Origin of the sequence: Streptomyces cellostaticus (assembly GCF_001513965.1) — a bacterium.
GTDB lineage: Bacteria > Actinomycetota > Actinomycetes > Streptomycetales > Streptomycetaceae > Streptomyces > Streptomyces cellostaticus.
Window position 1 is genome coordinate 515,770 of record NZ_KQ948015.1, and the last position, 56,445, is coordinate 572,214.

General features: G+C 72.1%; 48 protein-coding genes, 1 tRNA gene and 5 pseudogenes (1 of these 54 only partly in view). 22 read left to right on the plus strand and 32 right to left on the minus strand.

The genetic code is table 11. The annotated features are described in order from the left end of the window. The first annotated feature begins 55 nt into the window (after positions 1-55). Genes tkt through AQI88_RS02270 form a run of 7 tightly spaced genes read left to right on the plus strand, consistent with a single transcriptional unit; the run spans position 56 to position 8,946 of the window. The gene (tkt, locus tag AQI88_RS02240) at positions 56-2,131 is read left to right on the plus strand and encodes a transketolase (RefSeq protein WP_066991618.1); all 2,076 of its coding nucleotides are present in this window, start codon (positions 56-58) and stop codon (positions 2,129-2,131) included. Positions 2,132-2,150: 19 nt separating this feature from the next. Beyond that, positions 2,151-3,293: a transaldolase gene (tal, locus tag AQI88_RS02245; RefSeq protein ID WP_066990825.1), complete on the plus strand. Its 1,143-nt coding sequence runs from the start codon at positions 2,151-2,153 to the stop codon at positions 3,291-3,293. After that, positions 3,293-4,885: a glucose-6-phosphate dehydrogenase gene (gene zwf / locus AQI88_RS02250; protein WP_066990828.1), complete on the plus strand. Its 1,593-nt coding sequence runs from the start codon at positions 3,293-3,295 to the stop codon at positions 4,883-4,885. The genes tal and zwf overlap by 1 nt, the downstream gene beginning before the upstream one ends. Beyond that, entirely contained in the window at positions 4,882-5,808 is a 927-nt protein-coding gene (opcA, locus tag AQI88_RS02255; RefSeq protein WP_066990832.1) for a glucose-6-phosphate dehydrogenase assembly protein OpcA, read from the plus strand. Before zwf ends, opcA begins: the two co-directional genes overlap by 4 nt. Before the next feature lies 1 nt (position 5,809). After that, the gene (gene pgi / locus AQI88_RS02260) at positions 5,810-7,462 is read left to right on the plus strand and encodes a glucose-6-phosphate isomerase (protein WP_066990835.1); all 1,653 of its coding nucleotides are present in this window, start codon (positions 5,810-5,812) and stop codon (positions 7,460-7,462) included. A 5-nt stretch (positions 7,463-7,467) separates the two neighbouring features. Beyond that, positions 7,468-8,346 (plus strand): phosphogluconate dehydrogenase (NAD(+)-dependent, decarboxylating), encoded by an 879-nt coding sequence (gnd, locus tag AQI88_RS02265; RefSeq protein WP_066991621.1) that lies wholly within the window; start codon positions 7,468-7,470, stop codon positions 8,344-8,346. A gap of 6 nt (positions 8,347-8,352) precedes the next feature. Next, positions 8,353-8,946: a histidine phosphatase family protein gene (locus AQI88_RS02270; protein ID WP_066990838.1), complete on the plus strand. Its 594-nt coding sequence runs from the start codon at positions 8,353-8,355 to the stop codon at positions 8,944-8,946. A gap of 21 nt (positions 8,947-8,967) precedes the next feature. Here the strand turns inward: AQI88_RS02270 and AQI88_RS02275 are convergent, their stop codons facing one another. The 3 genes from AQI88_RS02275 to AQI88_RS02285 form a co-directional block, all read right to left on the minus strand. After that, the gene (locus AQI88_RS02275) at positions 8,968-10,857 is read right to left on the minus strand and encodes an ArnT family glycosyltransferase (RefSeq protein ID WP_066990841.1); all 1,890 of its coding nucleotides are present in this window, start codon (positions 10,855-10,857) and stop codon (positions 8,968-8,970) included. A gap of 172 nt (positions 10,858-11,029) precedes the next feature. Then, positions 11,030-12,808: a bifunctional sugar phosphate isomerase/epimerase/4-hydroxyphenylpyruvate dioxygenase family protein gene (locus AQI88_RS02280; RefSeq protein ID WP_066990844.1), complete on the minus strand. Its 1,779-nt coding sequence runs from the start codon at positions 12,806-12,808 to the stop codon at positions 11,030-11,032. Positions 12,809-12,896: 88 nt separating this feature from the next. After that, positions 12,897-13,778 (minus strand): shikimate dehydrogenase, encoded by an 882-nt coding sequence (locus AQI88_RS02285; RefSeq protein WP_066990847.1) that lies wholly within the window; start codon positions 13,776-13,778, stop codon positions 12,897-12,899. Positions 13,779-13,941: 163 nt separating this feature from the next. Between AQI88_RS02285 and AQI88_RS02290 the strand changes: the two genes are divergently transcribed. Together AQI88_RS02290 and AQI88_RS02295 are read left to right on the plus strand one after the other, a co-directional pair. Next, complete coding sequence (locus tag AQI88_RS02290; protein WP_066990850.1) at positions 13,942-14,607, plus strand: TetR/AcrR family transcriptional regulator; 666 nt, start codon at positions 13,942-13,944, stop codon at positions 14,605-14,607. Between the two features lie 183 nt (positions 14,608-14,790). Next, positions 14,791-16,149, plus strand: a complete 1,359-nt coding sequence (locus AQI88_RS02295) for an MFS transporter (RefSeq protein ID WP_066990852.1) — start codon at positions 14,791-14,793, stop codon at positions 16,147-16,149. A gap of 60 nt (positions 16,150-16,209) precedes the next feature. Here the strand turns inward: AQI88_RS02295 and AQI88_RS02300 are convergent, their stop codons facing one another. Further along, positions 16,210-16,551, minus strand: coding sequence for a VOC family protein (locus AQI88_RS02300; RefSeq protein WP_066990854.1), 342 nt, complete (start codon positions 16,549-16,551; stop codon positions 16,210-16,212). A gap of 53 nt (positions 16,552-16,604) precedes the next feature. Continuing rightward, positions 16,605-17,201 carry a TetR/AcrR family transcriptional regulator gene (locus AQI88_RS02305; RefSeq protein ID WP_066990857.1) on the minus strand — a complete coding sequence of 199 codons (597 nt, stop codon included), beginning with the start codon at positions 17,199-17,201 and terminating at the stop codon, positions 16,605-16,607. A 99-nt stretch (positions 17,202-17,300) separates the two neighbouring features. On the opposite strand from AQI88_RS02305, the gene AQI88_RS02310 reads away from it, so the two are divergent. Beyond that, entirely contained in the window at positions 17,301-18,179 is an 879-nt protein-coding gene (locus AQI88_RS02310; protein WP_066990860.1) for an NAD(P)-dependent oxidoreductase, read from the plus strand. A gap of 36 nt (positions 18,180-18,215) precedes the next feature. Here the strand turns inward: AQI88_RS02310 and AQI88_RS02315 are convergent, their stop codons facing one another. After that, positions 18,216-18,653, minus strand: a complete 438-nt coding sequence (locus tag AQI88_RS02315; RefSeq protein ID WP_066990863.1) for a TIGR03618 family F420-dependent PPOX class oxidoreductase — start codon at positions 18,651-18,653, stop codon at positions 18,216-18,218. 89 nt (positions 18,654-18,742) lie between these two features. Between AQI88_RS02315 and AQI88_RS02320 the strand changes: the two genes are divergently transcribed. Genes AQI88_RS02320 through AQI88_RS02330 form a run of 3 tightly spaced genes read left to right on the plus strand, consistent with a single transcriptional unit; the run spans position 18,743 to position 22,068 of the window. Then, entirely contained in the window at positions 18,743-19,321 is a 579-nt protein-coding gene (locus AQI88_RS02320) for a TetR/AcrR family transcriptional regulator (RefSeq protein WP_066990867.1), read from the plus strand. After that, complete coding sequence (locus AQI88_RS02325; protein WP_066990870.1) at positions 19,318-20,787, plus strand: MFS transporter; 1,470 nt, start codon at positions 19,318-19,320, stop codon at positions 20,785-20,787. The genes AQI88_RS02320 and AQI88_RS02325 overlap by 4 nt, the downstream gene beginning before the upstream one ends. A 57-nt stretch (positions 20,788-20,844) precedes the next feature. Then, a complete protein-coding gene (locus tag AQI88_RS02330) occupies positions 20,845-22,068 on the plus strand; it encodes a serine hydrolase domain-containing protein (RefSeq protein ID WP_066990874.1) in 1,224 nt (407 codons plus the stop codon). 55 nt (positions 22,069-22,123) lie between these two features. On the opposite strand, the gene AQI88_RS02335 is transcribed toward AQI88_RS02330, so the two are convergent. Genes AQI88_RS02335 through ribA form a run of 5 tightly spaced genes read right to left on the minus strand, consistent with a single transcriptional unit; the run spans position 22,124 to position 27,138 of the window. Then, positions 22,124-23,278 (minus strand): saccharopine dehydrogenase family protein, encoded by a 1,155-nt coding sequence (locus AQI88_RS02335; RefSeq protein WP_066990876.1) that lies wholly within the window; start codon positions 23,276-23,278, stop codon positions 22,124-22,126. Further along, on the minus strand, positions 23,271-24,332 hold the full coding sequence (locus AQI88_RS02340) for a saccharopine dehydrogenase (protein WP_066990879.1): 1,062 nt from the start codon (positions 24,330-24,332) through the stop codon (positions 23,271-23,273). Before AQI88_RS02340 ends, AQI88_RS02335 begins: the two co-directional genes overlap by 8 nt. After that, positions 24,329-25,474: an NAD(P)/FAD-dependent oxidoreductase gene (locus AQI88_RS02345; protein ID WP_066990882.1), complete on the minus strand. Its 1,146-nt coding sequence runs from the start codon at positions 25,472-25,474 to the stop codon at positions 24,329-24,331. Before AQI88_RS02345 ends, AQI88_RS02340 begins: the two co-directional genes overlap by 4 nt. Then, positions 25,471-26,445 (minus strand): ornithine cyclodeaminase family protein, encoded by a 975-nt coding sequence (locus AQI88_RS02350; protein WP_066990885.1) that lies wholly within the window; start codon positions 26,443-26,445, stop codon positions 25,471-25,473. The genes AQI88_RS02345 and AQI88_RS02350 overlap by 4 nt, the downstream gene beginning before the upstream one ends. Positions 26,446-26,478: 33 nt before the next feature. Continuing rightward, positions 26,479-27,138, minus strand: coding sequence for a GTP cyclohydrolase II (ribA, locus tag AQI88_RS02355; RefSeq protein WP_066990889.1), 660 nt, complete (start codon positions 27,136-27,138; stop codon positions 26,479-26,481). 38 nt (positions 27,139-27,176) lie between these two features. On the opposite strand from ribA, the gene AQI88_RS42570 reads away from it, so the two are divergent. Further along, positions 27,177-27,956 carry a creatininase family protein gene (locus AQI88_RS42570; protein WP_079057355.1) on the plus strand — a complete coding sequence of 260 codons (780 nt, stop codon included), beginning with the start codon at positions 27,177-27,179 and terminating at the stop codon, positions 27,954-27,956. A gap of 101 nt (positions 27,957-28,057) precedes the next feature. Here AQI88_RS42570 and AQI88_RS47395 read toward each other — a convergent pair. The 5 genes and pseudogenes from AQI88_RS47395 to AQI88_RS02380 form a co-directional block, all read right to left on the minus strand. Continuing rightward, a pseudogene (locus AQI88_RS47395) lies at positions 28,058-29,068 on the minus strand (lysylphosphatidylglycerol synthase transmembrane domain-containing protein); the annotation flags it as partial. Continuing rightward, positions 29,065-30,099, minus strand: a complete 1,035-nt coding sequence (locus tag AQI88_RS44730) for a class I SAM-dependent methyltransferase (protein ID WP_066990892.1) — start codon at positions 30,097-30,099, stop codon at positions 29,065-29,067. The gene AQI88_RS44730 and the pseudogene AQI88_RS47395, both read right to left, overlap by 4 nt. Continuing rightward, positions 30,096-31,310, minus strand: a complete 1,215-nt coding sequence (locus AQI88_RS02370) for a glycosyltransferase family 4 protein (RefSeq protein ID WP_066990895.1) — start codon at positions 31,308-31,310, stop codon at positions 30,096-30,098. Before AQI88_RS02370 ends, AQI88_RS44730 begins: the two co-directional genes overlap by 4 nt. Further along, a complete protein-coding gene (locus AQI88_RS02375) occupies positions 31,307-31,705 on the minus strand; it encodes a 6-pyruvoyl trahydropterin synthase family protein (protein WP_066990898.1) in 399 nt (132 codons plus the stop codon). Before AQI88_RS02375 ends, AQI88_RS02370 begins: the two co-directional genes overlap by 4 nt. A 112-nt stretch (positions 31,706-31,817) precedes the next feature. Continuing rightward, a complete protein-coding gene (locus AQI88_RS02380; protein ID WP_066990901.1) occupies positions 31,818-32,807 on the minus strand; it encodes a zinc-dependent alcohol dehydrogenase in 990 nt (329 codons plus the stop codon). Between the two features lie 107 nt (positions 32,808-32,914). Between AQI88_RS02380 and AQI88_RS02385 the strand changes: the two genes are divergently transcribed. Then, positions 32,915-33,679: a CDP-alcohol phosphatidyltransferase family protein gene (locus AQI88_RS02385; RefSeq protein ID WP_066990904.1), complete on the plus strand. Its 765-nt coding sequence runs from the start codon at positions 32,915-32,917 to the stop codon at positions 33,677-33,679. A gap of 60 nt (positions 33,680-33,739) precedes the next feature. On the opposite strand, the gene AQI88_RS02390 is transcribed toward AQI88_RS02385, so the two are convergent. The 7 genes from AQI88_RS02390 to fusA all read right to left on the minus strand — a co-directional run bounded on the left by AQI88_RS02390 (position 33,740) and on the right by fusA (position 42,114). Beyond that, a complete protein-coding gene (locus AQI88_RS02390) occupies positions 33,740-34,453 on the minus strand; it encodes a YcnI family copper-binding membrane protein (RefSeq protein ID WP_066991624.1) in 714 nt (237 codons plus the stop codon). Between the two features lie 52 nt (positions 34,454-34,505). Then, positions 34,506-35,102: a hypothetical protein gene (locus AQI88_RS02395; RefSeq protein WP_066990907.1), complete on the minus strand. Its 597-nt coding sequence runs from the start codon at positions 35,100-35,102 to the stop codon at positions 34,506-34,508. 71 nt (positions 35,103-35,173) lie between these two features. After that, a complete protein-coding gene (locus AQI88_RS02400; protein WP_066990911.1) occupies positions 35,174-36,538 on the minus strand; it encodes a GH1 family beta-glucosidase in 1,365 nt (454 codons plus the stop codon). A gap of 29 nt (positions 36,539-36,567) precedes the next feature. Next, positions 36,568-37,407, minus strand: coding sequence for a carbohydrate ABC transporter permease (locus AQI88_RS02405; RefSeq protein ID WP_066990914.1), 840 nt, complete (start codon positions 37,405-37,407; stop codon positions 36,568-36,570). 7 nt (positions 37,408-37,414) lie between these two features. Next, positions 37,415-38,401: a carbohydrate ABC transporter permease gene (locus AQI88_RS02410; RefSeq protein ID WP_066990917.1), complete on the minus strand. Its 987-nt coding sequence runs from the start codon at positions 38,399-38,401 to the stop codon at positions 37,415-37,417. A 7-nt stretch (positions 38,402-38,408) separates the two neighbouring features. Then, positions 38,409-39,725 carry an ABC transporter substrate-binding protein gene (locus tag AQI88_RS02415; RefSeq protein ID WP_066990921.1) on the minus strand — a complete coding sequence of 439 codons (1,317 nt, stop codon included), beginning with the start codon at positions 39,723-39,725 and terminating at the stop codon, positions 38,409-38,411. 328 nt (positions 39,726-40,053) lie between these two features. Further along, positions 40,054-42,114, minus strand: a complete 2,061-nt coding sequence (gene fusA / locus AQI88_RS02420) for an elongation factor G (RefSeq protein WP_066990924.1) — start codon at positions 42,112-42,114, stop codon at positions 40,054-40,056. Between the two features lie 624 nt (positions 42,115-42,738). Between fusA and AQI88_RS02425 the strand changes: the two genes are divergently transcribed. Then, the gene (locus AQI88_RS02425) at positions 42,739-43,791 is read left to right on the plus strand and encodes an aldo/keto reductase (protein WP_066990927.1); all 1,053 of its coding nucleotides are present in this window, start codon (positions 42,739-42,741) and stop codon (positions 43,789-43,791) included. Between the two features lie 227 nt (positions 43,792-44,018). Here the strand turns inward: AQI88_RS02425 and AQI88_RS02430 are convergent. The 3 genes and pseudogenes from AQI88_RS02430 to AQI88_RS02440 form a co-directional block, all read right to left on the minus strand. Next, a tRNA-Leu gene (locus AQI88_RS02430) sits at positions 44,019-44,106 on the minus strand. A gap of 177 nt (positions 44,107-44,283) precedes the next feature. Beyond that, the gene (locus AQI88_RS02435; RefSeq protein ID WP_066990930.1) at positions 44,284-45,825 is read right to left on the minus strand and encodes an aldehyde dehydrogenase family protein; all 1,542 of its coding nucleotides are present in this window, start codon (positions 45,823-45,825) and stop codon (positions 44,284-44,286) included. A 175-nt stretch (positions 45,826-46,000) separates the two neighbouring features. After that, positions 46,001-46,360 (minus strand): annotated as a pseudogene (locus AQI88_RS02440) (succinate--CoA ligase subunit alpha); the annotation flags it as partial. 3 nt (positions 46,361-46,363) lie between these two features. On the opposite strand from AQI88_RS02440, the pseudogene AQI88_RS02445 reads away from it, so the two are divergent. Together AQI88_RS02445 and AQI88_RS02450 are read left to right on the plus strand one after the other, a co-directional pair. Next, a pseudogene (locus tag AQI88_RS02445) lies at positions 46,364-46,936 on the plus strand (MFS transporter); the annotation flags it as partial. Positions 46,937-47,015: 79 nt separating this feature from the next. Then, positions 47,016-48,203 (plus strand): low temperature requirement protein A, encoded by a 1,188-nt coding sequence (locus AQI88_RS02450; RefSeq protein WP_066990932.1) that lies wholly within the window; start codon positions 47,016-47,018, stop codon positions 48,201-48,203. 43 nt (positions 48,204-48,246) lie between these two features. Here the strand turns inward: AQI88_RS02450 and AQI88_RS02455 are convergent, their stop codons facing one another. The 4 genes from AQI88_RS02455 to AQI88_RS02465 all read right to left on the minus strand — a co-directional run bounded on the left by AQI88_RS02455 (position 48,247) and on the right by AQI88_RS02465 (position 51,640). Then, a complete protein-coding gene (locus AQI88_RS02455; RefSeq protein WP_066990935.1) occupies positions 48,247-48,924 on the minus strand; it encodes a GntR family transcriptional regulator in 678 nt (225 codons plus the stop codon). 166 nt (positions 48,925-49,090) lie between these two features. Then, a complete protein-coding gene (locus AQI88_RS02460) occupies positions 49,091-50,038 on the minus strand; it encodes a beta-ketoacyl-ACP synthase III (RefSeq protein ID WP_066990938.1) in 948 nt (315 codons plus the stop codon). A gap of 137 nt (positions 50,039-50,175) precedes the next feature. Next, a complete protein-coding gene (locus tag AQI88_RS45725) occupies positions 50,176-50,340 on the minus strand; it encodes an MFS transporter small subunit (protein WP_159050286.1) in 165 nt (54 codons plus the stop codon). Further along, on the minus strand, positions 50,315-51,640 hold the full coding sequence (locus AQI88_RS02465; RefSeq protein ID WP_066990941.1) for an OFA family MFS transporter: 1,326 nt from the start codon (positions 51,638-51,640) through the stop codon (positions 50,315-50,317). The genes AQI88_RS45725 and AQI88_RS02465 overlap by 26 nt, the downstream gene beginning before the upstream one ends. Before the next feature lie 198 nt (positions 51,641-51,838). On the opposite strand from AQI88_RS02465, the pseudogene AQI88_RS02470 reads away from it, so the two are divergent. From AQI88_RS02470 to fdhD, 3 genes and pseudogenes are all read left to right on the plus strand, one after another. Then, positions 51,839-52,729 (plus strand): annotated as a pseudogene (locus AQI88_RS02470) (NADH-ubiquinone oxidoreductase-F iron-sulfur binding region domain-containing protein); the annotation flags it as partial. Then, a pseudogene (locus AQI88_RS02475) lies at positions 52,726-53,585 on the plus strand (2Fe-2S iron-sulfur cluster-binding protein). The pseudogenes AQI88_RS02470 and AQI88_RS02475, both read left to right, overlap by 4 nt. Before the next feature lie 7 nt (positions 53,586-53,592). After that, entirely contained in the window at positions 53,593-54,441 is an 849-nt protein-coding gene (gene fdhD / locus AQI88_RS02480) for a formate dehydrogenase accessory sulfurtransferase FdhD (RefSeq protein ID WP_066990943.1), read from the plus strand. Between the two features lie 110 nt (positions 54,442-54,551). On the opposite strand, the gene AQI88_RS02485 is transcribed toward fdhD, so the two are convergent. Next, entirely contained in the window at positions 54,552-55,079 is a 528-nt protein-coding gene (locus AQI88_RS02485) for an isochorismatase family protein (protein ID WP_066990946.1), read from the minus strand. A 19-nt stretch (positions 55,080-55,098) separates the two neighbouring features. Beyond that, complete coding sequence (locus AQI88_RS02490; RefSeq protein WP_066990948.1) at positions 55,099-55,536, minus strand: MarR family winged helix-turn-helix transcriptional regulator; 438 nt, start codon at positions 55,534-55,536, stop codon at positions 55,099-55,101. A gap of 113 nt (positions 55,537-55,649) precedes the next feature. Here AQI88_RS02490 and AQI88_RS02495 point away from each other — a divergent pair, with 113 nt between their 5' ends. Beyond that, positions 55,650-56,445 carry the 5' portion of a quinone oxidoreductase family protein gene (locus AQI88_RS02495; RefSeq protein WP_066990950.1) on the plus strand. It continues 122 nt past the right edge of the window, so 796 of the gene's 918 nt are visible here — the first part of the coding sequence; the start codon lies at positions 55,650-55,652; the stop codon falls past the right edge of the window.

A 56,445-nucleotide genomic window follows, 5' to 3' on the forward strand; every position in this document is an offset into this window, starting at 1 on the left:
TTAAGTTTGAACGCGTCCGGCCAGCAATCACGCATTGAACGAGGACTTCTTGAAGATGAGCACGCAGACACCCGACGGCTTCGAGTGGACTGACCTCGACCGGCGTGCCGTGGACACCGCCCGGCTTCTCGCGGCCGATGCCGTGCAGAAGGTCGGCAACGGCCACCCGGGCACCGCGATGAGCCTGGCTCCTGCCGCGTACACGATCTTTCAGAAGGTGATGAGGCACGACCCGGCCGATCCGGAGTGGACCGGACGTGACCGCTTCGTCCTGTCTCCCGGTCACACCTCGCTGACCCTCTACACCCAGCTCTTCCTCGCCGGGTACGAGCTGGAGCTGGACGACCTGAAGGCGTTCCGGACCCAGGGTTCCAAGACGCCCGGTCACCCCGAGTACGGGCACACCGCCGGGGTCGAGACCACCACCGGTCCGCTCGGCCAGGGCGTCGCCAACGCCGTCGGCATGGCCATGGCCGCCCGCTACGAGCGCGGCCTGTTCGACCCCGAGGCCCCCGAGGGCACCTCCCCCTTCGACCACACCATCTGGGCGATCGTCTCCGACGGCGACCTGGAGGAGGGCGTCTCCGCCGAGGCCTCCTCGCTCGCGGGCCACCAGAAGCTCGGCAACCTGGTCTTCCTCTACGACGACAACCACATCTCCATCGAGGGCGACACCGCGACCGCCTTCTCCGAGGACGTGCTGAAGCGCTACGAGGCCTACGGCTGGCACACCCAGCGCATCGCGCCCACCGCCGACGGCGACATCGACGCGCCCGCGCTGTACACGGCGCTGAGGGCGGCGCAGGCCGAGACCGGGCGGCCCTCGATCATCGCGATGCGCACGATCATCGCCTGGCCGGCCCCGAACGCGCAGAACACCGAGGCCTCCCACGGCTCCGCGCTCGGCGACGACGAGATCGCCGCCACCAAGCGCGTCCTCGGCTTCGACCCGGAGCAGACCTTCGAGGTCACGGACGAGGTCCTGAAGCACACCCGCCGGGCCCTGGACCGGGGCGCCGAGGCGCACGCGGCCTGGGACAAGCGGATAGCCGAGTGGCGCGCGGGCCGGCCGGAGCGGGCGCAGCTGTTCGACCGGGTCAGCAAGGGCGAGCTGCCCGAGGGCTGGGAGGACGCCCTGCCCGTCTTCGAGGAGGGCAAGCCGGTCGCCACCCGCGCGGCCTCCGGCAAGGTGCTGCAGGCGCTCGGCCCGGTGCTCCCGGAGCTGTGGGGCGGCTCCGCCGACCTCGCCGGGTCCAACAACACCACCATCGACAAGACCAGCTCCTTCCTGCCCGAGGGCAACCCGCTGCCCGAGGCCGACCCGTACGGCCGTACCGTCCACTTCGGCATCCGCGAGTTCTCGATGGCCGCGGAGATGAACGGCATCGCCCTGCACGGCAACACCCGCATCTACGGCGGCACCTTCCTGGTGTTCTCCGACTACATGCGCAACGCGGTGCGGATGTCGGCGCTGATGCAGCTGCCGGTGACGTACGTGTGGACGCACGACTCCATCGGTCTCGGCGAGGACGGCCCGACCCACCAGCCGGTCGAGCACCTGGCCTCGCTGCGCGCGATCCCGGGTCTGAACGTCGTCCGCCCGGCGGACGCCAACGAGACCGCGATCGTCTGGGCCGAGATCCTGAAGAGGCACGCCACCGACCCGGCCCCGCACGGGCTCGCGCTGACCCGCCAGGGCGTGCCGACGTACGCGCCCGACGAGGACGCGGCCAAGGGCGGCTACGTGCTGCGCGAGTCCTCCACCGAGACCCCGGAGGTGATCATCATCGCGACCGGCTCCGAGGTGCAGCTGGCCGTCGCCGCGCGGGAGCAGCTGGAGGCCGGGGGGATCGGTACGCGGGTGGTGTCGATGCCGTCCGTGGAGTGGTTCGAGGAGCAGCCGCGGTCCTACCGCGAGCGCGTCCTGCCGCCGTCCGTGAAGGCCCGGGTCGCGGTCGAGGCCGGCATCGGTCTGACCTGGTACCGGTTCGTGGGCGACGCGGGACGGATCGTGTCCCTCGAACACTTCGGTGCCTCCGCCGACGCCAAGACCCTCTTCGCCGCCTTCGGCTTCACCCCCGAGAACGTCGCCGCCGCTGCCCGCGAGTCGCTGGCCGCCGCGCGCGCCTGACACCGACGCGACCAGAAAGATGATCACTGTGACCGAAGCAATCGCGACCCCCGGAGCCCTCGGGCGCCTCGCCGACGAAGGCGTCTCGATCTGGCTGGACGACCTGTCGCGCAAGCGGATCACCTCGGGCAGCCTGGCCGAGCTGGTGCAGAGCGGGGGCGTCGTCGGCGTCACCACCAACCCGTCGATCTTCCAGGCCGCCATCGGCTCCGGCGAGGGCTACGAGGAGCAGCTCGGGGACCTGGCCATGCGTGGTGTGACGGTGGACGAGGCGGTGCGGATGATGACGACCGCCGACGTGCGTGCAGCCGCCGATGTTCTGCATTCTGCATACACCGCCTCCGACGGCCGTGACGGCCGTGTCTCCATCGAGGTCGACCCCCGCCTCGCCCACCGCACCGAGGCGACGGTCGCCGAGGCCAAGCAGCTGGCCTGGCTGGTCGACCGCCCCAACGTGATGATCAAGATCCCGGCGACCCGGGCGGGTCTCCCGGCGATCACCGAGGTCATCGGCCTCGGCATCAGCGTCAACGTGACGCTGATCTTCTCCCTGGCGCGCTACCGCGAGGTCATGGCCGCCTACCTGGCCGGCCTGGAGAAGGCCCGCGAGCGGGGCCACGACCTGTCGAAGATCCACTCCGTGGCCTCCTTCTTCGTCTCCCGCGTGGACAGCGAGATCGACAAGCGGCTGACCGTCCTCGGCACCGACGAGGCCCTCGCGCTCAAGGGCCGGGCGGCACTCGCCAACGCGCGGCTCGCCTACGAGGCGTACGAGGAGGTCTTCGCGTCGGACCGCTGGGCCGCCCTCGCCGGGGACGGGGCGAACAGGCAGCGCCCGCTGTGGGCCTCCACCGGTGTGAAGGATCCCGCCTACAAGGACACGCTGTACGTGGACGAGCTGGTCGCGCCCGGCACCGTCAACACGATGCCGGAGGCCACCTTGAAGGCCACCGCCGACCACGGCGAGATCACCGGCGACACGGTGACCGGCGGCTACGCCGAGGCCCGCGCGGACCTCGCCGCCGTCGAGCGGCTCGGCATCTCCTACGACGAGGTCGTCCAGCAGCTGGAGGACGAGGGCGTCGCCAAGTTCGAGACGGCCTGGCAGGACCTGCTGGACGCCGTCACCAAGTCCCTGGACAGCAAGGGAGTTGACGCGTGATGACGACCAAGGCTCCGGAACCCGAGACGCCCGCCGCCGAAGAGGTGCGCGTCCCCGTCGTCCCGGCCACCGACTGGGTGAACCCGCTGCGGGACGCCCGCGACCGTCGGCTCCCCCGTATCGCGGGCCCCTCCGGTCTGGTCATCTTCGGTGTGACCGGCGACCTGTCCCGCAAGAAGCTGATGCCGGCCGTGTACGACCTGGCCAACCGCGGCCTGCTGCCGCCGGGCTTCTCGCTGGTCGGCTTCGCCCGCCGGGACTGGGAGGACCAGGACTTCGCGCAGGTCGTCCACGACGCGGTGCGCGAGCACTCGCGGACCCCGTTCCGGGAGGAGGTGTGGCAGCAGCTCGCCGAGGGCATGCGCTTCATCCCCGGCGACTTCGACGACGACACCGCCTTCAAGCAGCTGAAGCAGGCCGTCGAGGAGCTGGACGCCTCCCGCGGCACCGGCGGCAACTTCGCCTTCTACCTCTCCGTCCCGCCGAAGTTCTTCCCCAAGGTCGTGCAGCAGCTGAAGAAGCACGGCCTGGCCAGTCCGCCGGGGGGTTCCTGGCGGCGCGCGGTCATCGAGAAGCCGTTCGGCCACGACCTGACGTCGGCCCAGGAGCTGAACGCGGTCGTGCACGACGTGTTCGAGCCCGACCAGGTCTTCCGCATCGACCACTACCTCGGCAAGGAGACCGTCCAGAACATCCTGGCCCTCCGCTTCGCCAACCAGATGTACGAGCCGATCTGGAACCGCAGTTACGTCGACCACGTGCAGATCACCATGGCCGAGGACATCGGCATCGGCGGCCGGGCGGGCTACTACGACGGCATCGGGTCGGCCCGTGACGTCATCCAGAACCACCTGCTCCAGCTGATGGCGCTCACCGCCATGGAGGAGCCGATCGCGTTCGACGCGGAGGCGCTGCTCACCGAGAAGCTGAAGGTGCTCAAGTCGGTGCGGCTGCCCCAGGACCTGGGCAAGCACACCGTGCGGGCGCAGTACGCGGCCGGCTGGCAGGGCGGCGAGAAGGTCGTCGGCTACCTCCAGGAGGAGGGCATCGACCCCCGGTCGAAGACCGACACCTTCGCGGCCGTCAAGCTGGGCATCGACAACCGCCGCTGGGCGGGCGTCCCCTTCTATCTGCGCACCGGCAAGCGTCTCGGCCGCCGGGTCACGGAGATCGCGGTGGTCTTCAAGCGGGCCCCGCACTCCCCGTTCGACTCCACCGCGACCGAGGAACTGGGCCAGAACGCGATCGTCATCCGCGTCCAGCCCGACGAGGGCATGACCGTGCGGTTCGGCTCCAAGGTGCCGGGCACCTCGATGGAGATCCGGGACGTGTCCATGGACTTCGCCTACGGCGAGTCGTTCACCGAGTCGAGCCCGGAGGCGTACGAGCGGCTCATCCTGGACGTGCTGCTCGGCGACGCCAATTTGTTCCCCCGTCACCAGGAAGTGGAAGAGTCCTGGAAGATCCTCGACCCGATCGAGGAGTACTGGGCGGCGCACGGCAGGCCGGCGCAGTACCCGTCGGGCACATGGGGTCCCGAGGAGGCAAACGAGATGCTCGCACGAGACGGACGGAGCTGGCGCAGGCCATGAAGATCGACCTGACCGACACCACGGCAAGCAAGATCAACAAGGCGCTGGTGCAGGGCCGCCGCGCCATCGGCACCCCGGCCGTGGGCATGGTCCTGACGATGGTCATCGTCACGGACGAGGAGAACGCCTACGACTCCATCCGGGCCGCCGAGGAGGCCTCGCACGAGCACCCCTCGCGGACCCTGGTGGTCATCAAGCGGCACGCCCGCACCCTGCGCGACCGCACCACCTCCCGGCTGGACGCCGAGGTGCGGGTCGGCTCCGAGGCCGGCACCGGCGAGACGGTCGTGCTGCGCACCTACGGCGAGGTGTCCGACCACGCCGACTCGGTGGTCCTGCCGCTGCTGCTGCCGGACGCCCCGGTGGTCGTGTGGTGGCCGGTGGACGCGCCGGACACCCCCTCGAAGGACCCGCTGGGCGCGCTCGCCCAGCGCCGGATCACCGACCTGTACGCGGTCGAGCGGCCGATGGAGGTCCTGGAGACCCGGGCCCGCAACTACGCTCCCGGCGACACCGACCTCGCCTGGACCCGGCTCACGCTGTGGCGGTCCATGCTGGCCGCCGCCCTGGACCAGGCCCGGACGAAGGTGACGTCGGCCGCCGTGGAGGCCGAGGCGGACAACCCCAGCGCCGAACTCCTCGCCCGCTGGCTGGAGGCCCGCCTGAACGTCGCGGTCAACCGCGTGGTCACCGCGGGCCCGGTCGTCACGGCCGTACGCCTGGGCACCGCGACCGGCGAGATCGTCATCGACCGGCCCGAAGGGCCCCTCGCGACGCTCACCCTGCCCGGCCAGCCGTCGCGCACCCTCGCCCTGAAGGTCCGCTCCACCTCCGAACTCATCGCCGAGGAGCTGCGCCGCCTCGACGCCGACGAGATGTACGCCATCGCCCTCAAGGGCGAGGCCACCAAGGAGAACGCCTGACATGTCCGACGCACCGTCAGACACCCCCGAGCTCACCCGCAGGCCCGAGTGGACGGCCCTCGCCGACCACCGCGCCGAGGGGCAGCCGCACCTGCGTGAGCTGTTCGCGACGGACCCCGGCCGCGCCGAGCGGTACGTCGTGCGGGCCGGCGATCTGCACATCGACTACAGCAAGCACCTGATCACCGACGAGACCCTGGCCCTCCTCCAGGAACTCGCCACCGCCACCGGCGTGTTCGCGCTGCGGGACGCCATGTTCCGCGGCGAGCGCATCAACATCACCGAGAAGCGGGCCGTGCTGCACACCGCGCTGCGCGCCCCGCGGGACGCGGTGGTCGAGGTGGACGGCGAGAACGTCGTCCCGCACGTGCACGCCGTCCTGGACAAGATGGCCGGCTTCGCCGAGCGGGTCCGCTCGGGCGAGTGGACCGGCCACACCGGCAGGCGGATCCGCAACGTCGTCAACATCGGCATCGGCGGCTCCGACCTCGGTCCGGCGATGGCGTACGAGGCCCTGCGCGCCTACACGGCACGCGAGTTGACGTTCCGATTCGTGTCGAACGTGGACGGCGCCGACCTGCACGAGGCCATCCGCGACCTGGACCCGGCCGAGACCCTGTTCATCGTCGCGTCCAAGACCTTCACCACGATCGAGACGATCACCAACGCCACCTCGGCCCGCTCCTGGCTCCTGAAGGGCCTGGACAGCGACGAGAAGGCGGTGGCGAAGCACTTCGTGGCCCTGTCGACCAACGCCGAGAAGGTCACCGGGTTCGGTATCGACCCGGACAACATGTTCGAGTTCTGGGACTGGGTCGGCGGCCGGTACTCCTACGACTCCGCGATCGGTCTGTCCCTGATGATCGCCATCGGCCCGGACCGCTTCCGGGAGATGCTGGACGGCTTCCGCATCGTCGACGAGCACTTCCGCACCGCGCCCGCCGAGTCCAACGCGCCGCTGCTGCTGGGCCTGTTGGGCCTCTGGTACAACAATTTCTTCGACGCCCAGTCGCACGCGGTGCTGCCGTACAGCCACTACCTCTCCAAGTTCACCGCCTATCTCCAGCAGCTGGACATGGAGTCCAACGGCAAGTCGGTGGACCGGGAAGGCCGCCCGGTGGACTGGCAGACCGGACCGGTCGTGTGGGGCACGCCCGGCACCAACGGGCAGCACGCCTACTACCAGTTGATCCACCAGGGCACCAAGCTCATCCCGGCGGACTTCATCGGCCTCGCCCGGCCCGTCGCCGAGCTGAGCGACGAACTGGGCGGCCAGCACGACCTGTTGATGGCCAACTTCTTCGCCCAGACCCAGGCCCTCGCCTTCGGCAAGACGGCCGAGGAGGTCCGTGCCGAGGGCGTGCCCGAGGAGCAGGTGCCGCACCGCACCTTCCGCGGCAACCACCCCACCACCACGATCCTGGCCGCCGAGCTGACTCCGTCCGTACTCGGCCAGCTGATCGCCCTCTACGAGCACAAGGTGTTCGTGCAGGGCGCGGTCTGGAACATCGACTCCTTCGACCAGTGGGGCGTGGAGCTGGGCAAGGTCCTCGCCAGGCGCATCGAGCCCGCCCTGACCATGGGCGCCGACGTGCCCGGCCTCGACCCGTCCACCACGGCCCTCGTCGCCGCCTACCGCAACTTCAGGAAGTGAACGACATGCAGCTCGGTCTCATCGGTCTCGGCAAGATGGGCGGCAACATGCGCGAGCGGATCCGCCGCGCCGGCCACACCGTCATCGGCTACGACCGCAACCCCGAGGTCTCCGACGTCAAGAGCCTCAAAGAACTCGTCGCGAAGCTGGACGCGCCGCGCACCGTCTGGGTGATGGTCCCGGCCGGCACCGCCACCCAGACGGTCATCGACGAGCTCAAGGACCTGCTCTCCCCCGGCGACGTGGTCGTGGACGGCGGCAACTCCCGCTGGACCGACGACGAGAAGCACGCCGCCGAACTCGGCATCAAGGGCATCGGCTTCGTCGACGCGGGCGTCTCCGGCGGCGTGTGGGGCCTGCAGAACGGCTACGCGCTCATGGTCGGCGGCGACAAGGAGCACGTGGACCGGCTCCAGCCGGTCTTCGAGGCGCTCAAGCCGGAGGGCCCCTACGGCTACGTCCACGCCGGCCGGGTCGGCGCCGGGCACTTCTCGAAGATGGTCCACAACGGCATCGAGTACGCCATGATGCAGGCCTACGCCGAGGGCTGGGAGCTCCTTGAGAAGGTCAACTCCGTGGACAACGTCCGCGAGGTCTTCCGCTCCTGGCAGGAGGGCACCGTCATCCGCTCCTGGCTGCTCGACCTCGCGGTCAACGCCCTGGACGAGGACAAGCACCTGGAGCAGCTGCGCGGGTACGCGGAGGACTCCGGCGAGGGCCGCTGGACGGTCGAGGCCGCCATCGACAACGCGGTGCCGCTGCCCGCGATCACGGCGTCCCTGTTCGCCCGGTTCGCCTCGCGTCAGGACGACTCCCCGCAGATGAAGATGATCGCGGCGCTGCGCAACCAGTTCGGCGGGCACGCCGTAGAGAAGAAGGACTGAGCAGCCGTGGGGGACCTCCTGCTGGTCCGCCACGGTGAGACGGAGTGGAGCCTGTCGGGACAGCACACCAGCTGGACCGACCTGCCCCTGACCACGCACGGCGAGGAACAGGCCAAGTCCCTCGCCGCACTCCTCACCGGACGGACCTACGCCCTCGCGCTGACCAGCCCGCTGGACCGCGCGATCCGCACCGCCGAACTGGCGGGCCTGACCGGGGCCGTACCGGAGCCCGACCTGCACGAGTGGGACTACGGCGGCTACGAGGGCGTCACCACGGTCGACATCCATCGCGCCCGCCCCGGCTGGGACCTGTGGACCGACGGCGTGCCGCCCGGCCCCGAGGGCCATCCCGGCGAGTCGCCCGAGCAGGTCGGGGCGCGCGCCGACCGGGTGCTGGCCCGGGTGGACGCGGCGCTCGCCGCGGACGGCGGTGACGTGATCCTGGTCGCGCACGCCCACTTCCTGCGGGTGCTCACCGCCCGCCGGCTGGGTCTGCCGCCCGCCGAGGGCCGCCTGTTCCAGCTGGCCACCGGCACGGTCAGCCGGCTCTCCACGGAGCACGGGCGGCCGGTCGTCGCCGAGTGGAACCGACGCGCGTAACAGCCCTTCCTGCGGCCCGGGTCACCTCGTGTGATCCGGGCCGCAGTGGTACAGCAGCCGGGTCCGGTCGCCGGGGTCGTAGGCGGCCGGCGGGACGAGCGTGCAGTGGGCGGCGGTCCAGCGCACCAGGGCCCCGGCCGGGGTGCGTGCGCCGCGGGCACCGGGGCGCAGGCCGGCGCGCGGCAGGACGACGTAGCGCAGCCGCCCGGAGCCGATCAGGCGGCGGAAGGCCGCCGGTGCCGGATAGGGGACGCGGCCGGTGAAGCCGCCCATCGGCAGGACGGGCGCGTTCGCGGCGATGACGTAGGGCGCGGCGGCCTGCCACCCGGGGACGGCCTCGAGGTAACGGGCGCCGTCGCGGTGGGCGGTCAGGTAGGCGAGCAGGCGTGCGCGGCCCGCGTCGAGGGTGGACAGCGCCGGGCCGGTGCGGGTGCTGGTGGGGCCGACCCGGCCGAAACCGCCGGGCTGGTTGTAGCGCGGGGACAGGGCCGAGGCCGACCATACGGCGGGGATCAGCAGGACGGCACAGAGGCCGGCGGCGAGCGCGGCCGGCCGGCGGACACCGGCCAGGAGCAGCGCGAGCAGGCCCAGGGCCACGGCGCCGGGTGCCAGCCAGGCGAAGAAGTGCGGGTACCGGAGCGTGAGCGCCGCGCACCAGGCGACGTCGGCGGCGAGCACCACCGGCAGCATGCGGGTGCGGCGTCCCTGGACGACCCCGGCCGCGGCGAGCGCGCTCAGGGCCGCCGCGACGACGCCCATGTAGTACGTGTGGCCGGTCACGCTGCCGAAGCTGAACGCGAGGAAGAAGGTCGCCAGCCACACCCCCCACAGCAGGTGCCCGGCGAGGGCCGGGTCCGTGCGCGGCACGCGCCGCCGCCGCAGCGCCAGCAGCCCGCCGACGAGACCGAACGCGGCGAGCGGGTACAGCCAGCCCGTCTGGGTGGCGAGCCCGGGGCTGAACATCTTCCAGACGCCGTCGCCCATGCCCGGCGGTATCCGGTGGCCCCCGTGGGCCGCCCGGCTCTGCACGATGCTGCCGGTGCCGGCCGCGTCGATGCCGACGGCGTGGAACCGGGTCAGGAAGTTGTAGCCGACGACCATCCCGACCGGCGAGTCGTCGGTGGTCCCGTCGAGGTAGGGGCGGCTCCCGGACGGGGTGAGTGCGGCCACCACCATCCACGACACCGACACCGTGAGGGTCACCGCCGCGGCCAGGGCGAGATGGCCGATGCGGCGCCGCAGCGCGGCCGGGGCGGCGACGGCGTAGGTCACGGCCAGGGCGGGCAGCACCGCCCAGGCCTCCAGCATCTTGCACTGGAAGGCGAGTCCGACCCAGAAGCCCGCGAGCAGCAGGGTGCGGGGCCGGGCGCGGGCGGCCGCCCGCCAGGTGGCCTCGGCGGCCAGCAGCAGGAGCAGGACGAACGGCGCGTCCTCGGTGACCGAGCGGCCCAGGCCCACGGTCACGGGGGTCAGCGCGAGGAACGCGGCGGCGAGCAGCCCGGCCGGCACCCCGGCCCAGCGGCGCACCAGCACGTGCAGCAGCAGGACGCAGCCCACCATCTCCAGCGCCTGCGGCAGCACCAGCGCCCACGGGTGGAAGCCGAACACCAGCGCCGACAGGGCCTGCGGCCACAGGAAGCCGGGCAGCTTGTCCAGGGTGATGGAGTTGGCCGGGTCGAAGGAGCCGTAGAAGAAGGCGACCGGGTTGTCGGTCATGCTGCGCACGGCGGCCGCGTAGAAGGGGTGGTAGGCGCTGTGGCCGAGGCCCCACAGGCACAGGAGGGCGGTGAGCGCGGCGAGGGCCGCGAGCACGGGGCGCTCGTAGCGGTCGGCGGCGGTCCGCACCCCCGTGGGGGGCATGGCCGGCGGGGCGTGGCTCAGGACGAGTGGCTTGCTGGCGGGGCTCGGCATGGACGGCCTTCCAGGCATCCCGGGGATCTCGGGTCCGGGACGCTGGGCACGTCCCGGATCATGGCGAGTATCGGCCGGGGTACCGGGGCGGCGGCCGGGTCGGCGCAGGGTCTCACCGAGGTCTCACCCCGGGCACACCTGCCGCTTGGCCCGCTCTCACCGGGTACGGCCGTCAGCGCTGTTGGTGCTGTGCGGCCAGCCGGACCGGCGCGTTCGCGGCGCCGTAGCCGCGGTGGCCCGGGTCGCGCTGGACCAGTTCGAAGAAGAGGCGGCCGACGGTCTGCGTGTAGCAGTGCCGGAAGGCGCCGCCGGCGTCGCGGTCGTAGAGGATGCCGAGGTCCCGGTACGTCTCCAGCTCCCCCTCGGCGAACTCGTACCGGGCGGCGAGGTCGTCGTAGTAGTTGGCGGGGACGGGCAGCAGGCGGCCGCCCGCCGCGCGGAAGGCGCGGGCCGCGGCCACCACGTCGTCGGTGGCGAGCGCGATGTGCTGGGCGGGCGCGGTGTCGTCGGTGGGGGCCGCGCCGACGCCGAGAGCGATACGGACGCTGCCGTCGGCGTTGCTGACGGCGCGGCTGCGCAGCAGGCCGTAGGGGTCGGCGAGGTCGACGCTGTCCTGGGCGTCGAGGCCGAGGACGCTGCGGTGGAAAAGGGCCGCCTCGTCGAAGTGGTGCCAGGGCTGGGTCAGGGCGAGGTGGTCGATGCGGGTCGGGTCGGGCGCGGGTGCGGCTGCCAGGTCCTCGAAGTCGGCCCGCCAGTGCGGGGGTCCCGGGCGGCCCCTCGCGCAGAAGAACAGCTCGGTGCCGTCGGGGGCGGCCACCGCCTCCAGCGGGGCGTCCCCGGGGGCGCGGCGGCGGGGCAGGACGGGGGCGAGGAGTGCCTCGGCGCGACGGGCGGCGGCGGCCGGGGCGGCGGACTCCAGGCCGACGGCGGCCAGACGGGTGCCGTCGCGGCGGGCGGCCGGGCCGGTGTTGACCAGGATGCGGGCCTCGCCGCGCTGCCAGAGGTCGACCGGCTTGCCGCGGTGCCGGGCGGCACGGGTGAAGCCGAGCGCGGCGAGGACGGCGGTGACGGGTTCGGCGTCCGCGGTGAGCAGTTCGGCGAAGGCGATCCCGGTGGGCACGACGGGCGGCGGCAACCGCGTCGCTCCGACGGCCTCCTGGAGGAGCAGCAGGGAACGGCGGGCGTCGACGGCGGTCGGGCCGGCCTCGGCCTGGCGGAAGACGTCGTTGAAGACCTCCAGGGAGAGCGGCCCGGCGTATCCGGTGCGCAGGACGTGGGTGAGCAGGCTCTGGAGGTCGAAGCCGCCCTGGCCGGGGAAGCAGCGGTAGTGGCGGCTCCACTGCAGGACGTCCATGGCGAGCAGCGGGGCGTCGGCCAGCTGGAGGAAGAAGATCTTCTCGCCGGGGATGTCCTCGATGCCCTTGGGGTCCGAGCCGCGGGAGAGGATGTGGAAGCTGTCCAGGCAGGTGCCCAGCGCCGGATGACCGGCGTCCTCGACGATGCGCCAGGCATGCTCGTACGTGTTGACGTGCCGCCCCCAGGCGAGCGCCTCGTAGGCGACGCGAACGCCCGACTCCTGTGCGGCGTCGGCCAGTTCGCGCAACTGCTCGGCCGCGAGGGCGTCGTCGTCCACGGCCTGCGGGGACACGCTGGAGCAGACGAGGACGGTGTCCGCGCCGAGCCGCGTCATCAGGTCGAACTTGTGCCGGGCGCGGCGCAGGTTGCGTGCGAACTCCTCGGCGGGCACGGCCTCGATGTCCCGCATCGGCTGGTACAGATCGATCGTGAGGCCGAGGTCGGCACAGCGCGCGCGGATCTCCTCGGGGGCGAGCGGGCAGGCGAGGAGGTCGTTCTCGAAGATCTCGACACCGCCGAAGCCGGCACGGGCGGCAGCACTGAGCTTCTCGGTGAGGGAGCCACTCAAGGAGACGGTGGCGATGGACGTATGCATGAACGTGCTCCTCGAAAATACGGTGCTCTGCAGCGCCCCGACAGGGGCGCGGGGAACTGCGCGACAGGCCACAACCGGCCCGCACCCGTCACACGACCTGCTCAAGCCCGGCCAACTCCGCAATGTCCGCCAGCATCCGCACACTGTCCGCCTCACGCCCCGTGAACAGCCGGAACGCATCCGCCGCCTGAAACACCGCCATCCCACCCCCACCCAGAGCGGCGCAGCCACACGCCCGGGCGGCCCGCAACAGCTCCGTCTCCAGCGGCCGGTACACCACCTCGGCAACCCACAGCCCGGGGTTGAGGAGTTCCACGGGCAGGGGCAGCCCCGGATGGGCGGCCATGCCGGTGGGCGTGGCATGCACGAGGCCACCGCCGCCCTCGGCCTCGGCGAGCAGCTCCGGCAGCTGGTCCGGGGTCGCGGCGGCGGCCCGGCCAGGGCCGAAGTGCCGGTCGAGCGCGGCAGCAAGCGCGGCGGCCCGATCGGGCAGGGCGTCGACGACGGTGACGCGTCCGGCGCCGAGAGTGAGGACGGCATGGGCGACAGCCGCACCCGCGCCGCCCGCGCCGAGCTGGACGACCCGTTCCAGCGGGGCGTCCGGCAGGCCGCGCGCGAAGGAGGCGGCGAAGCCGGTGACGTCGGTGTTGTGGCCGGTGGCGCGGCCGCCGTCGAAGACGACGGTGTTCACCGCGCCCAGCGCCTCGGCCTGCGGGTCGAGCGCGTCCAGGTGCTCGATGACCAGCTGCTTGCAGGGGTGGGTAATGTTCAGTCCGTCGAAGCCCAGGTCGCGGGCTGCCCGGACGAGGTCCCCCACGGCCTCGGGCGGTACGCCGAGGGTGTCGATGTCGATCAGCCGGTACACGTACCGCAGGCCCTGACGGTCCGCCTCCCGCTGGTGCAGGGCGGGGCTGAGCGAGGGGCCGATCCCGGACCCGATCAGCCCGACGAGATACGAGTCCTTGGTCACGCGGACCTCCCGAGGCGGCACTAATGTACGAACCAGTACGTTAGCTATATCAGCCGGACGGTCCTCCCGGAAGACCCCGGCGACGGCGCCGGACCCTGCTTCTAGAATCACCGGCACGCGCGTGAGCGACCCGCTCCCCCGCCCCACGGCCCGAAGGAACCCGATGACCAGCGTCGAAGAGCCCGTACGCCCCGGCGGGCGGATGCGTGACGCCGCCCGCACCCAGGCCGAGATCCTCGACGTGGCGACGCAGGAGTTCGCGCGGGCCGGCTACGACGGCGCCCGGGTGGACGAGATCGCGGCCCGCACCCGCACCACGAAGCGGATGATCTACTACTACTTCGGCGGCAAGGAGCAGCTGTTCACGGCCGTGCTGGAGCGGGCGTACGGCGTGATCCGGGAGGCCGAGCAGCAACTGGACGTCGAGCACCTGGACCCGGTCGCGGCGATCCGGCGGCTCGCCGAGCTGACCTTCGACCACCACGAGCAGCACCCGGACTTCATCCGGCTGGTCAGCATCGAGAACATCCACGGCGCCGAGCACATCGCGGCCTCCGAGAAGCTCGGGCGGATCGGATCGCCGGCCCTGGAGGTGATCCGCCGCATCCTGGCCACCGGGCAGGAGTCCGGCCTGTTCACGGCCGATGTCGACGCCGTCGACCTGCACGCGATGATCAGCTCGTTCTGCTTCTTCCGGGTCGCCAACCGGCACACCTTCGGCGCCCTGTTCGGCCGCGACCTGGTGGATCCGGCGCAGCGCGCGCACTACCGGACCATGCTCGGCGACATGGTGATCGCCTACCTCACCGCGGAGCGGACCACGGACTGAACGCCCGGCGCTCGGCCCGGGCGCCTCCCGCACGACCTCTTGACACGGCGGAAACGCGGGCGCAACATCCCACCCACCACGACTAACTATCCAGTGGGTTAATTAGCTGCCGAGATCCGGCCCTTCGCCCCGCCGCTCACTCCACCCCTCCGTAGGGTGGAGTTCCCCCGAAGGAGCACCGCCGTGTCCGTCCCTGCCCCCGCTCCCGCCACCGAGGCCCCGCCCGGCCAGCCCTGGAAGGCCGCCACGGCCGCCTGGATCGGCAGCGCGCTGGAGTACTACGACTTCTTCCTCTACGGCAGCGCCGCCGCGCTGGTCTTCCCGAAGGTGTTCTTCGACGCCTCCGACCCGGCCACCGCGACCCTGCTGTCGCTGGCCACCTTCGGCGTGGCCTATGCGGCCCGGCCGGTCGGCGCGCTGTTCCTCGGGCATGTCGGCGACCGGCTCGGCCGCAAGAAGATCATGGTGTTCACGCTGATCCTGATGGGTCTGTCGACGTTCCTGATCGGCTGTCTGCCCACCCGCGCCCAGGTCGGCGGCCTCGCTCCGGTGCTGCTGGTGCTGTGCCGGGTCCTGCAGGGCATCTCGGCAGCCGGTGAGCAGGCGAGCGCGAGTTCCATGAGCCTGGAGCACGCGCCGCCGGGCCGGCGGGGCTTCTTCACGAGCTTCACGCTCAGCGGCACCCAGGGCGGCCAGCTCATCGCCACCCTCGTCTTCATCCCCATCGCCCAGCTGCCCGAGGACCAGTTGCTGTCGTGGGGCTGGCGGGTGCCGTTCTGGCTGAGCGTGGCGGTCGCCGTCGTCGGATACCTCATCCGGCGCAGGCTGCGCGAGACCCCGGCCTTCGCCCGGCAGGCGGCGACCGAGGGCGTGGTCCGGCTGCCGCTCGCGGTGCTGCTGCGCGAGCACTGGGCGGATGTGCTGCGGGTGATCGCGGGCGCGCTCATCGCCTCGGTGAGCACGATCTTCACGGTGTGGGCGCTGGCGTACGCCACCAGTGACGCGGTCGGCCTGTCCCGTACGTCGGTGCTGTGGGTGGGCGCGCTGGCCAATCTCGTCGCACTGGCCGCGATCCCGCTGTGGGCGATGCTGTCCGACCGGATCGGGCGGCGCCCGGTGTACCTGTTCGGCGCGGTGGGCAGCGCGGCGGCGATGGCCGGTTATCTGTGGGCGATCTCCACCGGCTCCTATCCGCTGACTCTGCTCCTCGGAGTCGTCGCCTTCGGCCTCGTCTACAGCGCCGCGAACGGCGTGTGGCCCGCCTTCTACGGCGAGATGTTCGCGACCCGGGTCCGGTTGTCGGGCGTGGCGATCGGCACCCAGATCGGCTTCGCGGTGGCCGGTTTCGCGGTCACCTTCGCCGCCGGGATCGCCGGTCCCGGGGGCGACGACTGGTCGGCGGTCGCCCTGTTCACCGCCGCTCTGTGCGTGCCGCCGGCGATCGCGGCCCTGACCGCCCGCGAGACCCGTGCGGTCCCGACGGAACTGCTGGGCGAGCGGGCGGGCCGCGAGGAGTCACGGCAGGAGAGGGTGTCGGCCTGAGACCTGACCGGCCGCCGGGGTCCCGTTGCCGCGAGGCTCCTGGGCCCCGGTGTCCCGGCGCTACGGCCGTGGGTGGCGCGGCTCGTACAGCCCGAGCCGCCCGCCGCCGGGCAGCCGGAGCGCGGTCACCCGGCCCCAGCGCGCCTCCTCGACCGGCTGGGCGAACCGAACGCCCCGCTCGGCGAGCTGCTCCCGCGTCGCCTCCAGGTCGTCGCACATCAGCATCAGCTCGTGCGACGGCTCGCCGTCGGTGGGATGGCAGGCCACCTCCGCGGGCGGCGCCTGGAAGATCAGCCATCCGTGGCCGGCGTCGACGTGCGCCCACCCGAGGACGTCCCGCAGGAAGGCCCGGTCGGCCTCGGCGTCCCGGCTGTGGATCACCACATGAGCCCCATTGATCACGAGCGGAGGCTAATGCGGGATGCCGGTCGGAACAAGCACCTCCCGGCCGCGCCTCACACGGAGGAGACCACCGCGGCGTCGAGGAGGGGACCCAGTTCGCGTACGACGGTCGTCAGCGGGCGTACGTCCTGTTCGGCGCGGGCCATCAGGATCGCCCCCTCCAGGGCGCTGATCATCAAGGTGGCGAGGGAGCCCGCGCGGGCGGCGGGCACGCCCATGCCGGTCAGGGCCTCGGCGACCGGGCCGCGCCAGGCCGAGAATGCGGCGGCCACCGCCTCGCGGGTGGCGGAGCCCGTGGCGGCGCAGTCCACGGTCGCGGCGGCGACCGGGCACCCGGCGGCGAAGCCGTCCGTCTCGTACTCGTGGGTCCACTGGGCCGCCATCGCGGCGAACAGGCCGCTCGGCGCCGGTTCGTCCAGCCCCGCGAGGAAGCGCGCCACGCGCCCCCCGGCGTACCGGCCGGCCCAGGCCACGGCCTCGTTGACCAGCTGTTCCTTGCCGCCCGGGAAGTAGTGCTGGAGCGAGCCGCGCGGCGCACCGGCGTGTGCGGCGACGTCCCGCATGCCGGTCGCGCCGACCCCGTCGCGCCGGATCAGCTGGGCCGCGCTGAAGACCATCCGCTCGCGCGGTCCGTGCCGCGACTCGGCCATGTCCGACCTCCGATCCTCGAGCCCACCCTATGACCGACGTCATAACGGCCGCTACTATGACAGCGGTCATAGTCGGCCCGTCGAGCGAAGGGCGGCCCCGTGAACGTCGGTTTCATCGGTCTCGGAGTGATGGGGCAGCCCATGGCGCTGCGCCTCGCGGCCTCCGGCACGCCCCTCGCGGTGTGGAACCGGACACCGGAGCGTGCCGAGCCGCTGCGCGCGGCCGGTGCCGAGGTCGTGGCGGACGCCGAGGAGGTGTTCGCGCGGTCGGAGGTGATCCTGCTGATGCTCGCCGACGAGGCGGCACTCGACAGCGTGCTCGGCCGCGGCACTCCCGCCCTCGGCGCGCGGGTCGCCGGGCGGACCGTCGTCCACATGGGCACGACCTCCCCCGAGTACTCCCGCGCCCTGGAGAGCGATGTCCGGGCGGCGGGCGGAAGGTATGTGGAGGCGCCCGTCTCCGGGTCCCGCGTCCCGGCGGAGCAGGGGCAGCTGGTGGCCATGCTCGCCGGCGAGGAGTCCGCCGTGACCGCCGTACGGCCGCTGCTCGCACCGCTGTGCCGGGAGACGTTCGGGTGCGGTGCGGTCCCGGGCGCCCTGCTGATGAAGCTGTCCGTGAACCTGTTTCTGATCACCCTGGTGACCGGGCTGACCGAGGCGTTCCACTTCGCCGAGCGGCAGGGCCTGGACCGGCGGCAGTTCCTTCAGGTGCTGGACGCGGGCCCCATGGCCAGCGCGGTCTCCCGGATGAAGGCGCCCAAGCTGCGCGAGCAGGACTTCGCGGTGCAGGCGGCCGCCCTGGACGTGCTGAAGAACAACCGGCTCATCGCCGAGGCGGCCCGCACGGCGCACCTGGCCTCGCCGCTGCTCGACGTGTGCCACGCCCTGTTCGAGGAGACCGTGGCCCAGGGCCACGGCGGGCAGGACATGGTGGCCGTCCTGCGGGCCATCGAGGCACGGACGGCCGAGGCGCCGTAGGCCGGGCCGCAGGTCAGGCCCCGGGTCAGCCCTGGATCAGCCCCTGGGGATGCCGTACGCCCGCTCGACGCGCAGCCTGAGGACGAGCCGACGGTCGCGGACCATGGCGGCCCGGTAGTCGTCCCAGTCCGGGTGCTCGCCGCGGACGTCCCGGTAGAGCCGGACCAGTTCCTCGACCGTGTCGTCGTGGGGGTCCTGGGCGACCGGCGACAGGTCGGCCGTGCCCTCGGCGACGGTGTACGCCCACCGGTCGGCGGTGGTGACGTGGTACGAGGCGCGGGGGTCGCGGCGCAGGTTGCGGGTCTTGGCGCGGTCGTCGGTGAGCGAGACCCGGATGATCCGCTCGTGCGGGTAGTAGGCGTGGTTGACATTGGACAGCTGGGGGCGGCCGTCCTTCCTGAGGGTGACCAGCACCCCGCCGTCCTCCTCGGAGAGCAGCTTCAGCAGTGCGTCCTGCGTGGCGTCCTGAGTCATAACCACGTCAACTCGCCCGGGCAGGCCACACATTCCCGAGGCGCCCCTCACGGTAGACACTGTCTACCACCGCCTGGTAGACAGTGTCTATGAATGCATCCGGCACAGGTCTGCGGGCCCGCCTGATCGACGTCGGCGTGGAGCTGGTGGCCGCCGAGGGCGCCCAGGCGCTGACCCTGCGGGAGATCGCCCGCCGCGCGGGGGTCTCGCACGGGGCGCCCCGGCGCTACTTCCCCACCCATCTGGAGCTGCTGTCCGCCATCGCCGGGCGCGGGTTCGCCGACCTGGGCGACCACGTCCGGGCGACGCTCGCGGGCGGCGGCGATCCGCGCACCCAGGTGACGGAACTGTCCCGCACCTACCTGGAGTTCGCGCTGGACAACCCCGGGATGTACGAGCTGATGTTCCGTCACGATCTGCTGGAGAGCGGGCATTTGGGACTGCGAGAGACGAGCCTGCCGCTCTTCGGGCTGCTCGTGGATCTGGTGGGCCGCATCCGTCCCGGGGCGGACGCCCGGCGCGTGGCCGGCGCCCTGTGGGCCAATCTGCACGGCATCGCCCAGCTGTGGCGCTGGGGCAGTCTCCAACTGGCCACCGGCGGCGAGGACTTCACCCCATTGCTGGAGGCGGCCCTGCTCGCCCATCTGGGCCCGCAGGACGACCGGTGAACCGCCGGCTGACGCTGGCGAGCAGCGTGGCGGGCGCCGTGCTCGTCGCCCTGGACGGCACGGTCCTCACGGTCGCCCAGCCCTCCCTGCAACGGGCGCTGCACGCGTCGTTCGCGCAGGTGCAGTGGACCAGCACCGCGTATCTCGTCGCCGTGGCGAGCCTGCTGGTGTTCGCGGGGCGGCTCGGCGACCGGTACGGGCAGCGGCGGATGTTCGCGCTCGGCATGCTGGGGTTCGGCGCGGCCTCGGCGGGCATCGGTCTCGCGCCCGGGATCGGCTGGGTGATCGGGCTGCGGGTGGCGCAGGGGGTGTTCGGGGCACTGCTGCAACCGGCCACCCTCGGCATGCTGCGGGCCGCCTTCCCGCCGGACCGGCTGGCGATGCCGCTCGCCGTGCGCACCAGCGCGATCGGCCTGGCGGCGGCCGCGGGGCCGCTGGTGGGCGGCGCGCTGGTGACCGGCCTGGGCTGGCGGGCGGTGTTCTTCCTCGGCGTGCTGCCCGCGACGGCCTTCGGGCTTGCGGCTCTGACAGGCACGAACCGCGCACCTCTGACAGACACCAACCGCGCGCCCCTGACGGGCACGGACCCTACGCCCGTGACGGGCACGGACCCTACGCCCATGACCGCCCCCGACCGCACGAAGGCCGCCGCCCTTGCGGAAGACCCCCGGCCCTCCCTGGATCTCCCCGGTGCCCTGCTCCTCGCGGTCGCCCTGGCCTGTTTCGTGCACACGCTGGTCGCGCTGCCCGGCTCCGGTGTGGCCACCGCGGCCGGGCTCGGGGGCGCCGCGCTCGCCGGCGGCGCCTTCGTGCGGCACGAGCGGCGGGCTGCGAGCCCGCTGCTGCCGCCCGAGGTGATCGGCTCACCGGCGGTCGGGGCGGCGCTCGCCCTGCTCGTCGCCGTGTCGGCCTCGCTGTTCGGCACGCTGTTCGTCGAGACGTACGTCCTGCAGCGCCGGCTCGGCCTCGATCCCTTCCACAGTGCCCTGCGCAGCCTGCCGTTGGCGGTGCTGATGGTGCTGTCCGCCCCGCTGTGCCCGGTGCTGCTGCGCCGGGCGGGTGCGCGGTGGACCGCGGGAGCGGCGACGGCGGTGCTCGCGCTGGGCGTCCTCGTGCTGTCCCGGGCCACCGGCACGCTCGCGCTCGGCGCCGGGTTCGCGCTGCTCGGCGCCGGGTTCGGCACAGTGATGGTGGCGGCCACCCACGTCGTCGTACGGCGTGCGGACGTGGCGGTCGCCGGTGTGGCGGGCGGGCTGCAGCAGACCGCGCTGAACGTCGGGCCCGTCGTAGGCGTGGCGGCGGGCACCGCGCTGATGGGTGCGGAGCCGCGGGCGGCGCTGCTGGTGCTCGCCGCCGTGGCTGCGTGCGCCGTGCCGGTGGCCCGTGCGCTGCCGGGCCGGGGCGTCGCGTCGATCACACCCACCCCTGATGAGCGGGCCGGAGCCGGTGTTCCTGCGCGACGATGAGCTGTCAGGCCGTCCCGGCCGGCAAGCCGGACCGCACGACGCGACCCGAGGAGAGCGATGGCACAGCTGCGACAGGAAGTCGACCCGGATGAAGCCGGGCTGGACGCGAAGGCCCTTGACCGCCTCGACCAGCGCTTCGCCCGCTACGTCGACGAAGGGCGCCTGCCCGGCTGTCTGGTGGCCGTGGCCCGCGGCGGCCGTGTCGCCCACCTCACCACGCACGGCCACCGGGATCTCGCGGCCGGGCTGCCGGTGGAGGCCGACACCCTGTGGCGTCTGTACTCCATGACCAAGCCCGTGACGGCGGTCGCGGTGCTGCACCTGGTGGAGGAGGACCGGCTCTCCCTGGACGACCCGGTCGACCGCTACATCCCCGCGTTCGCCAACCCGCGTGTGTACGAGAGCGGTTCGGGCGACGAGGTGCGCACGCGCCCGGCCGACGGCCCGATCCTGATCCGCCATCTGCTCACCCACACGGCGGGCCTGACCTTCGGCTTCTACTACAAGCACCCCGTCGACGCGCTCTACCGCGCCTCGGGCCTGGCGTATTCCGTGCCCCCGGGCGCCGACCTGGCCGAGACGGTCGAGGTGTACGCGCGCCAGCCGCTCCAGTTCGAGCCGGGCACGCAGTGGAACTACTCGGTCGCCTCCAATGTGCTGGGCCGGGTGATCGAGGTGGTCTCCGGGCAGCCGCTGGACGCGTTCTTCACCGAGCGGATCTTCCGCCCGCTCGGCATGACCGACGCGGGCTTCCACCTCACCCCCCAACAGGCCGGGCGGCTCGCCGAGTTGTACGGCGAGACGGACGACGGCGGTATCACGCCGGTCCCGGGGCTGCCCGTGCGGGGACGGCCGCGGTTCCTGTCCGGCAGCGGCGGCATGGTCGCCACGGCACAGGACTTCCACCGGTTCATGGAGATGCTGCGCCGGGGCGGCGAGTTGGACGGCACCCGTCTGCTGTCACCCGGCACGGTGGCCCTGATGACCCGCAACCGGCTGCCGGGCGGCGCCGAGTTGAGTTCCTTCGGCGCCCCCGTCCACCAGGAACGCGGCAACGACGGCCTCGGTTTCGGCTTCAACGTCTCGGTCGTGACCGACCCGTCCCGCACCCTGGCCCCCTCAAGCCTGGGAACCTACGGCTGGACCGGCGTGGCGACCACCGCCTTCTGGATCGACCCGGGCCACGACCTGACCGTGCAGTTCATGACCCAGGTCCGGCCGAAGACACTGAAGGTCTTCCCCGAGCTGCGGCGACTGGTGCACGAGGCCCTGGTTGCCTGACCCCTCGGCTCTCACGTTCCGCCGCGGCCGGGCGCCTCATGGTCTCCCTCGTGATCTACTGACCGAGCCGGAGGCTGAAGTCCAGCCCCTCCCCGGCGAGTTCGGCCAGCCACCGGTCCGACCGCTCGGCGGTCTCCGCCGAGCGGTTCAGGCCGGACGGCACACCTCCGTCGAGGATGTGGCGGACGCCGAGGGCGAGGGGCCGGGAGACGCAGCGGGCCATCGCCGACTCCTCCGCGTCGCCCACGAGGTCCAGGAGGTAACCACCGGTCCAGGTGCGGTCCGGGCCGGTCTCGACCTCCAGGGACACCGACAGCACCACGCGGTCGCGGTCCGCGTCCGTCGTCGGGTAGGCCTCCGCCAACTCCCTGGCCAGCGCGGCGATGCGCTCGTCGTCGCCCGCCTTCAGTTCCTCGAAGACCGGCTCCCAGGCCTTCAGCCAGCCGTCCAGGCGCAGGGTGCCTCGTACGAAGGTGCGCGGTGTCCAGGCGCCGGGCAGGCCGTACTGGTCGATGAAGGGGATGCTGTCCCGGTTGGGGTAGGCCTCGAAGGTCTCCCCGTCCAGGACGTGCGGCCGGGTCGCCTCCCAGGGGCGTTCGGCGGTGATCGCGGCGCCGTCCTCCAGGTAACGGGCCGGCGAACGAAGGGCGTTGAGCACGCCGAGGGGCGCCCAGCTGAAGCGGTAGCGGAAGTCGTTCGGGACCGCCGGGACGCCGCCGCAGTAGGAGGTGAGCCGGTAGGAGGCCGGGGTGTCCGCGCCGATCTCCGTGCGCGCCCTGCCGATGAGGCTGTGCGCGAAGAGGTGGTCGATGCCCGGGTCCAGGCCCGCCTCGGTGAGCACGACCAGGCCGGCCGCCTCGGCCGCGGGCACCTGGTCCAGCACCTCGGGCGAGACATAGCTGGAGCAGGCGAAGTGGGCCCGCGCACCCACGCAGGCGGACAGCAGTCCCGCATGCCCGGGCGCCGGCAGCATCGATACGACGACGTCCCCGGGCGCCAGTTCGTCGGCGAGCGCGGGGAGGGTGAATGCGCGGGGCTCGACGCGTCCGGTCAGGCCCAGGCCGGCGAGGGCGGCGGCCGCGCGGTCCCCGGTGCGGTGCCACAGCCGTACCCGCTCGGCCGTGTCGCACAGCGCGGCCAGTCCGCTGCCGGTGGAGAGTCCGGCACCCACCCAGTGGACGGTGCCGCTCGCCGGAACACGGTCAGTCATGGCGGAACTCCCCTTCTTCGATGCCGAGTTCACGGCCGGCCTGGTGGAACCGGTCGAGGCAGCGCTGCCACGGGCCGGTGCCGGCGAAGTCGAGCAGCTGGGGCAGGAGGGCCGCGGAGAAGTCGGTGCTGGACTCGCGGGGCAGCAGGGACGGCAGGTTGTCGATGGCGATCAGGTCCAGCGGCGGTTCCTTGCGCAGGCGGCGCACCGGGTCCGTCCAGTCGGTGGTGCGGTCGTAGACGGGCAGGACGTTCAGCGGGGAGCCCACGTCGCAGGTGACGTCGCACAGGGTGCGCAGCCGGCGGGCCGGGTCATCCAGGTCCGTCTCGCGCAGGAAGGGCGGGACGGGGGTGGTGGCGAGGACCGCGTTCACCATCACGTCGTGGCCGAGCAGGGCCCGGCGGTCCAGGTCGCGGGTTTCGGCGAGGTCCCAGCCGGTCGCGGCCACCCCCGCCGCGCCGAAGGCGGCCGAGGCTCCCCGGCCGCTGCGGCCCAGCGCGCCGACCACCAGCGCCGTGAACTCCTCGTCCCCGTCGGCCGGTTCGAGACCGGCGTCCAGCTCCTGCTTCGAGGTGGGCCGCAGGGGTGCACCCAGCCGGCCCCGGTGCTGGAGCACGGCGAGCGCGGCGCCGAGGTAGCCCGCCCAGAAGCCGAAGGCGGCCAGCCTGCGGCCCTGGTCGTCCACCAGGTACTCCAGGTCCAGCAGCGCTCCGGACCCGGCAGCGAACCGCCGCAGCAGGTCCGCGGCGCCCGGCTGTTGCTTGTAGGCGTGTCCGAAGAAGATGTGGCGGTGGGTCAATGCGGGCGGATCGTACGGGAGTTCCTTCAGGCCCAGGATCACGGTGTCCGGCGGTGCCGTCACCCAGGAGCCCGTCGGGGCGCGGTGGCAGCCGGCCGCCTCGTACTCCTCGAGGGGGAAGATCCGCTGCGGGGACTCCTCGACGGTCAGGCGCACCCCGCTCTCGGTCAGGCGGCGGGCGTCGGCGGGGACGACCGGCGTGCGCCGCTCGGTCGTACGGACCTCGTGGCGCAGCCACAGGTGCAGCTCGGTCATACCAGGTTGGCCTCCGGGCGCGGGGCGTCGGCCGCGAACCGGCCGGCGCTCAGGGGGCGGACGTCCAGGAAGGGTACGCGGCCCAGGTACAGGTCGCGGACGATCTCGCCCACGGCGGGTCCCTGCAGGAAGCCGTGCCCGGAGAAGCCGGTCGCATACAGAAAACGGGATACCGAAGACGCCTCGCCGATCAGCGCGTTGTGGTCGGGGGTGTTCTCGTACAGCCCCGCCCAGGTGCCGGTGCGGCGCAGGTCGAGCAGGGCGGGGGCGCGCTGCTGCATCGTCTCGCACAGCCGGGGGATCCAGCGGTCGTGGGTGTCGGTGGCGAAGCCCGGCCGCTCGTCCGGGTCGGACATGCCGAGCAGCAGACCGGGGCCCTCGGCGTGGAAGTACAGGCTGGTGGTGAAGTCGATCGTCATGGGCAGCGCGGGCGGCAGACCCGGTACCGGTTCGGTGACGGCGATCTGGCGGCGCAGCGGCTCGACCGGAAGGTCGACGCCCGCCATCGTGCCGACCGCTCTCGACCAGGCGCCGGCCGCACAGATCACCGTATCGGTGTGGATGCGGCCGAGGGTCGTGTTGACGCCGGTGATGGTGGCGCCGTGCCGTTCGATGCCGGTGACCTCGGTGTGGCGCAGGATACGGGCGCCGTGGGCGCGGGCGGTGGCCGCGTAGCCGTGCACGACCGCCTCGGGCGTGCAGTGGCCGTCGTCCGGGGAGTAGGCGGCGGCCAGCAGGCCGTCGGTGGTGATCAGCGGGGAAAGGCGGCGGGCCTCCTTCGGGGTGAGCATCCGGCTGGGCACGCCGAGGGAGTTCTGCAGCCGGATACCTGCCTCGAAGGAGGCGACCTGCTCGGGCGTGGACAGCAGGAACAGATAGCCGACCCGGTGCAGCCCGATGTCCTGGCCCGTCTCCTGCCCGAACCGGGCGAAGGCCTCCAGGCTGCGCGCGCCGAGCTGGATGTTCAGCTCGTCGGAGAACTGCGCCCGCACCCCGCCCGCGGCCTTGGAGGTGGAGCCGGCGGCGAGTTCGTCCCGCTCGACCAGGACGACGTCACGCACCCCGGCGCGCGCGAGATGGCAGGCGATGCTCGTGCCCATCACACCGCCGCCGACGATGACCACGCGGGCCTGGAGGTTCACGCCCCTGCCTCTCTCGCGGCGCGGATCACGGCCCAGGCCGCCGCGGCGTCCTGGATGCCGAGTCCGGTGCTGTTGTAGTAGACGATGTCATCAGGGGCGGTGCGGGCGCCACGGCGTCCGGTGAGCACCTCGCCGAGCGGGACGAGGCCGCCCGGGGTGAGCAGTCCCTCGCGCAGGGCGTCCACGATCGGTCCGGCGTGCCCGGCCGCCGTGTCGGGGTCGTCGACGACGACGGCAGCGGCACGTCGTACGACATCGGTGTCGACCTCCCGGCGGGTGGGCTCGAAGGAACCGATGCTGACCACCGTGCAGCCGGGCGCCAGCCACGCGCCGCGCACCACGGGTGTCGTGCTGAGCGTGCAGGCGGCGACCACCGATGCCCCGGTCACGGCCTCCTCGGCGCTGTCCGCCGCCCGGACGGGCACGCCGAGTCCGGCGGCGAGGGTGCGGGCGGCCGCGGCGCGCCGGTGCGGGTCCGGGCTCCACAGCCTGAGCGCCGTCACCTCCCGCACCCGGGCGATCATGCGGGCGTGGGCGAGGGCCTGGGTGCCGGAGCCGAGCAGGGCCAGTTCCGTGCGGCCGGGCACGGCGAGGGCGTCCACGGCGACGGCGCTGCCCGCGGCCGTGCGCAGCGTGGTCACGGCCGTGCCGTCCAGGACGGCGGCGAGCCGGCCGGTGCCGGGGTCGAGCGCGGTGACGACCGCGTGCACGGTGGGCAGACCGGCCGCCGCGTTGCCCGGGTTGACGCTGCCGAACTTCGCCACCGCCCCGGTGTCCTTGGACAGCCGGGAGACGTAGGCGAAGACCACGCTGTCGTCGAAGCGGCTCGGCTCCATGATCTTGCCGGGCAGGTCGGCCTCGCCGGTGCCGAGCGCGGTGAAGGCCGCCCGCTGGGAGGCGATCGCCGCGTCCGCGCCGAGCAGCCGCGTCACCTCGGCCGCGGAGAGGAAGAGGACGTCGTCGTCGGTCATCCTCTGATCCTGTCCGGACGGCAGCCCGCCGAATCAGGAGCCGTGGGCGACGGCGTCCAGGTGGGGCAGGATGTGGTCCATCCGCTCCCGCTTGGTGCGCAGATAGGTGATGTTGCTCTCGCACGGCTCGATCAGCAGCGGCACCTGCTCGGCCACCTGGATGCCGTGCCGCACCAGCGCCTCCCGCTTGCGCGGGTTGTTGGACATCAGCCGGACCGAGCGCACCCCGAGGTCGCGCAGGATCTCGGCCGCGATGCGGTAGTCGCGGGCGTCGACGGGCAGGCCGAGCGCCAGGTTCGCCTCGACCGTGTCCAGGCCCTCCGCCTGCAGGGCCATCGCCCGCAGCTTGGCGAGCAGGCCGATGCCGCGGCCCTCGTGACCCCTCAGGTAGACGACGATGCCGCTGCCTTCGGCGACCACCGCACGCAGCGACGAGGCCAGTTGGTCCCCGCACTCGCAGTGCTGCGAGCCGAACGCGTCCCCGGTCAGGCACTCCGAGTGCAGCCGGACCAGAACGTTCTCGGTGCCGATCTCGCCGTGGACGAGGGCGACTTGCTCGTCACCGCGGTCGTGGTCCAGATAGCCGACCGCCTGGAATTTCCCGTACACGGTGGGCAGCGGCGCATTCACGACGCGTTCCGCGCCCGAACGCCGCGAGGACTTCTTGCCGAGGACGCCGATGTTTTCTGTCATGATCTGATTCCTAAGCAGAGACGAAAGGCCGGGAAAAGATGAGTGGTTCGGGCGCGCGTACGGCGGCATACGGGGTGGTACCGGCGGACACTACGGAAGACGTACGGATGCGGGGGGCGGGCGTTTCAACGCAGGTCGCCGTCCTTCCCGTCGGCAGCTTCGAACAGCACGGGCCCTTCCTGCCGCTGGCGACCGACACGCTCGTCGCCTGTGCCGTGGCGCGGGAGATCGCCGCCGCATACCCGGTGCACCTCCTTCCTCCGGTGACGGTCGGCTGCTCGCACGAGCACACGGCCTGGCCGGGGACCGTCAGCATCTCCGCCGTGACCCTGCATGCGGTGGTCCGGGACATCGCCGAGTCGCTGCGCCGCTCCGGTGTGGACGCGCTCGTCGTGGTCAACGGGCACGGCGGCAACTACGTGCTGGGCAACGTCGTCCAGGAGGCCTCCGCCCGCGGGGAGAAGGCGGCACTCTTCCCGGCCGCCGAGGACTGGGAGGCGGCCAGGGAGCGGGCGGGGGTGCTCACCTCGCTGCTCACCGACATGCACGCGGGGGAAATCGAGACGTCCATTCTGCTGCACGCTCATCCCGAATTCGTCCGCCCTGGTTACGAGTCCGCGGATTTCACCGCGGACGACCGTCGTCATCTGCTCACCGTGGGAATGTCCGCCTATACCGAATCGGGCGTCATCGGCCGTCCTTCCCTGGGCTCGGCGGAAAAGGGGAAGGAACTGCTGGCGAGCCTGGTGGAATCCTTCGGCGCGACGTACGCGTTGCTCACCTCGGGCGAGGGCGCGGGCGCGGACGTACGGGGGTAGCCGCGCAGCCCGGTGTACCAGCGGGCGACGAGGACGACGGCGCCGGGCAGGCTCGCCACGAAGCTGAGCACGCCGTACACCACGGCGACGGCCACTCCGCTGCTCGCGCCGAGCCCCGCGGCGCCGAACGCCCAGGCGGTGACGCCCTCGCGGGGGCCGAATCCGCCGACGTTCACCGGCAGGCCCATGGCGACCAGGGCAAGGACGGCGAGCGGGAGCAGCACCGGCACGGAGGCGGCCGATCCGGCGACCCGGGCCGCGACGACGAACATCGCGACGTGTCCGGCGAGGATGACGGCCGAGGACAGCGCCACACCGGGCCCGGCCTGCCGGGACAGCAGCCCCTGCCGTGCCTCGCCGAGGGCGGAGCGCAGCGCGCCACGGCGCCGGGCGGACGTACGGTTGTGACGGACGGCGAGGACGACGGCGAGCGCGCCTGCCGCGGCCAGGGCGGCCGGCGGGGCGAAGCCGCGGACGTCGTCCCGGACGGGCGAGGGCAGGATCAGCAGCACCGCCGCGCCGAACACGGTCAGCGCGATCTGCCCGGCGACCCGCTCCAGTACGACCGCCTTCACCCCGCGCCGCAGGTCACCGGCGCTCTGCCCGTGCCGGACCGCCCGGTGCACATCGCCCAGGACCCCGCCGGGCAGGGCCGCGTTCAGGAACAGCGCACGGTAGTAGTCGGCCACCGCGGGCCCGAAGGCCAGCCGGATCCCCAGCGCCCGGGCCACCAACTGCCAGCGCCACGCGCTGAACACGGTGGTGACCGCGCCGATCCCGACAGCCGCCAGCAACGTCACCGTGTCGATCCGCCGCAGCCCGTCGAGAAGCACACCGGTACCCAGCCGCCAGAGCAGGGCGGCGAGGATGACGACACCCACGGCCGTACCGAAGTGGGTACGCAGGGCACGGCAGTTGAGGCGGGTCAGGAAGCGGCGAGGGGTGTCGGGCCCGGCCGATTCCTGGGCGCCGGCCTGAGTGGGCTCGGGCGTGCGCGGGCGCGGGAACGCGGGGGCGTGTGCGGGCGTGGCCTCGCCGACGGGCGGTTCCAGCAGTGCCGTCACGGCATCGGAGGCCGGCGCCGTACCGACGCTCTGCACCCGCCCGCTCATGACGCCGTGCCCGTCGGCCGGGGCAGAGCGAGCAGGTCGCTGTGGTGGACCACGACCCGCAACTCGCCGGCCGCGCAGGCGGCCAGGCGCTCGTCCAGATAGCGCTCGGCACGGTCCCGGAGGCCGGGCCGCTGTTCGACGGCCGCGCCGACCCATCCGCGCAGCCACTGCTCGGTCAGCGCGGACTCGGCGGGGCCGAGCCGCCACGGGCTCGGATGCACCCGTACCGTCGCCCCGCGCTCGGAGAACGCCTCGCAGGCCACCGTGACCGCGTCCGGACCGAGCAGGCCGGTGCGCCGCTGGTGGGCGTTGAACGCCTCGGCGACCTCGGCGTCCAGCGGGTGGGCGGGGGTGAGTTCGACGCGTCCGGCGACGGACAGCGTGAGCAGCGCCGGGCAGCCGGCGCCGGTGCAGGCGTCGGCGAGGGCCTCGATCTCCTCGCGGGTGAGGACGTCCAGCAGCGCCGAGGCGGTCACCAGCGAGGCCCCGCTCAGCGCGTCGGGGGTGAGCCGGGCGACGTCGCCGCGCCGCGTCTCGACCGTGACCCGGCTGCCGTCGCCGGCGGAGCGCGCTGAGGCCACGGCGGCGAAGTGCAGCAGGTACGGGTCGCGGTCGTGCAGGATCCAGTGCTGGGCGCCGTCCAGGCGGGGCGCGAGCCAGCGGCCCATCGAGCCGGTGCCGCAGCCCAGGTCGTGCACGGCGATACCGCCCGCCCGGCCCGGCAGATCGGCCAGCCGGATCCGCAACGGGTCCAGCAGGTCCTGTGCCCGGGCGGCCGCGTCGGCCCCTTCCCGCAGTTGCAGCCACTCGGGCGCGTACCGCGACGGCTCCTCCTCGCCGCCGTCGCGCAGCCGCACGGTGGCCCGTTCACCGGGGCGGGCCACGGGCCCGGCGCCGGCGATCACCCCGGACGGGTCGCTCTCCTGCGCTCCGGCGCCCGGCAGGTGTTCGCCGTCGTCGGGCGTCGACTCCGCCTTGCTGGGCCCGGGCTGGGCCGGGATCCCCCCGGTCGCCGTCGTCGTGTCCCTCATGCCGCCCTCCTCGGTGTCTCGGGGAGCCGGCCGAGGACCGCGGCGAGGCTCCGTGCGGTCGCCGCCCAGCCGCCGAGTGCCGCGCGGCGGCTGCGGGCGGCTGCCTTCAGACGGCGGCGTACGTCGGGTTCGCCGAACCAGCCGCGCAGTTCGGCGGCGAGCGCGGCGGGGTCCTCCGGCGGGACGAGGATGCCGGGGACGCCGCCGTCGGGGGCGCGGCCCACCGCCTCGGGCACACCGCCGACGTCGGTCGCCAGCACCGGGATCCCGCGGGCGAGGGCCTCGGTGATCGCCATGCCGTACGTCTCCGCGTACGAGGTGAGGACCATCAGGTCGGCCGTCGCATAGGCGGCGTCGAGGGCGGCGCCGGCCTGCGGTCCGGCGAGGTGCAGGCGGTCCTGGAGGCCGTGCCGCCGGATCAGGTCGCGCAAGTGGGCGACGTACTCCGGGTCGCCGGTCAGCCCGCCGACGCACACGCAGCGCCACGGCAGGTCGGTCACCGCGGCCAGCGCCTCCACCAGCCGGTGCTGGCCCTTGCGCGGGGTGACGGCGGCGACGCACAGCAACTGCGAGACGCCGTCGGTGCCGGGCGCGAGGGGCGCGATGTCGGCACCGGGGGCGGCGACATGCACCCGCTCGGGGGCCAGGCCGTGGTGGGAGACGAGACGGCGGACCGCCCAGTCGCTGGTGGCGACGACCGCGGGGACCGCCCGCAGCACCGCCCGTTCGCGGGCGTCCAGGTCGGCGGCCACGGCCGTGTCCAGGCCCCTCTCGTCGCCGAGGGGCAGATGCACCAGCACCGCGAGCCGCAGCCGTTCGGCCTCGGGCACGACGACCTCCGGGACGCCGCAGGCGACGAGCCCGTCCAGCAGGACGACGGTGTCGTCCGGCAGGTCCCCGAGGGTGCGGGCGAGCGCGTCACGGTCGGCCGGGCCGGGGCGCGGCCAGCTGCCGGGCACGGGGTGCCGCACGGCCTGCCAGCCGAAGCCCGGCAGGTCCAGGCAGACCCGGCGGTCGTAGGCGTTGCCGCCGCTGGGCGCGGCCGGGTCGTCGACGCCGCCCGGCATCACGAAGTGGACGGTGCGCAGGGACATGGGGACGATCCCGACATTCGCCGAGGCTGAGGCGGCCGCGGAGGTGGAGGCGGCGACCTGCGCGGGCACGTAGGCGAGTTGTGCCTGCCCGGTCTTCTCCAGGGTCAGATCGGTCACAGCGCACGCTCGTAACTCGCCCAGGCGATGTGCGACTCGTGCAGGGTGACGGTGAGGCTCGCAAGGCCCTTGGCGCCCTCGCCCAGGGCGCCCTTGTGGACGCGTTCGGCGAGCCGGTCGGCGATGACCTTGGCCAGGAACTCGGTGGAGGTGTTGATCCCGGCGAACTCCGGCTCGTCGTCGAGGTTGCGGTAGTTCAGCTCGCCGGTGACGGCGCCCAGTTCCTGGGTGGCCAGGCCGATGTCGACAACGATGTTGTCCTCGTCCAGCTGCTCACGGCGGAACGTGGCGTCCACGAGGAACGTGGCGCCGTGCAGTCGCTGCGCGGGCCCGAACACCTCGCCGCGGAAGCTGTGGGCGATCATGATGTGATCGCGGACGGTGATGCTGAACAACGGACGACCCTCCAGGTGCGGCGCGTCTGGCGCCCCCGGCGATCTCCTGCCGGGGGATGACGTGTAGTACGGCTCTTCGCTTCCCCGTGTTCAGCCGTGTCTCACTCTTTTCTCAGGTCAGGCCGTCTTCGCCGTAGGAGATGCGGTGGCACAGGGCCGGGATCTCGCCGGAGGCGAGCTTCGGCATCAGCTCCGGCAGTTCCTCGAAGGCGCTGTCCCCGGTGATGAGGGCGTCCAGCGCGGGGTCGGCGAGCAGGTCGAGGGCGAGCGCCATCCGCTCGCTGTAGCCGCGGCCGGGGCGGGCGGCCGGGGAGACGGTGCCGACCTGGCTGCTGCGCACGGTGAGCCGACGCGAGTGGAAGGCCTCGCCGAGCGGCAGGGCGATGCACCGGTCGCCGTACCAGCTCAGTTCGACGACCGTACCTTCGGCGGCGAGGAGTTCGAGGGAGCGGGCGAGGCCCTGTTCGGTGGCGCTGGCGTGGACGACGAGGTCGCAGTCGCCGAGGGCGTCCTCGGGTGCGGCGAAGTCCACGCCGAGTGCCTCGGCGGTCTTCGCGCGGGCCGGGTCGGCGTCGACCAGTTGGAGCCGTATGCCGGGGAAGCGGGCGAGCAGGGCCGCCACCGAGCAGCCGACCATGCCGCCGCCGACCACCGCGATGCGGTCGCCGATCTGGGGTGCCGCGTCCCACAGGGCGTTCACGGCGGTCTCCACCGTCCCGGCGAGAACGGCCCGCCGGGCGGGCACCCGCTCGGGCACCACGGTCACGGCGCTCACCGGAACGGCGTAACGGCTCTGATGCGGATACAGGCAGAAGACCGTACGCCCGACGAGCGCCTCGGGTCCCTCCTCGACGATCCCGACGTTCAGGTAGCCGTACTTCACCGGGCCCGGGAAGTCGCCCTCCTGGAACGGCGCCCGCATCACGGCGTGTTGGCTCTCGGGCACCGCGCCGCGGAAGACCAGCGTCTCCGTGCCGCGGCTGACTCCGGAGTACAGGGTGCGGACCAGTACCTCGCCCTCGGCGGGGTCCGCGAGCGTGAGGTCGCGCAGCTCGCCGTGGCCGGGTGAGCGGAGCCAGAACGCGCGGGCCGAGCGGTTCATCGGCATCCTCCTGAACGATCGGGAAGTTGTTCACGTACCGAGAAGTGCACAGGCCGCGCACAGTACGCGGCGTTGATCGACTCTGTCACTCGGCCGGAGGGTGTGCGGTGGCCCTGAACAACACATATGACGCAAGGCTTCAGCAGGAGACCGCTGTGGGAGCGGGCGTACAGATCCTGCTGCTGGCCCTGCTCGGCTCGGCGATCGGCATGGGGCCGGCCGGCTGGCTGACGGGGCTCGCCTTCGCGTTCGCCACCTGGGCGGTGCTCTCCCGCGCCCTGTACCGCTCCCGGCTCAGCTCCTTCGGTCCCGCCAACCGGGTCACCCTCGGCCGGGCCACCCTGGTGGGCGGGGTGACCGCGCTGGTCGCCGACTCCTTCGAGAGCGCACCGCCGGTCACGCTGCTGGTCGGCCTGACCGCCGTCGCGCTCCTCCTGGACGGCGTGGACGGCAAGGTGGCCCGCCGCACCGGCACCTCCAGCGCGCTCGGCGCCCGCTTCGACATGGAGGTCGACGCGTTCCTGATCCTGGTGCTGAGCGTGTACGTGGCGATGCAGCTGGGCCCGTGGGTGCTGCTGATCGGCTCCATGCGGTACGCGTTCGTCGCCGCGGCCCGCGTCGCCCCCTGGCTGAACGCCCCGCTGCCCCCGTCCTTCGCCCGCAAGACGGTCGCCGCGATCCAGGGCATCTGCCTGCTGCTGGCGGGCTCCGAGCTGCTGCCGCACGCGGCCAACATCGCGGTCGCCCTGCTGGCGCTGGGCTCGCTGGTGTGGTCGTTCGGCCGGGATGTGCTGTGGCTGTGGCGCAACTCCCGTACGGCTGCCGAGGAGGTACCGGCCGAACCGCGGCTGCTGGAGCTGGCGGCGCGCTGAGGGCTCGCGCGCAAGGGCCCGGACCGGCTGCCGGTCCGGGCCCTTGCGCATGGTGCGGGGCTACGACCGTGCAGAGCGGCTCCGCACGAGGGCGAAGGCGGCCGCCGCCAGACCCAGCACGCCGACCACCAGCCCGGCGATGCCCAGGCCGCGGGCCGTGGAGTCGCTCGCATCCGCCGACTTCGCGGCAGCGGCGTTGCTGCTCTTCGCCGCCGCCGGGGCCGTCGTCTCCCCGCCGGCGGTGAGCTTGAGCACCGGCACCGGGTTCTCCGGCTCGTCCCCGCCGCTCGATTCCTCGATCCAGCGGGCGACCTTGCCGTCGGAGTAGGTCTGCAGCGTCTTGAACGACAGCTGGCCGGTGTCGTCGGGAAGCTGGCCGAAGGCGACGTCGAAGTCCTCGTACTGTCCGGCGCCGATCTTCCCGCCGGTCCAGGTGATCTCGGAGACGGCGTCGGTGATGGTGCCGTCGTCGGTCTTGACCGGCGTCTTGAGCTTGGTGGTGGTCACCTTGGCGGTCCAGCCGTCCTGCGGGTGGACCAGGACGCCGAGGACGGGGTGGTCGGTGGGCAGGAAGACCTGCACCTTGGTGGTGGAGGCGCTGTCCTCCTCGTTGGGCACGCGGAAGGAGAGCACACCGTCCGTGGCTCCCTTGGCGTAGCTCTCCGGGTGGACGGTGACGTGCGCCGAGGCGACGCCGGCTGCCGCGAGGAGCCCGGCGGCGGTCAGGGCGGTGACGGCTGCGGCGCGACGCAGGGTGGTGCGGGTCATGGGCATGTGCTGGGACATGGGTGAGTTGATCTCCGTACGAGTGACGTGTGCGGGGGGGTCAGATCGAGTACGGGATCGGGGCCGGGGGTCCGCGACGGCTGACCGCGTGCCGCAGCAGGAGCCGGCAAGGCAGCTCCTGGCCGGCCGGGACGCGCAGGGCGGGGCCGGCGGGGGCGGGCAGCGGGGTGCCGCGCCACCAGGCGGCGAGGCCCGGCAGGAGTGTGACCGCGCGGCGCAGCAGCGACCACAGCGCGGCCTCGCCCCGCCTGAGCCACCAGGAGGCGACGAGGGCGGCGAGCAGGTGGGCGAGGGTGACGTGGGCCGTCGCATGGACGTGCATCACCGCCATGGTGTGACCCGGCGGCATGGACGCCATACGCATGGCCTGCGCACGGCCGGGGGTGGGGTGGGCCGCGTCGAAGGCGAGGTGCAGGGCCGCCTGGGTGAGGAGCATGGCCGCGCCGATGCCGGGCAGCGACCGTTCCCGTCCGCCGAGCGTCCAGCCGAGCGCGAAGACGGCCCAGAAGGCGGCGGCGTCGGCCCACAGCGGCGGCATGCCGCCCATGGCCAGTCCGTGCCCGGCGGCAGCGAGCAGCACGCACACCGCGGCGAACACCGCAGCACGCAGGCCCCTGACTGCCGGCGACGCGCTCATGGTGAGGGATCCTCCCACGACCGGGGGATACGTGCGGCAGCGATGCCCTGTTCAGTCACCGCTCCGGCTGCTCAGGCGGCCCGGCGTGACTGCCCGCGGTGGGCGCGGACGATGTCGGCGTACCGGTGTCCGCTGCCCTTGATCGTGCGCACCTGGGTGCGGTAGTCGACGTGGACGAGGCCGAAGCGCTTGGCGTAGCCGTACGCCCACTCGAAGTTGTCCAGCAGCGACCAGGCGAAGTAGCCGGCGAGAGGGGCACCCTTGCGGGCGGCCGAGGCGCAGGCGGCCAGGTGCCGTTCCAGGTAGTCCTGGCGGTCCGGGTCGTCGACGGTGCCGTCGGGGCGGACCATGTCCGGGAAGGCCGAGCCGTTCTCGGTGACGTAGATCTTCCGTGAGCCGTACTCCTCGGTGAGGCGCAGCAGCAGCGTCTCGATGCCGCTCGCGTCGATCTCCCAGTCCATGCCGGTGCGCGGGACGTCAGGGCGGCGTACGGAACGGACGCGGGGGGCGGGGCCGTCGGGGTCGTCGGCGACGTACGCCGGGAAGTAGTAGTTCAGGCCGAGCCAGTCCAGCGGGGCCGCGACGGTCGCCAGGTCGCCGGGCTGCTCGGGGAGGTCGACGCCGTACGTCTCGGCCATGTCGGCGGGGAAGCCGCGGCCGTGCACCGGGTCGAGCCACCAGCGGTTCACATGGCCGTCGTGGCGGCGGGCGGCCGCCAGGTCCTCGGGGCGGTCGGTGGCGGGGTGCACGGTGGAGAGGTTGTTGACGATGCCGACCTGCGCACCGGAGGCGGCGGCACGGATCGCCTGCGTGGCGAGACCGTGGCCGAGGAGCAGGTGGTAGGAGGCGCGCACGGCGGCGGTCAGGTCGGTCGAGCCGGGGGCCATCCTGCCCTCCAGATGGCCGATCCAGGCCGAGCAGGAGGGCTCGTTGAGAGTGGCCCAGAGCCCCACGCGGTCGCCGAGGCGTTCGGCGACGGTCGAGGCGTACTCGGCGAACGCGAACGCGGTCTCCCGCTCGGGCCAGCCGCCGCGATCCTGGAGCACCTGCGGCAGGTCCCAGTGGTAGAGGGTGACGGACGGGGTGATGCCCGCCGCCAGCAGGGCGTCCACCAACTCGTCGTAGAACGCGAGGCCCCTGGGGTTGGCCGGACCGTCCCCGCCGGGGGTCACCCGTGGCCAGGCGATGGACAACCGGTAGGCGTTGACGCCGAGTTGCCGCATCAGGCCGATGTCCTCGCGCCAGCGGTGGTAGTGGTCGCAGGCGACGTCGCCGTTGTCGTCGTTCGCGATCTTCCCCGGGGTGTGCGAGAAGGTGTCCCAGATCGACGGTGAACGGCCGTCCTCGGCGACGGCCCCTTCGATCTGGTACGCCGCTGTGGCCGTGCCCCACAGGAAGTCGTGCGGGAGTGCGGCGAGGTCGATGCGTGCGGACACGGAAGTCCCTTCGGGGTCAGGGGTGTTGGTCACTTGACGGCGCCCGCCGTCAGGCCGGCGACGAGATAGCGCTGGAGCAGCAGGAAGCCCGCGACCACCGGCACGCTCACCACGAGCGAGGCGGCCATGATCTGGTTCCAGTAGACGTCGTTGAGCGTGGAGTAGCCCTGGAGGCCGACGGCGAGGGTGCGGGTGGTGTCGTCGGTCATGACGGACGCGAAGAGCACCTCTCCCCACGCGGTCATGAAGGCGTACACGGCGACCGCGACGATGCCGGGGATCGCGGCCGGTACGACGATCCTCAGCAGCGCGCCGAGCGGGCCGCAGCCGTCCACCAGCGCCGCCTCGTCCAGTTCGCGCGGCACCGAGTCGAAGTAGCCGATCAGCATCCAGATGGAGAACGGGAGCGAGAAGGTGAGGTAGGTGAGGATCAGGCCGCCGCGGGAGCCGAACAGGGCGATGCCGGTGGCGTTGCCGATGTTGACGTAGATCAGGAAGAGCGGGAGGAGGAAGAGGATGCCCGGGAACATCTGCGTCGACAGCACGGTCACCGTGAAGACCCGCTTGCCACGGAAGTCGTAACGGCTGACGGCATAGGCGGCGAAGACCGCGATCATCACCGAGCAGATCGTCGCCGCGCCCGCCACGATCAGCGAGTTCACGAAGTACGTCGCGAGCGGGACCGTCGACCAGATGTCGACGTACGGCCGCAGGGTCAGGCCGCTCGGCAGCCAGCGGAACGTGCCCGTGACGTCGGCGAGGGGCTTCAGCGAGCTGGAGACCATCACGTACACCGGCACCAGGACGAAGCCGGTGAGCAGGGTGAGGAAGATCCGGCGGGACCACAGGAACGAACGGGGCGGCGCCATCGGGGAGTCAGACATCGAAGGCCCTCCGTCCGCGCGAGGTGAGCAGGAGGTACCCGCCCGTCACGACCAGCAGGAACAGCAGCAGGAGTACGGACATGGCGGATCCGGTGCCGAAGTTCCAGGTGACGAACGAGGCCTGGTAGATGTGCACCGAGACGAGGTCGGCGGCCTCGGGGGCGGCCTTGCCGAACAGGACGTACGGCGTGTTGAAGTCGTTGAAGGTCCACAGGAACAGCACCAGGACCAGCACCTGGTTGACCGGACGCAGCGACGGCAGGGTGATGCGGCGGATCTGCTGCCAGGTCCCGGCGCCGTCCAGCGCCGCTGCTTCGTACAGTTCGCGCGGGATGTTCTGCAGTCCGGCCGTCACGATGAGGAACGCGAACGGCCAGCCCTTCCACACGGACACGGTCAGCAGGGCGTAGAAGCTGTTGTCGCCGATGAGCCAGAACGACGGCTTGCCGGTGAGGTGCAGCTGGTCGTGCAGCACGTGGTTCACCAGGCCGTTGTCGTGCTGGAACATGAACACCCAGGTGATGACGGCCGCGTAGACGGGCAGCGCGTACGGCACCAGGAACAGGGCGCGCAGCAGACCGCGGCCGCGGAAGGTGTCCTGCATGAAGACGGCGGCGGCGGTGCCGATCAGCCAGCACAGGCCGACCGACAGCAGCGTGAAGCCGACGGTGACGAAGAAGGAGTGCAGCAGGGCCTCGCCGACGGGGGCGTCGAAGTCCACCGACACCTTGTAGTTGCCGAGGCCGGACCAGGGGGCGCTCCCCCAGTCGCGGATGTAGAACTGCGTGAGCTCCTTGAAGCTCATCACGATCCCGATGACCATCGGCACCAGGTGGACGAGGAGTTCGAGGAGCAGGGCGGGCAGGAGCAGCAGGTACGGCAGTGAGGTACGGCGGATCCGTCCGGTGCGGCGGCGGGGTTCGCGCGTCGCCGCGGGGGAGGTCTCCCGCACCGGTTCCTTGAAGGCGGTGGTCGTCATCCGAGGCTCACGCCGCCGGCATCTGCTGCTGGGCCTTCTCCAGCTTCGCCTTGACGGAGTCGGTGGTCACCGTGCGTCCGGCGGCGGCGTCGGCGAACAGCTCCTTGACGGCCGTACCGACCGCCGTCTCGAACTGCGACTCGGCGGCGACCTGCGGCAGCGCGGCCGCGCTGGTGGCAAGGGTGTTCTTCAGCACGGCGTTGGACGGGGTGCTGAACGCCGCGTCGCCCTGGGCGGTCCTGACGGGCGGGATGGTGCTGTAGGCCGCGTTGAGGATCTTCTGCTCGTCGTCGCCGGTCATGAACTTCACGAACTTCGTCGCGCCGTCGAGGTGGTGGCTGCTCTTGAAGACGGCGATGTTGATGCCGGCGACCATCGAGTTGGTCTGGGCGCCGGTGCCGGGGGTGCCGGACCGCACGGGCACCGGGGCGATGCCATAGGCGTCCTCGCTCATGCCCTGGGACTTGAGGTTGGCGGCGGCGGACTGCCACAGCAGCATGGCCTGCCTGCCCTTGGCGAAGTCGCTGACGGACTGGTTCTGGGCGTACTCGGCGTCGCCGGCCGGGATGACCTGCTCCTCGGCCATCAGGTCGACGTACTGCTTGACCGCGTCGACCACCTTGGGATCGGTGAAGTCCGGCTTGCCGTCGGGGGTGAAGAAGTGGGCGCCGTGCTGCTGGGCGAGGACGAAGACGTGGTGGATGTTCTCCGAGACGTTCGCACCCTCGGCGCCGAGGACCGACTTGCCCGTGGCCTTGATCTTCTTGCCGTCGGCGATCAGCTCGTCCCAGGTGGCCGGGGGCTTGGAGATGCCGGCGTCGGCGAGGATCTGCTTGTTGTAGTACAGGGCGTACGCCATCGAGTACAGCGGGACCGCGGCCGGGTCCTTGCCCGGGGCGCCCGTCGAGCCGAGCGCGGAGCCGACGAACCGGTCCTTCCCGCCGATCTCGGCGAAGTTCTTCGCGTCCCACGGCAGCAGCGCGCCGGTGGCCTGCAGGGAGGCGCTCCAGGTGTTGCCGATGTTCAGCACGTCGGGGCCCTGGCCGGAGGTGGTCGCGGTGAGGATCCGGTTGAGCAGGTCGGACCAGGGCACGACCTCCAGCTGCACCTTGATGCCGGTCTGCTTCTCGAACTTGTCGAGTTCGGGCTGTAGGACCTTCTTGTCGACCGCGATACTGGCGCCCTGGTTGGAGGCCCAGTAGGTGAGCGTCTTCGGCGAACCGTCGGCCCCTCCGCCGCTGGACGAACCCCCTCCGCAGGCCGTGGCCGCGAGGGCGAGAGACATGGTGACGGCGCCTACGGCCGCGGCTCGGATGCTGCGCATGGCTCCTGGTGTCCCTTTCCGGGAGTCGAGAAACCCCGGGGGCTGTTCGCAGGAGGTGACACGTCGTTCGGCCTCCGAAGCCCCTCACGGCTTAATTTAGGATGTGAGTTAAACCTCAGGAGAAACCCTCGTCAAGGGATCCGACATCGGCATCTTGAGGGGCCGGCCGTACGGCGTTCCGCCTTGCACAGGCCGCACCACGCGCCCTGTGGGTGCATGGTGCGGCATGCGGCATGCGGCATGCGGTAGACACACTGCGGTATGCGGTAGACGCCCTGCGGTATGCAGTGTGCGGCAGGGTGCATCTACCAGCCTGCCGGAGTTACGGCTACCGCGACGCCGACGCCGGCTGGGGGGCCGGTGCGTAGCCAGCCGGACGGGTCGTGAAGGTGCCCCGGCCCTGGGTGCGGCTGCGCAACCGGGTGGCGTAGCCGAACAGTTCGGCCAGCGGCACGGTGGCAGTCAGCACCGCCGCGCCGCCCCGGTTCTCGGAGCCGCTGACCCGGCCGCGCCGGGCCGCCAGATCGCCGAGCACCCCGCCGACCGCGTCCTCCGGCACGGTGACCGTGACCTCGGCCACCGGTTCCAGCAGGGCCATCGCACAGGCGCGCAGCGCCTCGCGCAACCCCAGCCGGCCGGCGGTGCGGAAGGCCGTGTCGGAGGAGTCCTTCACATGGGTCGAGCCGTCGGTCAGCGTGACCCGCAGCCCGGTCACCGGGTGACCGCCGAGCGGCCCTTCGCTCAGGGCGTCCCGGCAGCCGGACTCCACCGCACGCACGTACTCCTGTGGCACCCGCCCGCCGACCACGGTGGACCGGAACTCGAAGCCCGTCGTGCCGGCTTCGGCACCGAGCGGCTCCACGTCGAGGACGACATGGGCGAACTGACCCGCCCCGCCGTCCTGTTTGACATGCCGGTGGACCAGCCCGCAGACACCACGCACGACCGTCTCCCGGAGGGCGACCCCGGGACGTCCCACGGTGACCTCCGGTCCGCCGTCACGGCGGATCTTCTCCACCGCGACCTCCAGGTGCAGTTCACCCATCCCGGACAGTACGGTCTGCCCGGTCTCGGTGTCGGTGCGCACCACCAGCGAGGGGTCCTCCTCCGCCAGCCGGGCCAGCGCCACAGCCAGCCGGCCGGTGTCCGTGCCGCGCCGTGCCTCGACGGCCATGGACACCACGGGTTCGGCGACCACGGGCGGCTCCAGGAGCAGCGGGGCGCCCGGATCGCACAGGGTCGAGCCGGCCCGCGCCGACTTCAGCCCCGCGAACGCGACGATGTCCCCGGCGACCGCCCGGTCCAGCTGGGCATGCCGGTCCGCCATGACCCGCAGGATCCGCGCCACCCGCTCGGTGCGCCCGGTGCCCGGGTCCCACACGGTGTCTCCCTTCTCGATCGTGCCCGAGTAGACACGCACATAGGTCAGGCGCCCGGTGCCGCTCGCGTTCACCTTGAACGCGAGCGCCGCGAACGGCGCCGCGGGGTCGGCGGCCTGCCGCTGTTCGGTGCCCTCGTGGACCCCGCGTACGGCGGGCACGTCCAGCGGCGACGGCAGGTAGGCCACCACAGCGTCCAGCAGCGGTTCGATGCCACGGTTGCGGTAGGCGGAACCGCACAACACGACCACGCCCTCGCCGGTACGGGTGAGGTCCCTGAGGGCAGCGGCCAGCGCCGGCGCGGACAGGGCCGACTGCGCACAGAACTCCTCCAGCGCCGCCGGATGCAGCTCCGCCACCTGCTCCTCCAGCACCCGGCGCCGCCGCACGGCCTCCTCCCGCAGCCGCTCGGGAACCGGCCCCTCCACCGCCGTACCGTCGGCGCCGTCCCAGACCAGGGAGCGCATGCGCACGAGGTCGACGACGCCGGTGAAGCCGTCCTCGGCCCCGATCGGCAACTGCACGACGAGCGGGGCAGGATGGAGCCGCTCCCGGATCGAGTCGACGGCCCGGTCGAGGTCGGCGCCCGCGCGGTCCAGCTTGTTGACGAAGGCGATCCTCGGTACGCCGTGCCGGTCGGCCTGTCGCCACACGGACTCGCTCTGCGGCTCGACCCCGGCGACGGCGTCGAAGACGGCGATCGCCCCGTCGAGCACCCGCAGCGAGCGTTCGACCTCGTCGGCGAAGTCAACGTGGCCGGGTGTGTCGATGAGGTTGACGCGGTGGCCGTCCCAGGCACAGCTGACGGCAGCGGCGAAGATGGTGATGCCGCGGTCGCGTTCCTGGGGGTCGAAGTCGGTGACGGTGGTGCCGTCGTGCACCTCGCCGCGCTTGTGGGTGGTGCCCGTCGCATACAGGATCCGCTCGGTGACGGTGGTCTTGCCGGCGTCCACGTGGGCGAGGATGCCGAGGTTGCGGACGGCGGTGAGAGGGTTGGTGTTCGTGCGCACGGCCCGATGCCTTTCGGAAAAGATCCGGAAATAACCGGAAAATAGAAGGGGCAGCGCGATTTCCCGTGCGTGTGGTGGACAAGACGGCGCCCGGAACCGGCGGTACGAGCCGGATGGGAAGGGCAGGGACGTCAGCCGTGCGTCACGGGTGTCCGGTGCCGGCCGCGCAGCGGGCACCGGCCGGACGAGGACACCAGGATCACCTCGTACCGGGAACGGGGAGCGGCGACAGCGGTGCGCTCACGCACGGCCGGACTCCCCTCGTTCGTCGGACTGGTCGGCACACGGCGGGCCCTGATGGGGGCGCGGCGCCGGGTGCGTGGCGAGTGTAGGCGGGGCGGCCGGCCGCGGGCACGTCATTTTCGGCGTGCGTGAGGACTTGGCTCGGCTCTGTTCGCCCGCACCGGACCAGGACGCGCCCGTTCGGTTGAGCCTCGATGGACTGTCAACCGAACGGCAGAGCAAGGAACTTCCGGTGGCTGCTTCGAGGTGTGGTGACGGTGGTGACCGCCTCGGGCGCCACTGACAACGCGGCCCGCCGGACCTCCCCGTGCCCTTGCCGTCAAGTGCACTCCAAGTCCTAGTCTTACGCTCCCTTCCCCCCACCTGCGACGGAGCACCGGTATGCGCTATCGAGTCCTCGGCAAGACCGGCATCGAGGTCAGCACCCACTGCCTCGGCACGATGATGTTCGGCGGGATCGGCAACCCCGACCACGAGGACAGCGCACGCATCATCCACGCTGCGCTCGACGCCGGCATCAACTTCGTGGACACCGCCGACATGTACTCGGCCGGCGAATGCGAGGAGATCGTCGGCAAGGCGCTCAAGGGCAGGCGCGACGAGGTCGTGCTCGCCACGAAGGTGCACTTTCCGCTGGGCGAAGGACGCAACCGCAGCGGCAATTCGCGCCGCTGGATCCTCGAGGCCGTCGAGGACAGTCTGCGGCGCCTGGACACGGACTGGATCGACCTCTACCAGGTGCACCGCCCTGACCACACCACCGACATCGAGGAGACGCTGTCCGTCCTCAGCGACCTGGTGAGGGCGGGCAAGATCCGGGCGTTCGGCTGCTCCACGTTCCCCGCCGAGGACCTCGTCGAGGCTCACCATGTGGCGGAGCGGCGCGGACTGATGCGGCTGCGCACGGAGCAGCCGCCGTACTCGATTCTCGCGCGCGGCATCGAACGGTCCGTGCTGCCCACTGCGCAGCGCCTGGGCATGGGAGTGCTGACCTGGTCACCGCTCGCCTCGGGCTTTCTGTCCGGCGCCATCCGCGAGGGCCGGCCCGTCGACCTCACCACCGGCCGCGCCAGGCGCACTCCGCACCGCTTCGACCCCGCCATCCCGGGCAACGCCGCGAAGTTCGCGGCCCTCGAGCAACTCGTCGCCCTCGCCGAGGAGTTGGGGTGCACCCTGCCGGAACTGGCCGTCGCCTTTCCGTTGGTGCACCCGGCCGTCACGTCGGTGATCATCGGTCCGCGCACCATGGACCAGCTCACCTCGCTGCTCAAGGGAGCCGACCTGCTGCTCGACGACGCGGCGCTCGACCGTATCGACGAGATCGTGGCGCCCGGCACCGATCTCTATCAGGCCGACGGCGTCTGGCAGCCGCCGTCGCTCACCGAGCGCGCGCGGCGCAGGCGCCCGGCCGGAGAGCGGGCGGCCGCGGACTGAGCCTGTCGCTCGAGGGCGCGGGCATCACGGGGACAGGGCAGGAGGTGGTCGATCTCGTGGTCCCTCGCGGAGGCCCAGAATCCGTGGTGAACTCCTTTCCAGGAGGCGCGCCGCACCGAGCCGATCACGCGGCCCGAAGGCCCCAGGAACGACGAAATGCCGGTGAGTCTCATGACTCGACCGGCATGTCGTGAACGTGTCGGGACGATCTTGCGATCGTCCCTCACTGGTGTCCGAGGGGGGACTTGAACCCCCACGCCCGATAAAGGGCACTAGCACCTCAAGCTAGCGCGTCTGCCATTCCGCCACCCGGACTAGGTGTCTGCCGCCTTGCGGAGGGTGTTCCCCGCGGCGACGTGGACAACAATAGCAAGGTTTCGGAGTGCGTTTCACCTGCGTATCCGCCCGGCGGGCGGCGGACGGGGGCGCCTCGGAGGACCCCGGCCGCCGGGCTGTACAGCTGGTGACCAGATGTTGACGCTGTGCGCCCGGTCAGGGCATGAGCTGGTACTCCGGGAAGTTCCCCGGCAGCCTCTCCTGCTGCGGCCCCTGGGTCACCGCCCTCACCAGCAGCTCCCCACCCACGAAGGCCCCGCGCCAGGAGGCGCCGAAGCCGCCGAACAGCTCGTCGCGGTCGCCGCGGGAGCGGGGCTTGCCATGGCCGATCTTGAAGGCGCGGATCTGCGGCGCCAGCCTGTCGAACGTGGCCCTGTCGTCCGTGGAGAGGGTCGCGACCAGGGCGCCGTTGGACGCGTTCATCGCGGCCAGCAGCTCGGCCTCCGTGTCGACCAGGACGATCGTGTCGACCGGCCCGAAGGGTTCCGCGTGGTGGAGCGGGGAGGATCGGGGCGGGTTGAGGAGGGTGACCGGCTGCACGTAGGCGGCGGTGTCCTGGCCGGGCAGGAAGCGGGCGTCCGCCGGATGCGCGCGGTGCAGGGGGACGGCGCCGCGGTCGATCGCCTCCGCGACCTGGTCCCGCAGTTCCTTCGCCTTCGCCGCGTTGATCACCGGACCGAAGTCCAGCTCCGGGTAGGGGTCGTCCCTCTTCTCCACGGCCAGGGGGTGGCCGACGCGCACCCGGCGCACCGCCGGCAGGTACGCGGCGAGGAACTGGTCGAAGAGATCGCGCTGGATGACGAAGCGCGGGTAGGCCGTGCAGCGCTGTTTGCCGTAGTCGAAGAGTTTCGGGACGAGCGCGGTGAGTGTGTCCCAGTCCGAGTAGTTCCAGATGCCCCAGGTGTTCAGCCCCTCCTGCTCGAGGATGTGCCGCTTGCCGAGGTCGGCGACGGCCGTGGCCACCGCGGCGCCGGTGTCGCGGCCGCCGACGAAGGAGACGCAGCCGATCTCGGGCGCCCGCACCAGCGCCTGGGACAGCTCGCCCCCGCTGCCGCTGACGAGGGTGACGGGGAGCCCCTCGCGGGCGGCGAGCGCGCAGGCCAGGGTCAGGCAGGCGACGCCGCCGTCGGTCGGGGTCTTGGCGATGACCGCGTTGCCCGCGAGCACCTGGACCAGTACGGCGTGAACGAGCACGCTCATCGGGTAGTTCCAGCTCGCGATGTTGGACACCGGGCCGTCCAGCGGCGTGCGGCCGGCCATCATCGGCTCGATGCCGTCCAGGTACCAGCGGACTCCGTCGATGGCCCGGTCGACGTCCGCCCGGGCGAGCCGCCACGGCTTGCCGATCTCCCAGACGAGGAGCAGTGCGAGGAGTTCTCGGTGTTCCGTGAGTGCGTCGAGGGTGGCCGCGACCCGCGCCCGGCGTTCGGCGAGCGGAACGTGGCGCCAGGCGCGGTGCTGGTCGAGTGAGGCCCTGACGGCGCGGCGCGCGACGGCCCGGTCCAGGCGGGGCGGGCCCGCGATGGGGCTGCCGTCGACCGGGCTGGTGGCGGGCAGCGCCCGGCCGTCCGCCCGCCAGGCGGTGTTCCAGAGGTTGAGGACGCGGTCGTCCCGGAAGGCCTCGGGCGCGACGGCGAGGCAGCGCTGCCAGGCCTCGGCCCAGGACGTTCCGGCCTTGAGGGTGAGGGTGGGTGCCATGCGAATGCTCCGCTCTCGGTGCACGGTCGAGAGAAAAGGGCTGAAGGAGTCGAGCCTGCTGGAGGTGCCTGGCTGTCCGGCGCACGGCTCGCACGCTGGTGCGCCGGACGTCGTGCGAGAAGTTACCGAAGGGTCATGAAAGCCGACAGTCACCCGGAGTCGACTATGAGTGACGTCACTGTGCCCGGGGCAGCTGTGCGAGCACCAGTTCCGCCGTCTCGGTCGGGGTGCTGCCCACACTGACGCCGATCGCCTCCAGCTCCTCCTTCTTCGCCCGCGCCGTGCCGGCGGATCCGGAGACGATGGCGCCCGCGTGTCCCATGGTCCGGCCCTCGGGTGCGGTGAACCCGGCGATGTAGCCGACGACGGGCTTGGTGACGTGGTCGCGGGCGAAGGCGGCCGCGCGTTCCTCCGCGTCGCCGCCGATCTCCCCGATCAGGATGATCAGTTCGGTGTCGGGGTCGTTCTGGAAGGCGGCCAGGCAGTCGGTGTGGCTGGTGCCGGCGACGGGGTCGCCGCCGATGCCGACGCAGGTGGGTGGATCTCGATCGTCATGACCGCCGGTGTGTCGATCTTCGGCATCTCCTTCCAGGTGGACTTCGCCAAGGACGTCGGTTTCGGCCCGCTGGTCGCGGCCTCCTCGATGGGCGTGATGGCGGTGATCAACGGCATCGGCCGCGGGGTCGTGGGCTGGCTGTCGGACCGGTGGGGCCGCAAGCCGACCCTCGTGTTCGTCATCGTCGTCCTCGGTCTCGCCCAGTTCGGCGTGATCTGGGCGGGCGACGTCAGGAGCGAGTGGCTGTTCCTGTTCTTCGCGTTCCTCTCCGGGTTCGGCGGCGGCGCGTTCTACCCGCTGTTCGCGGCGCTCACCCCGGACTACTTCGGCGAGAACTACAACGCCACCAACTACGGCCTGGTGTACAGCGGCAAGCTGGTCAGCGGCCTGTTCGGCGGCGGCCTCGGCTCGATGGTGGTCGGTGCCTGGGGCTACGACGGGGCGTACGCACTGGCCGGTTGTGTGTCGATGGTGGCGGCGGCGATCGCCCTGCTGCTGCGGCAGCCGGGCCGCAGTGGCGGTACCGCGGTGGCGCAGCCACGGACCGCCTCCTGACGAGCGCGCCCTCCCCCGCCGGTCACCCGGTGTTCCCCCTCTACGATCTGCTCACCGATCACCGGAGGGGGAACACCGTATGGACAGCGCACCCGTGCACACAGCGGCCGAGGAGGCGGGGCGCCGGGTCACCACCCTGGAGCTCTTCTTCGACCTGGTCTTCGTCTTCACGCTCACCCAGCTCACCGTGCTGCTGGCGCACGACCTGTCGTTCGCCACGGCCGGCCGGGTGGCGCTGATCCTCGTCGTGCTGTTCTGGATGTACGGCGCCTACGCCTACCTCACCAACCAGGTGCCGCCCGACCGTCCCTCGCGGCGGTTGCTGCTGATGCTCGGCATGGGCGCGTTCCTGGTGTGCGCGCTGGCGATCCCGCGCGTCTTCGAGGACACCGGGGTGGTGTTCGGGCTGGGGTTCCTGCTCGTGGTGATCGTGCACACGACGCTGTACACCCGCAGCCACGGCTGGGACTCCGTCTGGTACGGCGTCCCGAACGCGCTGGCCGCCCTCTCCGTGACCGTCGCAGGCACCACCGACGGCCTTGCGGCGGACGGGCTGTGGCTGCTCGCGATCGCCCTGCAGTTCGTGACCCCGTTCGTCGCCGAGCACGGGCCGGGCAAGAGGGACGGGCGCAGCGCGGCGACGCTCAGGGTGCAGTTGGGCACGCTGGACCCGGCGCACTTCGTGGAACGGCACGGGCTGCTGCTGATCATCGCCTTCGGCGAATCCGTGATCTCCATCGGCGTCGGCATCGGCGACCTGCCGCTCACCCCGGGCCGGTTCGGCGGCGCGTTCCTCGCACTCGCCCTCGCGGTGGCGATGTGGTGGACGTACTTCGTAGGGGACGAGGAGGACGCGGAGGCTGCTTTCCGCGCCACACCGGCACCGCAGCGGTGGCGGCTGGCGATGAACGCGTACTACTACGCCTTCCTGCCCATGCTCCTGGGCATCGCCTACCTCTCCGCCGGCGTCAAGACGACCCTCGGCCATCTCACCGCACACCCGGCCTGGGGCCCGGCACTGGCCCTGGCGGGCGGGGTGGCCCTGTTCCTGGCAGGCGACGCGGCCTTCCGGACAACCCTGGGACTCCACCCGGTCCGCTACCGCGCCGCGGCCTCCCCCCTGGCCCTGCTGACGGCCCTGCCGGCCACCCTCCTTCCGGCCTACGCCGAACTGCTGCTCCTGGTGGCGGTGTTGACGGGAATGCTGGCGGTGGAGGCACGCCGGTGCACGGCGACACCGCCCGCCCGTGAACTGGCCGACGCCTAGGGGACGTTGATCAGCGTTCAGGGCGACGGTCTGCGGCCACGGCTCAGGACGCGCTCTGTTCGTGGTACGAGCGCCGCGTGTGCTCGGTGTGTTCGTGCATCAGGTGGGTGGCGCGATATTCGTCGTTCAAGGCGATCGCCCTGATCAGCTCGCGGTGCTCGATCCACGACTGCCGGCCGCGCTGGCGGGCCACCGGGGTGTAGTACCAGCGGACCCGGCGGTGGACCTGGGCGGCCAGTTCGGCGAGGACCGTGTTGCCCGCCAGCTCCATCACCTTGGCGTGGAACGCCGCGTTGAGGGCGACGGCACGGTCCACGTCCTCGGCCTCGACCGCCTTCTCGCCCTCGGCACACAGCTCCTCCAGGGCGTCGGTCCCCGCCTTGTCGGCGTTCAGGGCAGCCAGCCGGGCCGCCTCCGCCTCCAGGAGTGTGCGGACCGTCAGGAGTTGGTCGGCCTCCTCCTGGGTGGGCTCGTGGACGAACGCGCCCTGCGCGGGCCGCAGGTCGACCCAGCCCTCGGTGTTGAGCCGCTGCAGCGCCTCGCGCACCGGCTGCCGGGAGACGCCGAGGTGGCCGGCCAGTTCGCTCTCCACGAGGTGCTGGCCGGGTTGCAGGGCCCGGGTGGTGATCAGCTCCAGCAGCGCCTCGTAGACACGGTCGCGCAGCGGGCCGGGGCGTTCCAGCTTGGGCACGGATCCCTGTGGCAGTCCGGTCGACAACATCGCGGTCCCCCTCCTGGGCAGGCTGCCGTACACAGCGGGCTGTATGCAGTGCACAGCGGACCGCCCACTATGAATTGTCTTTCGTCTACAGTCTACGGCGCACAAAATCCAGAGGAAGCGGAAGTCCGGCGCATCACCCCAACCCCGCGCACCCCCGCGGACGTCGTCACGGGCAGCGTACGACCTGCCCGGCGTACGACAGGTTGCCGCCGAAACCGAACAGCAGCACCGGGTCGCCGCCGCGGAGCGCTCCCTGTTCGAGGAGCTTGGAAAAGGCGAGCGGGATGCTGGCCGCGGAGGTGTTACCGGATTCGGTGACATCGCGCGCGACCACGGCGTTGACGGCGCCGAGCTTCTGCGCGAGCGGCTCGATGATGCGCAGGTTGGCCTGGTGCAGGACGACCCCCGCGAGCTCCTCGGGGGCCACCTGGGCCTTCTCGCAGGCGCGTCGGGCGACGGCGGGCAGCTGGGTGGTGGCCCAGCGGTACACGCTCTGCCCCTCCTGGGCGAACCGCGGCGGCGTGCCCTCGATCCGCACGGCGTGTCCCATCTCCGGCACCGATCCCCACAGCACCGGACCGATCCCGGGCTCCTCGCCCGGCGCGCACGCCTCGACCACGGCGGCCCCGGCGCCGTCGCCGACCAGGACGCAGGTGGTGCGGTCGGTCCAGTCGGTGACGTCGGACATCTTGTCGGCGCCGATGACCAGGGCACGGGTGGCCGCACCGGCGCGGACGGTGTGGTCGGCGGTGGCCAGCGCGTGGGTGAACCCGGCGCACACCACGTTGACGTCCATCGCGGCGGGCTGCGGAATGCCGAGCCGGGCCGCGACCCGGGCGGCGGTGTTCGGGGAACGGTCGATCGCGGTGGAGGTGGCGACGAGGACCAGGTCGATGTCGCCGGGCGTGAGGCCGGCCGCGGCGAGGGCCTTGGCGGCGGCGTGCGCGGCCAGCTCGTCGACCGGTTCGTCGGGTCCGGCGATGTGCCGGGCCCGGATGCCCACCCGGCTCCGGATCCACTCGTCACTGGTGTCGACCAGGCCCGCCAGGTCCTCGTTGGTCAGCACCTTGGCGGGCTGGTAGTGACCGACGGCGGTGATGCGCGAGCCGTTCATGGCGGGGTCCCCCTGTTGCCTCGGGATGCGGGATCCACCAGTCTGGCCAGTGACTCACGGGTACGTCGGCAGGTGAAGCCACAGGAATCCGGCATCCGAGTTGTCGGCTTCCCTCAGACCTTCACACCGCCGAGGACTCACCCGGTGAACAGCTGCCTCGCCTTCTGGACGAGTTCGTACACCCCATAGGCGAGGGGTGCGGCCACCCACAGCCAGGCGAGGACGATCAGGCCGGCGGGGGTCCCCCCGGTCGGGCGAGGCCGAGAGCGGGGGAGGCTAGGCGGGCTGCTGTCGCTGGGCATCGGCGGCCTCCCTCGGGGCGCTGACGTGGTGGCGGGCGTGGACGGGACGGACCAGTTCGTTCGCGGCGAAGCCGACCACGAGCAGCCCGATCATGATGGCGAACGACAGCCCGTACAGAGCCGGGCCGTGCTTCCCGGCGGCCTCCTGCCGGTCGGCGATCCAGTTGACGATCAGCGGCCCGAGCACGCCGGCGGTGGACCAGGCGGTGAGCAGCCGGCCATGGATCGCGCCGACCTGATAGGTGCCGAAGAGATCCTTCAGGTAGGCGGGGACGGTCGCGAAGCCGCCGCCGTAGAAGGAGAGGATCACCAGGGCGCACAGGACGAACAGCGGCTTGGCCGAGTCCCCGAACAGCGCGATGAGCAGGTACATCAGCGCGCCGACGCCGAGGTAGAGGCGGTAGATGTTCTTGCGGCCGATTCTGTCGGAGGCGGACGACCAGCCGATCCGGCCGGCCATGTTGGCCGCCGACAGCAGCGCGACGAAACCGGCGGCCGCGGAGGCCGACACCGGGGTGGAGCTGTCCGCGAAGAAGTCCGTGATCATCGGGGCGGCCTTCTCCAGGATGCCGATGCCGGCGGTCACGTTCGCGCACAGGACGACCCAAAGGCACCAGAACTGCGGGGTGCGCACCGCGCTGCGGGCGGACACCTGCACGCCGTCGGCGGCGCTCGGCCCGGTCTCCGCGGGTTCCTGCGGGCGCGGCACCCGCACGAGCAGAACGCCCAGCGTCATGAAGACTGCATACGTCAGACCGTGTACGAGGAACGCGAGCGCGATCCCGGAGTGGTCGCTGCCGAAGGACGCGAGCATCTGCGCCGACCAGGGCGAGGCGATCAGCGCGCCGCCGCCGAAGCCCATGATGGCGATGCCGGTGGCCATGCCGGGCCGGTCCGGGAACCACTTGATCAGGGTGGAGACGGGCGAGATGTAGCCGATACCGAGGCCGATGCCGCCGACGAAGCCGTAGCCGAGGACGATCAGCCAGTACTGCTTCGTCTGGGCACCGAGCGCGGAGATCAGGAAGCCGGAGGAGAAGCAGACGAGGGCCACGGTCATCGCCCAGCGCGGCCCGTTGCGCTCGACGAGCGTGCCGCCGAACGCGGCTGACAGTCCGAGCATCACGATCGCCAGCTGGAAGGGCAGCGCGCTCTGGGTGCCGTCGAGGTGCAGGGCGGACTCGAGGGGCGGCTTGAACACGCTCCAGGCGTAGGCCTGGCCGATGGCCAGATGGACGGAGAGGGCGGCGGGCGGAACGAGCCAGCGGCTCCAGCCCGGGGGTGCGAGTGGGGGGCTCATGCTCGCGGACGGTAGGGCGGGGAGCGGGAGTTGAGAAGATGCTCGGTCGACCGTATGCGGTGAACGGTATGCGGGATGCGTCCAACGGTCGCCGCACGCGAACTCTTGCTGGGGCCTACTCCATACTGTAGACAATATTTCGTCGACAGGATTCAGCCGCCCTCTTCCGGCTCCTCTCCCCTCCCTCCATCTCCGCGGTATCCCTCAACCGCGCATCGGGCTTTTGTCTACATCCGTGGTGAATACCCGCGAGTCGTACACCGTCTACAGCACGCGGTCGACCAGGCCCGTGCCCGCGGTCTGCTCGGCGACGACATCCTCGGCCAGGGCTACAGCCTGGACATGGAGATCCGCCGCGGTGCCGGCGCGTACGTCTGCGGCGAGGAGACTGCCCTGTTCAGCTCCATCGAGGGCTACCGGGGCGAACCGCGCTCCAAGCCGCCGTTCCCGGTGGAGAAGGGCCTGTTCGGCAGGCCCACGGTCGAGAACAACGTGGAGGCCCTGGTCAACGTGCTCCCTGTTCTGACGATGGGGGCACCGGCGTACGCCGCGATCGGCACCGGGCGGTCCACCGGCCCCAAGCTGTTCTGTGTGTCGGGCAGCGTGGAGCGGCCCGGCGTGTACGAGGTGCCGTTCGGGGCGACGCTCGGCGAGCTGCTGGACCTGGCCGGGGTGCGGGAGGGGCTGCGGGCGGTGCTGCTGGGCGGTGCCGCCGGCGGCTTCGTGCGGCCCGACGAACTCGGCATCCCGCTCACCTTCGAGGGCACCCGGGAGGCCGGCACCATGCTCGGCTCCGGTGTGGTCATGGCCTTCGACGACACCGTGCCGCTCCCCCGTCTGCTGCTGCGGATCGCCGAGTTCTTCCGCGACGAGTCCTGCGGACAGTGCGTGCCGTGCCGGGTCGGGACGGTGCGGCAGGAGGAGGCGCTGCGCCGGATCGCGGAGCGCACGGGAGCCGGGGCCGCCCAGGACATCGCCCTGCTGCGCGAGGTGGGCCGGGCGATGCGGGACGCCTCGATCTGCGGTCTGGGGCAGACCGCGTGGAACGCCGTGGAATCCACCATCGACCGTCTGGGGGCGTACGAATGACCGTCACACCGCTGGGGAACCCGCGTCGTCTGCTGGAGTTCACGATCGACGGCGAGCCGGCCCGGGTCCCGGAGGGCTCGACCGTCCTGGACGCGTGCCGGGCTGGGGGGAAGGACATCCCGACCCTGTGCCAGGGCGACACGCTGCGGCCGAAGAACGCCTGCCGGGTGTGCGTGGTGGAAGTGGCGGGGTCGCGGACGCTCGTTCCGGCCTGCTCGCGCAGGGCCGAGCCCGGGATGGAGGTGCGAACGGACACCGAGCGGGCCCGGCACAGCCGGAGGATCGTGCTGGAGCTGCTCGCCTCCTCGGTCGACTTGTCGACCACTCCGAAGGCCGCCGAGTGGATCAAGGAGTACGGGGCGAAGCCGGACCGTTTCGGCCCCGACGCGGCCCGGCTGAACGAGGAGCCGAAGGTCGACAACGAGCTGTACGTGCGTGACTACGACAAGTGCATCCTGTGCTACCAGTGCGTCGATGCCTGTGGCAACCAGTGGCAGAACACCTTCGCGATCTCGGTGGCCGGGCGCGGTTTCGACGCGCGGATCGCCGTCGAACACGACGCGGCGCTGACCGACTCCGCGTGCGTGTACTGCGGGAACTGCATCGAGGTGTGCCCGACGGGGGCGCTGTCGTTCAGGTCGGAGTTCGCCATGCGGGCGGCGGGCACCTGGGATGCGTCGAAGCAGTCGAGACGACCACGGTCTGCGCGTACTGCGGAGTGGGCTGCAACCTCACGCTCCACGTGCAGGACAATGAGATCGTGAAGGTCACCTCACCGCACGACAACCCGGTGACCCACGGCAATCTCTGCATCAAGGGCCGTTTCGGCTACCAGCACGTACAGAACCGGGGCTGATCAGGACATGGGACGAGTCACGGAACGACGCAAGGTCCTCCGCATCCGGGACGGAGCGGTCTCGACCCGGCCGGACACGCTGGTCGCCGAGGAACCCCTGGAGATCCGGCTGAACGGGAAGCCTCTCGCGATCACCATGCGCACGCCGGGCGATGACTTCGCGCTGGCGGCGGGGTTCCTGGTGAGCGAGGGTGTACTGGCCACTGCATCCGATCTGCAGAATATCGTCTACTGCGCCGGGGCGACCGCAGACGGTTCGAACACCTACAACGTGGTCGACGTGAAGACCGCACCGGACATCGTCCTCCCCGACTTCACCTTGGAGCGGAACGTCTACACGACGTCCTCCTGCGGGCTGTGCGGCAAGGCCAGCCTGGACGCCGTACGCACGAGCGCCCGCTGGCCGATCGCCGACACTCCCCCGGTCCGGGTCACCCCCGAGCTGCTGGCGAGCCTTCCCGACCGGCTGCGGGCGGCGCAGCGGGTGTTCGACCGGACCGGTGGTCTGCATGCGGCCGCCCTGTTCACGGAGGACGGGGAGCTGCTGGACATACGGGAGGACGTGGGCCGGCACAACGCGGTCGACAAGCTGGTCGGGCGGGCGCTGCAGAACGGTGATCTGCCGCTGTCCCGGACGATCCTGCTCGTCTCGGGCAGGGCGTCGTTCGAGCTGGCGCAGAAGGCCGTGATGGCGGGGATCCCGGTGCTGGCGGCGGTGTCGGCGCCCTCCTCGCTGGCGGTGGACCTGGCCCTCGAGACGGGTCTGACCCTGGTGGGTTTCCTGCGGGGCAGCTCGATGAACGTGTACGCGGGTGAGGACCGCGTCGCCCTGCGGGCCGCGGCCGCCCAGGGCTGACCGGTTCCCCGCGGCACGGCGGCGGGGCCCCGACCGGCGGGGAGCGCCCCCTGCGCCGCGGGGCCCCGCCTCAGCCGTGCCCGCCACCTCCGGCTCGGTCCCCAGAACGGTCAGCCGGCCGCGAGGCGTACCCGGGATGCGGTGACGACCGTGCCGAGCCTCGGGAAGTCGAGCCGGACCGATGCCTCGTGCTCGGCGGCGGTGAACGCGGCCAGGGCGTCCTCGACGAAGACGAGGTCGTAGCCGAGGTCGGCGGCGGCGCGGGCGGTGGACTCGACGCCGAGGTTGGTGGCGATGCCGCCGAACACCAGGGTGCGGATGCCTCGTGCGCGCAGCCGCTCGTCGAGGTCCGTGCCCTGGAAGCCGCCGAGGGTGCGCTTGACCACTTCCAGGTCGCCGTCCCTCGGCAGCCCCGCCACGAGACCGCTGCCGGGCGGCTGTTCGGCGACCGAGGGGCGTTCGACCCGGATCAGGACGACGAGCGCGCCGGCGGCGCGGAAGGCGGCTGCCAGCTCCTGCGAGGCGGCGAGCACGTCGGCGCCTTTGCGGGGCTCCAGCGGCAGCGCGACGATGCGGTCCATCAGGTCGACGAGGACGAGGGCGGTGCGCTGCGGGTCGAGCGCGGGAGCTGCGGTCATGACGGAACGTTAGCCGCCGTCAGCCGTCCGTGCCGGAAATCCGGATCAACAGGCCCATGAACTGATCGCGTTCGGCCGTCGACAGCGGGGCGAGCAGTGCGTCGTTCGCCTCCCGGGCAGCCTTCTCGCAGCGGGTGAGCAGGCGGTCGCCGTCGTCGGTGAGGGAAACGGCGTTCTTGCGCCGGTCCTTGGGGTCGGGGGCGCGGACGATGAGTCCGGCGGACTGCAGGTCGTTGAGGACGCCGACCAGGTCCTTGGGGTCGAGGCCCACGCTGCGGCCGAGGTCGGCCTGGGCGAGGGGGGCGAGGTCGCGGACGGCGGAGAGGACCACGTGGTGCCACATCTTCATGCCCTCGGCCGCGAGGGCGTCGGCGACCAGGGCGCGGCCGCGCGCGGCGGCCCGGCCGAGGAGCCAGCTGGGCAGGGCGCGGATGGCGGGGAGGGGTGCTTCGGCCATGGCCGCAGCCTACCGAAGAATCATTGGACTTCCCAACGAACCTTCAGTACCGTTGGGACTCCCAACGAGTTCATGGGCGTTCCCAACGACCGCCCCGGTTTCTGGAGGTTGCGATGCGTCGCGTCCGGTACGAGTCCGCCGGCGGGCCCCTGTTCCTGGAGGAGGCTCCGGTCCCCGAGCCCGGCGCCGGCGAGCTGCTGGTGCGCTGCGAGGCGGTCGGCGTCACCCTGCCCGTCGTGCGCAAGGTCACCGAGGCCGCCGAGCCGATCCCGCTGGGCGGGGAGATCGCGGGCGAGGTGGTGGCGACCGGCGAGGGCGTGACCCGCTTCCGCACCGGCGACCGGGTCACCGGGCTGTGCTTCGGTCACGGATACGCCGACTTCGCCCTGCTGCACGAGGCGATGGCCTCGCCCGTGCCCGACGGCGCCACCGCCGTCGACGCGGTCGCGCTGGTGCGCAGCGGGCTGGTGGCGCTCGGCGCGCTGGAGACGGCGCGCCCCGAGCCGGGCGAGGCGGTGCTGGTCACGGCCGCGGCGAGCGGGGTCGGGCATCTCGCGGTGCAGCTGGCGCGGGCACGGGGCGCGGGCCGGGTCGTGGGCGCCGTCTCCGATCCGGCCAAGGCGGAGTTCGTCCGCTCGCTGGGCGCGGACGACTGTATTCACTATGGCGACGACAGGTGGGGAGAGCCCGTCGACTGTGTACTGGATGCGGTCGGCGGTGAGCTGCTCACCCCCGCCCTCGCCGCGCTCGCACCGCACGGCCGGCTGGTCGCCTACAGCTCCGGCGGCGGCACGATCCAGGCGTACGACCTGCTGGTCGGCGCGAAGTCGGTGATCGGCTTCCAGATGGCGCTGATCGCCCGCGGCCGGCCGGAGCTGTACGAACGGTGGCGGCAGGAGCTGTGGCGAC

Excerpts from the sequence above, each read along its gene's own strand:
- tkt (WP_066991618.1), top strand. The coding sequence starts at position 56 with ATGAGCACGCAGACACCCGACGGCTTCGAGTGGACTGACCTCGACCGG.
- tal (WP_066990825.1), top strand. The coding sequence starts at position 2,151 with ATGATCACTGTGACCGAAGCAATCGCGACCCCCGGAGCCCTCGGGCGC.
- zwf (WP_066990828.1), top strand. The coding sequence starts at position 3,293 with ATGACGACCAAGGCTCCGGAACCCGAGACGCCCGCCGCCGAAGAGGTG.
- opcA (WP_066990832.1), top strand. The coding sequence starts at position 4,882 with ATGAAGATCGACCTGACCGACACCACGGCAAGCAAGATCAACAAGGCG.
- pgi (WP_066990835.1), top strand. The coding sequence starts at position 5,810 with ATGTCCGACGCACCGTCAGACACCCCCGAGCTCACCCGCAGGCCCGAG.
- gnd (WP_066991621.1), top strand. The coding sequence starts at position 7,468 with ATGCAGCTCGGTCTCATCGGTCTCGGCAAGATGGGCGGCAACATGCGC.
- AQI88_RS02275 (WP_066990841.1), bottom strand. The coding sequence starts at position 10,857 with ATGCCGAGCCCCGCCAGCAAGCCACTCGTCCTGAGCCACGCCCCGCCG.
- AQI88_RS02280 (WP_066990844.1), bottom strand. The coding sequence starts at position 12,808 with ATGCATACGTCCATCGCCACCGTCTCCTTGAGTGGCTCCCTCACCGAG.
- AQI88_RS02290 (WP_066990850.1), top strand. The coding sequence starts at position 13,942 with ATGACCAGCGTCGAAGAGCCCGTACGCCCCGGCGGGCGGATGCGTGAC.
- AQI88_RS02305 (WP_066990857.1), bottom strand. The coding sequence starts at position 17,201 with ATGGCCGAGTCGCGGCACGGACCGCGCGAGCGGATGGTCTTCAGCGCG.
- AQI88_RS02315 (WP_066990863.1), bottom strand. The coding sequence starts at position 18,653 with ATGACTCAGGACGCCACGCAGGACGCACTGCTGAAGCTGCTCTCCGAG.
- AQI88_RS02320 (WP_066990867.1), top strand. The coding sequence starts at position 18,743 with ATGAATGCATCCGGCACAGGTCTGCGGGCCCGCCTGATCGACGTCGGC.
- AQI88_RS02330 (WP_066990874.1), top strand. The coding sequence starts at position 20,845 with ATGGCACAGCTGCGACAGGAAGTCGACCCGGATGAAGCCGGGCTGGAC.
- AQI88_RS02335 (WP_066990876.1), bottom strand. The coding sequence starts at position 23,278 with ATGACTGACCGTGTTCCGGCGAGCGGCACCGTCCACTGGGTGGGTGCC.
- AQI88_RS02340 (WP_066990879.1), bottom strand. The coding sequence starts at position 24,332 with ATGACCGAGCTGCACCTGTGGCTGCGCCACGAGGTCCGTACGACCGAG.
- AQI88_RS02350 (WP_066990885.1), bottom strand. The coding sequence starts at position 26,445 with ATGACCGACGACGACGTCCTCTTCCTCTCCGCGGCCGAGGTGACGCGG.
- ribA (WP_066990889.1), bottom strand. The coding sequence starts at position 27,138 with ATGACAGAAAACATCGGCGTCCTCGGCAAGAAGTCCTCGCGGCGTTCG.
- AQI88_RS42570 (WP_079057355.1), top strand. The coding sequence starts at position 27,177 with ATGAGTGGTTCGGGCGCGCGTACGGCGGCATACGGGGTGGTACCGGCG.
- AQI88_RS44730 (WP_066990892.1), bottom strand. The coding sequence starts at position 30,099 with ATGAGGGACACGACGACGGCGACCGGGGGGATCCCGGCCCAGCCCGGG.
- AQI88_RS02380 (WP_066990901.1), bottom strand. The coding sequence starts at position 32,807 with ATGAACCGCTCGGCCCGCGCGTTCTGGCTCCGCTCACCCGGCCACGGC.
- AQI88_RS02390 (WP_066991624.1), bottom strand. The coding sequence starts at position 34,453 with ATGCCCATGACCCGCACCACCCTGCGTCGCGCCGCAGCCGTCACCGCC.
- AQI88_RS02395 (WP_066990907.1), bottom strand. The coding sequence starts at position 35,102 with ATGAGCGCGTCGCCGGCAGTCAGGGGCCTGCGTGCTGCGGTGTTCGCC.
- AQI88_RS02405 (WP_066990914.1), bottom strand. The coding sequence starts at position 37,407 with ATGGCGCCGCCCCGTTCGTTCCTGTGGTCCCGCCGGATCTTCCTCACC.
- AQI88_RS02410 (WP_066990917.1), bottom strand. The coding sequence starts at position 38,401 with ATGACGACCACCGCCTTCAAGGAACCGGTGCGGGAGACCTCCCCCGCG.
- AQI88_RS02415 (WP_066990921.1), bottom strand. The coding sequence starts at position 39,725 with ATGCGCAGCATCCGAGCCGCGGCCGTAGGCGCCGTCACCATGTCTCTC.
- AQI88_RS02425 (WP_066990927.1), top strand. The coding sequence starts at position 42,739 with ATGCGCTATCGAGTCCTCGGCAAGACCGGCATCGAGGTCAGCACCCAC.
- AQI88_RS02435 (WP_066990930.1), bottom strand. The coding sequence starts at position 45,825 with ATGGCACCCACCCTCACCCTCAAGGCCGGAACGTCCTGGGCCGAGGCC.
- AQI88_RS02450 (WP_066990932.1), top strand. The coding sequence starts at position 47,016 with ATGGACAGCGCACCCGTGCACACAGCGGCCGAGGAGGCGGGGCGCCGG.
- AQI88_RS02455 (WP_066990935.1), bottom strand. The coding sequence starts at position 48,924 with ATGTTGTCGACCGGACTGCCACAGGGATCCGTGCCCAAGCTGGAACGC.
- AQI88_RS02460 (WP_066990938.1), bottom strand. The coding sequence starts at position 50,038 with ATGAACGGCTCGCGCATCACCGCCGTCGGTCACTACCAGCCCGCCAAG.
- AQI88_RS45725 (WP_159050286.1), bottom strand. The coding sequence starts at position 50,340 with ATGCCCAGCGACAGCAGCCCGCCTAGCCTCCCCCGCTCTCGGCCTCGC.
- AQI88_RS02465 (WP_066990941.1), bottom strand. The coding sequence starts at position 51,640 with ATGAGCCCCCCACTCGCACCCCCGGGCTGGAGCCGCTGGCTCGTTCCG.
- fdhD (WP_066990943.1), top strand. The coding sequence starts at position 53,593 with ATGGGACGAGTCACGGAACGACGCAAGGTCCTCCGCATCCGGGACGGA.
- AQI88_RS02485 (WP_066990946.1), bottom strand. The coding sequence starts at position 55,079 with ATGACCGCAGCTCCCGCGCTCGACCCGCAGCGCACCGCCCTCGTCCTC.
- AQI88_RS02490 (WP_066990948.1), bottom strand. The coding sequence starts at position 55,536 with ATGGCCGAAGCACCCCTCCCCGCCATCCGCGCCCTGCCCAGCTGGCTC.